The sequence below is a fragment of the Flavobacterium sp. LK-23 genome, assembly GCF_058135255.1.
The window spans coordinates 1-56,359 of the sequence record NZ_JBYUVT010000026.1 but is presented as its reverse complement, the minus strand read 5'-3'; the positions used below and the strand labels follow the sequence as shown (position 1 = coordinate 56,359).

59 protein-coding genes (1 of these 59 cut by a window edge) are annotated in these 56,359 nt (G+C 33.1%); 29 read left to right on the top strand and 30 right to left on the bottom strand.

Going from position 1 to position 56,359, the window contains the following annotated elements:
* The 3 genes from AC3Y25_RS23130 to AC3Y25_RS23120 all read left to right on the top strand — a co-directional run.
* Positions 1-249, top strand: the 3' portion of a protein-coding gene (locus AC3Y25_RS23130) for a type II toxin-antitoxin system RelE/ParE family toxin (RefSeq protein ID WP_489904383.1). Its footprint begins 33 nt before the window's first position; the window shows 249 of its 282 coding nt (coding positions 34-282); its start codon lies off the left edge, out of view; it ends in the stop codon at positions 247-249.
* A 45-nt stretch (positions 250-294) separates the two neighbouring features.
* Positions 295-708, top strand: a complete 414-nt coding sequence (ruvX, locus tag AC3Y25_RS23125) for a Holliday junction resolvase RuvX (RefSeq protein WP_177210155.1) — start codon at positions 295-297, stop codon at positions 706-708.
* Between the two features lie 126 nt (positions 709-834).
* Positions 835-2,328 (top strand): malate:quinone oxidoreductase, encoded by a 1,494-nt coding sequence (locus AC3Y25_RS23120; RefSeq protein WP_489904382.1) that lies wholly within the window; start codon positions 835-837, stop codon positions 2,326-2,328.
* Between the two features lie 40 nt (positions 2,329-2,368).
* On the opposite strand, the gene AC3Y25_RS23115 is transcribed toward AC3Y25_RS23120, so the two are convergent.
* Positions 2,369-4,591, bottom strand: a complete 2,223-nt coding sequence (locus tag AC3Y25_RS23115) for an FUSC family protein (RefSeq protein ID WP_427872964.1) — start codon at positions 4,589-4,591, stop codon at positions 2,369-2,371.
* A 199-nt stretch (positions 4,592-4,790) separates the two neighbouring features.
* Here AC3Y25_RS23115 and def point away from each other — a divergent pair, with 199 nt between their 5' ends.
* From def to mazG, 3 genes are all read left to right on the top strand, one after another.
* Positions 4,791-5,381, top strand: coding sequence for a peptide deformylase (def, locus tag AC3Y25_RS23110; RefSeq protein ID WP_250835534.1), 591 nt, complete (start codon positions 4,791-4,793; stop codon positions 5,379-5,381).
* Between the two features lie 60 nt (positions 5,382-5,441).
* The gene (locus tag AC3Y25_RS23105) at positions 5,442-5,927 is read left to right on the top strand and encodes a DUF5606 family protein (protein ID WP_250835535.1); all 486 of its coding nucleotides are present in this window, start codon (positions 5,442-5,444) and stop codon (positions 5,925-5,927) included.
* Between the two features lie 99 nt (positions 5,928-6,026).
* The gene (gene mazG, locus AC3Y25_RS23100) at positions 6,027-6,797 is read left to right on the top strand and encodes a nucleoside triphosphate pyrophosphohydrolase (RefSeq protein ID WP_111424177.1); all 771 of its coding nucleotides are present in this window, start codon (positions 6,027-6,029) and stop codon (positions 6,795-6,797) included.
* Here the strand turns inward: mazG and AC3Y25_RS23095 are convergent.
* Positions 6,794-7,477, bottom strand: coding sequence for a Crp/Fnr family transcriptional regulator (locus AC3Y25_RS23095; protein ID WP_250835536.1), 684 nt, complete (start codon positions 7,475-7,477; stop codon positions 6,794-6,796). The two genes, mazG and AC3Y25_RS23095, sit on opposite strands and share 4 nt — an antisense overlap.
* Before the next feature lie 202 nt (positions 7,478-7,679).
* Here AC3Y25_RS23095 and AC3Y25_RS23090 point away from each other — a divergent pair, with 202 nt between their 5' ends.
* The 8 genes from AC3Y25_RS23090 to AC3Y25_RS23055 all read left to right on the top strand — a co-directional run bounded on the left by AC3Y25_RS23090 (position 7,680) and on the right by AC3Y25_RS23055 (position 16,304).
* Entirely contained in the window at positions 7,680-10,064 is a 2,385-nt protein-coding gene (locus tag AC3Y25_RS23090) for a heavy metal translocating P-type ATPase (protein WP_489904381.1), read from the top strand.
* Between the two features lie 117 nt (positions 10,065-10,181).
* The gene (ccoS, locus tag AC3Y25_RS23085) at positions 10,182-10,373 is read left to right on the top strand and encodes a cbb3-type cytochrome oxidase assembly protein CcoS (protein WP_427872970.1); all 192 of its coding nucleotides are present in this window, start codon (positions 10,182-10,184) and stop codon (positions 10,371-10,373) included.
* 2 nt (positions 10,374-10,375) lie between these two features.
* Positions 10,376-12,562 carry a cytochrome-c oxidase, cbb3-type subunit I gene (ccoN, locus tag AC3Y25_RS23080; RefSeq protein WP_489904380.1) on the top strand — a complete coding sequence of 729 codons (2,187 nt, stop codon included), beginning with the start codon at positions 10,376-10,378 and terminating at the stop codon, positions 12,560-12,562.
* Positions 12,563-12,569: 7 nt separating this feature from the next.
* Positions 12,570-12,764, top strand: a complete 195-nt coding sequence (locus AC3Y25_RS23075; RefSeq protein WP_095930915.1) for a cbb3-type cytochrome oxidase subunit 3 — start codon at positions 12,570-12,572, stop codon at positions 12,762-12,764.
* A 2-nt stretch (positions 12,765-12,766) separates the two neighbouring features.
* Positions 12,767-13,705: a cbb3-type cytochrome c oxidase N-terminal domain-containing protein gene (locus AC3Y25_RS23070; protein ID WP_489904379.1), complete on the top strand. Its 939-nt coding sequence runs from the start codon at positions 12,767-12,769 to the stop codon at positions 13,703-13,705.
* A 10-nt stretch (positions 13,706-13,715) separates the two neighbouring features.
* Positions 13,716-15,134, top strand: a complete 1,419-nt coding sequence (gene ccoG, locus AC3Y25_RS23065; protein WP_489904378.1) for a cytochrome c oxidase accessory protein CcoG — start codon at positions 13,716-13,718, stop codon at positions 15,132-15,134.
* A 12-nt stretch (positions 15,135-15,146) separates the two neighbouring features.
* Entirely contained in the window at positions 15,147-15,596 is a 450-nt protein-coding gene (locus AC3Y25_RS23060; protein WP_489904377.1) for a FixH family protein, read from the top strand.
* Positions 15,597-15,602: 6 nt separating this feature from the next.
* Positions 15,603-16,304 (top strand): sulfite exporter TauE/SafE family protein, encoded by a 702-nt coding sequence (locus AC3Y25_RS23055; RefSeq protein ID WP_489904376.1) that lies wholly within the window; start codon positions 15,603-15,605, stop codon positions 16,302-16,304.
* A gap of 20 nt (positions 16,305-16,324) precedes the next feature.
* Here the strand turns inward: AC3Y25_RS23055 and hemN are convergent, their stop codons facing one another.
* From hemN to AC3Y25_RS23030, 5 genes are all read right to left on the bottom strand, one after another.
* On the bottom strand, positions 16,325-17,689 hold the full coding sequence (gene hemN / locus AC3Y25_RS23050; RefSeq protein ID WP_489904375.1) for an oxygen-independent coproporphyrinogen III oxidase: 1,365 nt from the start codon (positions 17,687-17,689) through the stop codon (positions 16,325-16,327).
* Between the two features lie 120 nt (positions 17,690-17,809).
* Entirely contained in the window at positions 17,810-18,286 is a 477-nt protein-coding gene (locus tag AC3Y25_RS23045) for a hypothetical protein (RefSeq protein WP_095930909.1), read from the bottom strand.
* A gap of 105 nt (positions 18,287-18,391) precedes the next feature.
* Positions 18,392-18,739, bottom strand: a complete 348-nt coding sequence (locus AC3Y25_RS23040; RefSeq protein ID WP_489904374.1) for a hypothetical protein — start codon at positions 18,737-18,739, stop codon at positions 18,392-18,394.
* 95 nt (positions 18,740-18,834) lie between these two features.
* Entirely contained in the window at positions 18,835-19,257 is a 423-nt protein-coding gene (locus tag AC3Y25_RS23035; RefSeq protein WP_489904373.1) for a DoxX family protein, read from the bottom strand.
* A 123-nt stretch (positions 19,258-19,380) separates the two neighbouring features.
* Positions 19,381-21,009, bottom strand: coding sequence for an acyl-CoA carboxylase subunit beta (locus tag AC3Y25_RS23030; protein ID WP_427872982.1), 1,629 nt, complete (start codon positions 21,007-21,009; stop codon positions 19,381-19,383).
* A 186-nt stretch (positions 21,010-21,195) separates the two neighbouring features.
* Between AC3Y25_RS23030 and AC3Y25_RS23025 the strand changes: the two genes are divergently transcribed.
* From AC3Y25_RS23025 to AC3Y25_RS23010, 4 genes are all read left to right on the top strand, one after another.
* Entirely contained in the window at positions 21,196-21,786 is a 591-nt protein-coding gene (locus AC3Y25_RS23025; RefSeq protein ID WP_489904372.1) for a TetR/AcrR family transcriptional regulator, read from the top strand.
* 69 nt (positions 21,787-21,855) lie between these two features.
* The gene (locus AC3Y25_RS23020) at positions 21,856-22,314 is read left to right on the top strand and encodes a hypothetical protein (protein WP_489904371.1); all 459 of its coding nucleotides are present in this window, start codon (positions 21,856-21,858) and stop codon (positions 22,312-22,314) included.
* A gap of 2 nt (positions 22,315-22,316) precedes the next feature.
* Positions 22,317-22,628 carry a DUF3817 domain-containing protein gene (locus tag AC3Y25_RS23015; protein WP_489904370.1) on the top strand — a complete coding sequence of 104 codons (312 nt, stop codon included), beginning with the start codon at positions 22,317-22,319 and terminating at the stop codon, positions 22,626-22,628.
* Between the two features lie 2 nt (positions 22,629-22,630).
* Positions 22,631-22,837 carry a hypothetical protein gene (locus AC3Y25_RS23010; RefSeq protein WP_489904369.1) on the top strand — a complete coding sequence of 69 codons (207 nt, stop codon included), beginning with the start codon at positions 22,631-22,633 and terminating at the stop codon, positions 22,835-22,837.
* Between the two features lie 49 nt (positions 22,838-22,886).
* Here AC3Y25_RS23010 and lpxD read toward each other — a convergent pair whose 3' ends face one another.
* The 3 genes from lpxD to prfB all read right to left on the bottom strand — a co-directional run bounded on the left by lpxD (position 22,887) and on the right by prfB (position 25,843).
* Positions 22,887-23,885 carry a UDP-3-O-(3-hydroxymyristoyl)glucosamine N-acyltransferase gene (lpxD, locus tag AC3Y25_RS23005; protein ID WP_489904368.1) on the bottom strand — a complete coding sequence of 333 codons (999 nt, stop codon included), beginning with the start codon at positions 23,883-23,885 and terminating at the stop codon, positions 22,887-22,889.
* A 333-nt stretch (positions 23,886-24,218) separates the two neighbouring features.
* The gene (msrB, locus tag AC3Y25_RS23000; RefSeq protein WP_202001105.1) at positions 24,219-24,665 is read right to left on the bottom strand and encodes a peptide-methionine (R)-S-oxide reductase MsrB; all 447 of its coding nucleotides are present in this window, start codon (positions 24,663-24,665) and stop codon (positions 24,219-24,221) included.
* Positions 24,666-24,744: 79 nt separating this feature from the next.
* Positions 24,745-25,843, bottom strand: a protein-coding gene (gene prfB / locus AC3Y25_RS22995; protein WP_111424189.1) for a peptide chain release factor 2 whose coding sequence is annotated in 2 segments (ribosomal slippage) — positions 24,745-25,779 and positions 25,781-25,843 — 1,098 coding nt in all. Because the reading frame shifts where the segments join, the coding sequence is not laid out codon by codon here.
* 151 nt (positions 25,844-25,994) lie between these two features.
* Here prfB and AC3Y25_RS22990 point away from each other — a divergent pair.
* A complete protein-coding gene (locus AC3Y25_RS22990) occupies positions 25,995-27,014 on the top strand; it encodes a threonine aldolase family protein (protein WP_427872990.1) in 1,020 nt (339 codons plus the stop codon).
* An 87-nt stretch (positions 27,015-27,101) separates the two neighbouring features.
* Here the strand turns inward: AC3Y25_RS22990 and AC3Y25_RS22985 are convergent, their stop codons facing one another.
* Positions 27,102-27,422 (bottom strand): YbaB/EbfC family nucleoid-associated protein, encoded by a 321-nt coding sequence (locus AC3Y25_RS22985; RefSeq protein WP_008462685.1) that lies wholly within the window; start codon positions 27,420-27,422, stop codon positions 27,102-27,104.
* Between the two features lie 144 nt (positions 27,423-27,566).
* On the opposite strand from AC3Y25_RS22985, the gene AC3Y25_RS22980 reads away from it, so the two are divergent.
* The 3 genes from AC3Y25_RS22980 (at position 27,567) to AC3Y25_RS22970 (ending at position 31,985) form a co-directional block, all read left to right on the top strand.
* Positions 27,567-29,627: a S9 family peptidase gene (locus AC3Y25_RS22980; RefSeq protein WP_489904367.1), complete on the top strand. Its 2,061-nt coding sequence runs from the start codon at positions 27,567-27,569 to the stop codon at positions 29,625-29,627.
* Between the two features lie 72 nt (positions 29,628-29,699).
* A complete protein-coding gene (gene capA, locus AC3Y25_RS22975; RefSeq protein ID WP_095930895.1) occupies positions 29,700-30,740 on the top strand; it encodes a cysteate synthase in 1,041 nt (346 codons plus the stop codon).
* Positions 30,741-31,088: 348 nt separating this feature from the next.
* Entirely contained in the window at positions 31,089-31,985 is an 897-nt protein-coding gene (locus AC3Y25_RS22970) for a LamG-like jellyroll fold domain-containing protein (protein ID WP_489904366.1), read from the top strand.
* Positions 31,986-32,087: 102 nt separating this feature from the next.
* Here the strand turns inward: AC3Y25_RS22970 and AC3Y25_RS22965 are convergent, their stop codons facing one another.
* On the bottom strand, positions 32,088-33,107 hold the full coding sequence (locus AC3Y25_RS22965; RefSeq protein ID WP_489904365.1) for a DUF481 domain-containing protein: 1,020 nt from the start codon (positions 33,105-33,107) through the stop codon (positions 32,088-32,090).
* 389 nt (positions 33,108-33,496) lie between these two features.
* Here AC3Y25_RS22965 and AC3Y25_RS22960 point away from each other — a divergent pair, with 389 nt between their 5' ends.
* Positions 33,497-34,396 (top strand): LamG-like jellyroll fold domain-containing protein, encoded by a 900-nt coding sequence (locus AC3Y25_RS22960; protein WP_489904364.1) that lies wholly within the window; start codon positions 33,497-33,499, stop codon positions 34,394-34,396.
* Positions 34,397-34,525: 129 nt separating this feature from the next.
* On the opposite strand, the gene AC3Y25_RS22955 is transcribed toward AC3Y25_RS22960, so the two are convergent.
* The 3 genes from AC3Y25_RS22955 to AC3Y25_RS22945 form a co-directional block, all read right to left on the bottom strand.
* Positions 34,526-35,737, bottom strand: a complete 1,212-nt coding sequence (locus tag AC3Y25_RS22955; RefSeq protein WP_489904363.1) for a hypothetical protein — start codon at positions 35,735-35,737, stop codon at positions 34,526-34,528.
* Complete coding sequence (locus AC3Y25_RS22950) at positions 35,727-36,182, bottom strand: hypothetical protein (RefSeq protein WP_489904362.1); 456 nt, start codon at positions 36,180-36,182, stop codon at positions 35,727-35,729. Before AC3Y25_RS22950 ends, AC3Y25_RS22955 begins: the two co-directional genes overlap by 11 nt.
* Positions 36,183-36,244: 62 nt before the next feature.
* Positions 36,245-36,451, bottom strand: coding sequence for a hypothetical protein (locus tag AC3Y25_RS22945; RefSeq protein WP_379797669.1), 207 nt, complete (start codon positions 36,449-36,451; stop codon positions 36,245-36,247).
* A gap of 133 nt (positions 36,452-36,584) precedes the next feature.
* On the opposite strand from AC3Y25_RS22945, the gene AC3Y25_RS22940 reads away from it, so the two are divergent.
* The gene (locus AC3Y25_RS22940; RefSeq protein WP_489904361.1) at positions 36,585-36,875 is read left to right on the top strand and encodes a hypothetical protein; all 291 of its coding nucleotides are present in this window, start codon (positions 36,585-36,587) and stop codon (positions 36,873-36,875) included.
* A 2-nt stretch (positions 36,876-36,877) separates the two neighbouring features.
* Here AC3Y25_RS22940 and AC3Y25_RS22935 read toward each other — a convergent pair whose 3' ends face one another.
* The 6 genes from AC3Y25_RS22935 to gcvT all read right to left on the bottom strand — a co-directional run bounded on the left by AC3Y25_RS22935 (position 36,878) and on the right by gcvT (position 43,026).
* The gene (locus AC3Y25_RS22935) at positions 36,878-37,261 is read right to left on the bottom strand and encodes a hypothetical protein (RefSeq protein ID WP_489904360.1); all 384 of its coding nucleotides are present in this window, start codon (positions 37,259-37,261) and stop codon (positions 36,878-36,880) included.
* Between the two features lie 4 nt (positions 37,262-37,265).
* A complete protein-coding gene (locus AC3Y25_RS22930; RefSeq protein ID WP_489904359.1) occupies positions 37,266-37,757 on the bottom strand; it encodes a hypothetical protein in 492 nt (163 codons plus the stop codon).
* A gap of 240 nt (positions 37,758-37,997) precedes the next feature.
* Positions 37,998-38,408 (bottom strand): hypothetical protein, encoded by a 411-nt coding sequence (locus AC3Y25_RS22925; protein ID WP_489904358.1) that lies wholly within the window; start codon positions 38,406-38,408, stop codon positions 37,998-38,000.
* A gap of 77 nt (positions 38,409-38,485) precedes the next feature.
* Complete coding sequence (locus AC3Y25_RS22920; protein ID WP_012024626.1) at positions 38,486-39,199, bottom strand: YebC/PmpR family DNA-binding transcriptional regulator; 714 nt, start codon at positions 39,197-39,199, stop codon at positions 38,486-38,488.
* A gap of 508 nt (positions 39,200-39,707) precedes the next feature.
* Complete coding sequence (locus AC3Y25_RS22915) at positions 39,708-41,744, bottom strand: S41 family peptidase (protein WP_250835565.1); 2,037 nt, start codon at positions 41,742-41,744, stop codon at positions 39,708-39,710.
* Between the two features lie 199 nt (positions 41,745-41,943).
* A complete protein-coding gene (gene gcvT / locus AC3Y25_RS22910; RefSeq protein ID WP_489904357.1) occupies positions 41,944-43,026 on the bottom strand; it encodes a glycine cleavage system aminomethyltransferase GcvT in 1,083 nt (360 codons plus the stop codon).
* A 407-nt stretch (positions 43,027-43,433) separates the two neighbouring features.
* Here gcvT and AC3Y25_RS22905 point away from each other — a divergent pair, with 407 nt between their 5' ends.
* From AC3Y25_RS22905 to AC3Y25_RS22895, 3 genes are all read left to right on the top strand, one after another.
* The gene (locus AC3Y25_RS22905; RefSeq protein ID WP_489904356.1) at positions 43,434-44,279 is read left to right on the top strand and encodes an NAD(P)H-hydrate dehydratase; all 846 of its coding nucleotides are present in this window, start codon (positions 43,434-43,436) and stop codon (positions 44,277-44,279) included.
* A 194-nt stretch (positions 44,280-44,473) separates the two neighbouring features.
* Positions 44,474-45,253, top strand: a complete 780-nt coding sequence (locus tag AC3Y25_RS22900; RefSeq protein ID WP_489904355.1) for a HipA family kinase — start codon at positions 44,474-44,476, stop codon at positions 45,251-45,253.
* Positions 45,243-45,626, top strand: a complete 384-nt coding sequence (locus AC3Y25_RS22895) for a DUF3037 domain-containing protein (protein ID WP_250835569.1) — start codon at positions 45,243-45,245, stop codon at positions 45,624-45,626. The genes AC3Y25_RS22900 and AC3Y25_RS22895 overlap by 11 nt, the downstream gene beginning before the upstream one ends.
* A 336-nt stretch (positions 45,627-45,962) precedes the next feature.
* On the opposite strand, the gene AC3Y25_RS22890 is transcribed toward AC3Y25_RS22895, so the two are convergent.
* Complete coding sequence (locus AC3Y25_RS22890; protein WP_489904354.1) at positions 45,963-47,078, bottom strand: pectate lyase family protein; 1,116 nt, start codon at positions 47,076-47,078, stop codon at positions 45,963-45,965.
* Between the two features lie 235 nt (positions 47,079-47,313).
* Here AC3Y25_RS22890 and AC3Y25_RS22885 point away from each other — a divergent pair, with 235 nt between their 5' ends.
* Positions 47,314-47,886, top strand: coding sequence for a Crp/Fnr family transcriptional regulator (locus tag AC3Y25_RS22885; protein WP_250835571.1), 573 nt, complete (start codon positions 47,314-47,316; stop codon positions 47,884-47,886).
* A gap of 266 nt (positions 47,887-48,152) precedes the next feature.
* On the opposite strand, the gene AC3Y25_RS22880 is transcribed toward AC3Y25_RS22885, so the two are convergent.
* The 3 genes from AC3Y25_RS22880 to AC3Y25_RS22870 all read right to left on the bottom strand — a co-directional run bounded on the left by AC3Y25_RS22880 (position 48,153) and on the right by AC3Y25_RS22870 (position 50,131).
* The gene (locus AC3Y25_RS22880) at positions 48,153-48,701 is read right to left on the bottom strand and encodes a HutD family protein (RefSeq protein WP_489904353.1); all 549 of its coding nucleotides are present in this window, start codon (positions 48,699-48,701) and stop codon (positions 48,153-48,155) included.
* A gap of 232 nt (positions 48,702-48,933) precedes the next feature.
* Positions 48,934-49,440 carry a GNAT family N-acetyltransferase gene (locus tag AC3Y25_RS22875; RefSeq protein ID WP_489904352.1) on the bottom strand — a complete coding sequence of 169 codons (507 nt, stop codon included), beginning with the start codon at positions 49,438-49,440 and terminating at the stop codon, positions 48,934-48,936.
* Between the two features lie 340 nt (positions 49,441-49,780).
* Positions 49,781-50,131, bottom strand: a complete 351-nt coding sequence (locus tag AC3Y25_RS22870) for a hypothetical protein (RefSeq protein WP_489904351.1) — start codon at positions 50,129-50,131, stop codon at positions 49,781-49,783.
* A gap of 207 nt (positions 50,132-50,338) precedes the next feature.
* Here AC3Y25_RS22870 and AC3Y25_RS22865 point away from each other — a divergent pair, with 207 nt between their 5' ends.
* Positions 50,339-50,743: a helix-turn-helix domain-containing protein gene (locus tag AC3Y25_RS22865; protein ID WP_489904350.1), complete on the top strand. Its 405-nt coding sequence runs from the start codon at positions 50,339-50,341 to the stop codon at positions 50,741-50,743.
* A gap of 82 nt (positions 50,744-50,825) precedes the next feature.
* Here the strand turns inward: AC3Y25_RS22865 and AC3Y25_RS22860 are convergent, their stop codons facing one another.
* From AC3Y25_RS22860 to thrC, 5 genes are all read right to left on the bottom strand, one after another.
* A complete protein-coding gene (locus AC3Y25_RS22860; RefSeq protein WP_489904349.1) occupies positions 50,826-52,130 on the bottom strand; it encodes an AbiH family protein in 1,305 nt (434 codons plus the stop codon).
* Between the two features lie 107 nt (positions 52,131-52,237).
* Entirely contained in the window at positions 52,238-53,224 is a 987-nt protein-coding gene (locus AC3Y25_RS22855; RefSeq protein ID WP_489904348.1) for a hypothetical protein, read from the bottom strand.
* Between the two features lie 161 nt (positions 53,225-53,385).
* On the bottom strand, positions 53,386-53,763 hold the full coding sequence (locus AC3Y25_RS22850; RefSeq protein ID WP_489904347.1) for a mCpol domain-containing protein: 378 nt from the start codon (positions 53,761-53,763) through the stop codon (positions 53,386-53,388).
* The gene (locus AC3Y25_RS22845) at positions 53,756-54,388 is read right to left on the bottom strand and encodes a Cap15 family cyclic dinucleotide receptor domain-containing protein (protein WP_489904346.1); all 633 of its coding nucleotides are present in this window, start codon (positions 54,386-54,388) and stop codon (positions 53,756-53,758) included. The genes AC3Y25_RS22850 and AC3Y25_RS22845 overlap by 8 nt, the downstream gene beginning before the upstream one ends.
* 243 nt (positions 54,389-54,631) lie before the next feature.
* Positions 54,632-55,921: a threonine synthase gene (gene thrC, locus AC3Y25_RS22840; protein WP_489904345.1), complete on the bottom strand. Its 1,290-nt coding sequence runs from the start codon at positions 55,919-55,921 to the stop codon at positions 54,632-54,634.
* Positions 55,922-56,359: the final 438 nt, after the last annotated feature.

Genomic DNA, 56,359 nt, shown 5'->3' with positions numbered 1-56,359 from the left:
TTATTAAAAGAACAAGTTCATTATATTTATAAAGATAAACCTGGAGCAGCACTAAAGTTTAGGAAAGATTTGCTACGAAATATTAAAAAAGATTTAAAACAGCCTTTTCTCTTTAAAAAATCAAGATATTTTGATGATGAAAATATTAGGGATTATGTTTTTAAAGGTTACGTTTCTATTTATGAAGTTGATACCGATAAAAACATTGTTTTCATTTTCGGTTTTATAAAATATAAAGACTCTCTTTAAAGATTATAATTTTACTTTCTAAATCTTTTATAAAAATTTCAAAACATGCCAAGAATCCTCTCAATAGATTACGGACAAAAACGCACAGGAATAGCTGTTACAGACGAAATGCAGATTATTGCTTCAGGCTTAACTACAATTCCGACTCATACTTTGATTGACTTTTTGAAAGATTATTTTGCTAAAGAAAAAGTCGAAGCGGTTTTGATTGGTGAACCCAAACAAATGAACGGTCTTCCGTCTGAAAGTGCTTCTGTGATTAATGGCTTTGTAACTCATTTTTCGAATATTTTCCCCGATATGAAAGTAATTCGTGTTGATGAACGTTTTACTTCAAAAATGGCATTTCAAACTATGATCGACAGCGGTTTAAATAAAAAGCAACGTCAGAACAAAGGTTTGATAGACGAAATTTCTGCTACAATTCTGCTTCAAGATTATCTTTCCGCAAAAAAATAACGCTGTTCGTCGTATTTTTTATTTATAATTTAATGGTTTTTAGAAAATCCTAACTTTTATCACCTAAAAATTAGTTTTTTTTTGCAATTAAAAAAGTACCTTTGCACTTTAAATAAAAATACTGTTATGCCTGACGAAACCATACGTTCAAATAGTGATGTAGTACTCATTGGCGCTGGAATAATGAGTGCCACTCTTGGGGTAATTTTGAAAGAATTACAACCAGATATAAAAATTGAAATTTACGAAAGATTAGATGTTGCAGCAGCTGAAAGTTCTGATGCTTGGAATAATGCAGGAACCGGACACTCTGCTTTTTGTGAATTAAATTATACTCCAGAAAAGGCAGATGGCAGTATAGACCCTAAAAAAGCAATAAGCATTGCAGAATCATTTGAGATTTCTCGCCAGTTTTGGTCTTATTTAGTGCAACAAAATAAAGTGCCGTCTCCGGATAATTTTATTAAAAGCGTACCTCATATGAGTTTTGTATGGGGAGATAAAAACGTAGATTATTTAAAAAAGAGATTTGAGGCGCTTCAAAGCAATCCAATTTTCTCTGATATGACTTTCAGTACAGATTTTGAGCAACTTCAGAAATGGATGCCATTGGTAATGGAAGGCAGAACTGCTGACGAAAAATTAGCAGCAACACATATGGAAATTGGTACCGATGTTAACTTTGGTGCTTTAACAAGAAGTATGTTCAATTACTTAGAAAAATTAGATGGTGTTTCTTTGTATTTTAATCATGAGGTTAAAAAACTAAAACAGCGTGAAGATAAATCTTGGAGAATTAAAATTAAAGATTTGTCGACAGGAAAAACTCGTAAAGCCTATACTAAATTTGTATTTATTGGTGCAGGTGGAGGTTCTCTTCCTTTATTAGAAAAAGCAAATGTTCCTGAAGGAAATGGATATGGAGGTTTCCCTGTAAGCGGGCAATGGCTAAAATGTACAAATCCTGAGGTAATTGCTAAACACCAAGCAAAAGTTTACGGAAAAGCAAGTGTTGGAGCTCCTCCAATGTCTGTTCCGCATATTGATACTCGTGTAATTGATGGGGAAAAAGCACTTCTTTTTGGTCCATTTGCAGGGTTTTCAACTCGTTTCTTGAAAAATGGTTCTTATTTAGATTTGCCGTTATCTATTAAGCCTAACAATTTAATTCCGATGCTGGCTGCAGGATATCACAATATTCCATTAACAAAATATTTGATCGAGCAAGTGCGCCAGTCGCCAAAAGATAGAATGAAAGCTTTACGCGAATATCTTCCAACAGCTCGTTCAAAAGATTGGAAATTGGAAAAAGCAGGACAGCGTGTTCAGGTGATCAAAAAGGATGAGAAAGATGGCGGAGTTTTAGAATTTGGTACTGAAGTAATTAATACGCATGACGGAACGTTGGCGGTTTTATTAGGTGCTTCTCCAGGTGCTTCTACAGCTGTAGCAATTATGGTTGATTTGATCAGCAGATGTTTTACGCATCAAATTAAAACACCAGAATGGCAAGCAAAATTAAAAACAATGATTCCTTCTTACGGTCAGACTTTAAATGATAAGCCAGAACTTTTACAAGAGCTTAGAAAACAAACAGCAGAAGTTTTAAAATTAAATTAAGCTTTTCCTCATTTATATAAAAAAAACAAATCCAGATGAATTAATCTGGATTTGTTTTTTTTAGGTCGGTTGTGTTTTTTAGAATTTTTTCTGCCAGATTACTCATCCAGATCAATTGTTCAATTACCATTTGTGCTTCCTGCATTTTAGCCTGACGCGTTTCCTTATCCAAATCATCATCTTCGGCTAAGCGCGTAAAATGCTTTCGCTTTAATTCTTCAAATTGCAAAGTCACATCTTCTTTTTCAAAAAAGGTATCCTTTATAATAACTTCATTTCTTAAAACAGAAATAGAATGATCCAAATTGGCTAAAATTGTTTTGATGATATAATTAAAAGAATCTGATGCAGAAGTGGTTTGGTGCGACTGAATATAAGTTGACAATGAAGCCAAAGCAGATAATAAAGAGTGGTTTAAAACTACCAATTTGTTCACCAAAGGCATTGTCTTCTGTTTCGATTTTGGCTCTTGCATCATGCGCTGGAAAGAAGTCATTAAATTGCCTATTTCAACAAAAGCATTTTTTCTTGCAAGACGGTAAGAAGTAGGAACTTCACCTTTTTTATTATAAAAATCTGCAATTTCTTTGAGGTAATTCCTGTTGGCTCGAATCGTGTTTTCGATATGAATTGGCGTATTGATAAATTCCCACGCAGGCCATAAAAACTGATTGGCAATAAAGGCCAAAATGGCTCCGGCAAGCGAATCTAATATTCGGTATTGGATTACCTCATTGATATCTGGGGTAAGAATTCCGTAAATAAAAACGACATACATCGTAACAAATGTTGCACTTATCTTATAGTTGATTTGGGTAAATGAAATTCCCAAAAGCATACATACAATAGAGAAAATGCTCAATGCTACGTGATTCTGAATAACCGATACAATTCCGAAAGCTATAAATCCTCCCAAAACAGTTCCGAACATCCTGTTGTAAGATCGTTCTTTTGTTAAGCCGTAACCAGGGCGCATGATTACTACAATCGTAAGCAGAATCCAATATACGTTTTGAAATGGAAGCACTTGTCCGAGAAAGAAACCGATTAAAATAGTAATGGTTAATCGTATCGAATGTCTGAAAATTGATGAAGAATAACTTAAATTTTCGATTAAAGTTCTCAACGGATAATATTGTGGTGTAAGGAATTTTTCAAGCTCCTTGTCTTTGTCTTTTAGTTTGTAAGACTGCATAGCTAGAGAAAGTGCTCGCTGAATGGTTTTGATTTTTCCAACCTGATTTTTAGCATATTTCAGCATATTGGTCAGCATTAAAACTCCTTCTGCGGCTTCTTCTTTGCCTAATGTTTTTTCATAATCAAAAATGGCAAATTCTAGAGCATCCAATTCGTTTTTCAAATCATGTTTGTCAACATAAACACTAATATGACGGACATTTTTTGAAAGCTTCTTGAGAGTTGAAGCTAGTTTATAGGCAACATTTTGATACGTTCTTAAAACATCGGGATGTTTGGCGAATTTTTCATGAAGTTTGCTATGATCGAAAGAAGTGTACAGCGCCAATTCTTGAATTTCGACTAAAGTAATAAAAACTAAAAGCATTTTTCTATTCTGACTTGTAATTCCAGATGCATTCTGGTTTCCGATCAGCATTTTTCTTAAATCTTCATGAATAAGATTCAATTCTACCTGTACAGCTAGCTGTTTCTCGATAATAGCTTTTCTGTTCGCTTCAGGGCTCCATAAATCACCTCTTAGTTTTAGATATTTGGCAGTAAGTTTTATTCCTTCAGCGATTTGTAATTCTACATATTTATAGGGCTGTACAAAATGAAAAACAAGAGATACTACCAAATACAGAATTCCTCCGATAAAAATAAAGCCAGAATATTCAAAAGCTTCCCAACCTTCATGTAAATGTCCAAAAGAAAGAGAAATCGATAATAAAGCCGAGAAAGATATCAGAGTTGCTCGCTGCCCGTAAACCGAAATCATAGAGCACAAAAACAATAGAAATCCTAAAAAGATATAAAAAAGGAAAGGATATGGATAGACGAGATTTACAAGTAGATTAACGCCTGAAACAATAAATGAGGCAGCAATTAATCCTTTTATTTTATGGCTAAGAGAACTCGGAATATCACTAGGATAGGTGTAAAAAGCTCCAAGTGCGATGGTGAACCCAATTTCAAAATGGCCTAAAAAATTTAAGACTAAAACAGGAACAACAGAAGCAATAGTTACTTTGGAAGCATTGAAAAATGAAGTGCTGTTTGTAAATTTTGAAATCTTATCAATCATAAAAAGAGGTTTACTAACAAAGGTAAGAATTGTAGGAGTGATTTTGGCATAATTATGGATGAGATTTTTAACAGCTTGTAAAAAATGCGATATAATAGTTTATTAGAATCATTCTTGACTATTTTTTACTATTTTTGCCAGCTGAAATAGCATAACTTTAATTCTGTTTTTGCAGCATATTAAATATAAATAAAAACAAATGATTTTACCAATTGTAGGATACGGTGATCCTGTTTTAAGAAAAGTAGGGCAGGACGTTACACCAGAATATCCAAACCTAAAAGAAACGATCGCAAATATGTACGAGACGATGTACAATGCGTATGGAGTTGGACTTGCAGCACCGCAGGTTGGGCTTCCTATTCGTTTGTTTGTTATAGATACAACGCCTTTTAGTGATGATGAGGATCTTCCTTCAGAGGAGCAAAAAGATTTGAAAGGCTTTAAGAAGACTTTTATCAATGCTAAAATCGTTAAAGAAGAAGGAGAAGAGTGGGGATTTAATGAAGGCTGTTTAAGTATTCCAGATGTGCGTGAAGACGTTTACAGAAAACCAACTGTTACAATTGAATATTGTGAAGAAGATTTTGTAATGAAAACGGAAGTATTTGACGGATTAATCGCAAGAGTTATCCAACACGAATACGATCATATTGAAGGAATTTTGTTTACAGATAAAATATCATCTCTTAAGAAGCGTTTAATCCAAAAGAAATTGAAAAATATTACTGAGGGAAAAACGTCTCAGGAATATAGAATGAAATTTTTCGCAGCTAAAAAAGCAAGGTAAGTTTTCTAAATAGTTAGAAACAAAAAATAAATCAAATTCTTAATACTAATTTTAATAAAAATGAATTTAACGAAAATTTTAGCCATTTCAGGAAAACCAGGTTTATACGAATTAAAAGTACAAACTCGTACAGGTTTTGTGGCGGAATCATTAATTGATGGGAAGAAGATTACTGTAAATCTAAAAAGCAATGTAAGTTTATTGTCTGAAATTTCGATTTATACTTATGAAGGTGAAAAACCGTTAACTGAAGTAATGCAGCAGATTGCCGTTAAAGAAAATAAAGGACAAGCTATTTCTCATAAAGAAGATAATGCTACTTTGTCTGCTTATTTCAAACAAATTCTTCCAGATTATGACGAAGAGAGAGTTTATCCATCAGATATCAAAAAAGTATTAAATTGGTACAACACGCTTCAAGCAAAAGGATTAGTTACAGACTTAGCTCCTGCAGTTGAAGAGCCAAAAGAAGAAGCTCCAGTTGCTGCAGAAAAGCCAAAAAAAGCTCCAGCAGCTAAAAAAGCAAAAGCTAAAAAAGAAGAATAGTAGTTTTTCTTTAAACATAAAATAATCCTGTTAAGATGTTTTCTTGACAGGATTTTTTAATTTTACAGAATCGAGTTTAAATCAAAAGAAAACTTCAAAATGAGCAGAGAAAACCAGTTAAAAGCATTTGAGAGATTATTGAATATCATGGATGAACTTCGTGAGCAATGTCCGTGGGATAAAAAGCAAACTTTGCAGACACTGAGACATCTCACAATCGAAGAAACCTACGAGTTAGGCGATGCTATTCTGGACAATGATTTAAATGAAGTTAAAAAAGAATTGGGAGATTTACTGCTTCATATTGTTTTTTATGCAAAAATAGGCAGTGAGACCAATGATTTTGATATTGCTGATGTCTGTAATGAAATCTGCGAGAAATTAATTCATCGTCATCCTCATATTTATGGAGATGTAAAAGTAGAAAATGAAGAAGAAGTAAAACAAAATTGGGAAAAATTAAAACTGAAAGAAGGTAAAAAATCTGTTTTAGAAGGTGTGCCAAGAAGTCTTCCAGCTTTAGTGAAAGCGAGCCGAATTCAAGATAAAGTTAAAGGAGTAGGCTTTGATTGGGAAGAACCTCATCAGGTTTGGGATAAAGTTCAAGAAGAATTACAAGAATTGCAAGATGAGGTAAAATCTGGAAACCAAGATAAAATCGAAGACGAATTTGGAGATGTTTTGTTTTCTATGATTAATTACGCAAGATTCTTAAATGTAAATCCAGAAGACGCATTAGAAAGAACCAATAAAAAGTTTATAAAGCGTTTTCAATACTTAGAAAGTAAAGCAAACGAATTAGGTAAGCCATTAATGGATATGACACTTACAGAAATGGACGTTTTCTGGAATGAAGCTAAAAAACTCTAGTTGTCGGCTAATTTCTTTAAAGCGCGAACATCTTTAAGCATAATCTTTTTACCAACCAATTCTATTAATCCCAATTTATTAAAATCAGATAATAAGCGAATACAGCTTTCTGTTGCAGTACCAATAATTCCTGCAAGTTCTTCTCTTGTTAGCTGAACTTTAAGCGTTTTGTCAGCGTCTTCGCCAAACTCGTCATGTAATTGCAATAAAGTTTCGGCAAGTCGTTGTTTAACGGTTTTCTGAACTAAAGCAATTTTTTCGTTTTCAGATTCTTTTAAATCTTCGCAAACAGACTGCATCAGATTTAAAGAAAACTGATTGTTATTGTTAAAGAAATTGATGATTTCAGTTTTAGGAATAAAACAAACCTCCATGTCGGCAATCGCTTTTGCTGTCAAGTTTGCCGGCTCATTACTAATCATCGAGCGCTGTCCAAGCAGTTCGCCAGATTTAACCAATTTTACAATTTGATCCTTTCCGTTTGCACTCAATTTCGAAAGCTTACCGACACCATCTTTTATACAAAAAACGCCATTGGTTACTTCGCCTTCTTCAAAAATGGCTTCACCTTTTTTAATTTTGTAAGAGGTTTTACTGCTGGCTAATTTAATGACTTCTTCTTTGTTAAGGGCTTTTAATGAGCTTAGCTGACGTACAATGCATTGATCACATTTATTCATGACAATATTTGTTTGCTGCAAAAATAAGCATATTTAAGGGTTTTAACGACCATAATAAGGTAAAATTATTATAAATTAGGGTTTACTCTCGTTTGAGCTTTTTATTTTATAAATTTAGGAATCCGATTTCAAAATAACATGATAATTGTCATCTTAAAAATTATGCTTTAATTGGAAATTTGCAACAAATAAAAACAAGTTTATGAGGGAGCAAAGTTGTTTTCATTGTGGTTTAACTATTGAACAAAATGAAGAAATTGATTTTGATGATAAAAAGTTTTGTTGCACAGGCTGTAAAACAGTTTACGAAATTTTCAGCATCAATGACCTAACATCTTATTATGATTTTGAAAAGTCTCCAGGCGCCACTCCGCAAGACATCAAAGGGAAATATGATTTTTTAGAAAATGAAACCATACTAGCAAAGGTTTTGGAATTTCAGGAAGGAAACACTTCGATTGTTTCGCTCAATATTCCGCATATCCATTGCAGTTCTTGTATTTGGATTTTAGAAAACCTAAATCGTCTTCAGCCAGGAATTAGTACTTCTCAAGTTAACTTTCACGAAAAGAAAGTTAGAATTACGTTTAATTCAGACCTCGTTTCTTTAAAAGAAATTGTTTATCGCTTAAGTTCTATTGGTTACGAACCTTATATAAGTTTAGAAAATTACGGAACAGCAAAAGCAAAGGTAGACAGGAGTTTAACTTATAAGCTAGGTGTAGCTTTTTTTTGTTTTGGAAATATAATGCTGCTTTCATTTCCAGAATATTTCGAAATGAAAGAATTCTGGTTGGATAGTTACAAACCGTTTTTCAGATTACTGATTTTTCTTTTAGCATTACCAAGTTTCTTGTATTCGGCAAGCGGGTATTATATTTCTGCCTATCACAGCATTAGAACTAGAATGCTTAACATTGATATTCCGATCGCTTTAGGAATTATTGTAATGTTTATTCGCAGTACATACGATATGTTAATGGACCATGGTCCGGGATTTTTTGACAGTTTGGCCAGTTTAGTATTTTTTATGCTCCTTGGCAAAATGTTTCAAATTAAAACGTATAGTTTTTTAAGTTTCGAAAGAGATTTTAAATCGTATTTCCCAATTGCTGTTACTAAAATTAATAAAGATGCTACCGAAGATAATGTCGCTATTTATGATGTATTAAAAGGAGATCGATTATTAATTCGAAATCAGGAGCTTATACCGGTTGACGGAATTTTAATTAGCGAAAGCGCAGAGATAGATTATAGTTTTGTTACAGGAGAAGCAGTGCCAATTACTAAAAAGTCTGGAGATAAAATATTTGCAGGAGGAAAACAGATTGGAAAAGTAATAGAAATGGAAGTATTGCATTCTGTTTCGCAAAGTTATCTGACTCAGTTATGGAGTAACGAAATTTTTCAGAAAAAAGTAGATCAGAAACACAAAACCATAACAGATGCAATAAGCCGATATTTTACCCCTATTTTATTACTAATTGCATTTGGTGGTTTTGGTTATTGGATTTTTATTGATGCCAATACTGCTTTTAATGTTTTTACGGCCGTATTAATTGTGGCTTGCCCTTGCGCATTGGCTCTTACAGCTCCGTTTACTTTTGGAAACATATTACGAATTTTAGGGAAAAAGAAATTTTATCTGAAAAACGCGATTGTAATCGAACAACTTGCTAAGGTGGATACGATTGTTTTTGATAAAACAGGAACAATTACAACGAATAAAAAATCGAATATAATGTATGAAGGAAATGCTATTTCGGATTCAGATATTGTATGGATTAAAAATGTATTACGAGGATCAAATCATCCATTAAGCAGAATGCTGTATGATTTTCTGCCAGAAGCTAAACGTGTCGCTGTAGAAGAATTTCAAGAGATTACAGGAAAAGGAATTTTGGCAATTGTTGAGAATAAAGAAATTAAAATTGGTTCAGGACAATTTGTACATGATATAGTTGCAGATGGTTCGGAAATTGAAAAAACAGCGTTGCATATCAAAATAGGAGAGGTTTATTTGGGGAAATTTACTTTTCAAAATCAATATCGTGAAGGTTTAGAAAAACTTTTTGAAGATCTGAGTAAAGCTTATAAAATCAAAGTGCTTTCTGGAGATAATGATGGTGAGAGAGCTAATTTGGAAGCGATTCTTCCAAAAGGAACTGAGCTGATTTTTAATCAGAAACCAGAACAAAAACTAGAATACATAAAGAAACTTCAAGAAAAAGGGCAAAATGTAATGATGGTTGGCGACGGGCTGAATGATGCAGGAGCGCTGGCGCAAAGCAACGTCGGGATTTCTATTTCAGAGAATGTAAATGTCTTTTCGCCTGCATGCGATGCAATTCTTGATGCAACAGAATTTTCACGTTTGAACTACTTTTTAAAGCTCTCACATAAAGCGATTTCTATTATTAAAATGAGTTTCGGACTTTCCTTGCTTTACAACGTTGTTGGACTTGCATTTGCAGTTACAGGAAACCTACTTCCGTTAGTTGCTGCTATCATTATGCCATTGAGTACAATTACTATTGTGAGTTTTGTAACTTTAATGTCTAACTATTTCAGTAGCAGAAATTTATAATAACTATAATTTGTATTATAAGATTTTTTTTATAAATTTAACAATCTTTTTGTTTATGATAATTATCATATTTTATACGCCCTTAACGAAGTAATTTTGTTAATATAAATCTAAGGTATGAGTGTTATTTATCTATTAATTTCAGTAAGTATTTTTGTGGCAATCTGTTTCTTTGTTGCCTTTATCGCAGCTGTCAAGTCTGGACAGTACGATGATGATTATACCCCTTCAGTCAGAATTCTTTTTGATGACGAAACCAAAATTAATTCCCAAAATAATAATTCACCAATCGAAGAAAAACAAGTATAATTATGGAAATGGAACAGTTTTATTACGACAACAAAATTGTAAAAAAATTCATTTACGCCACAATACTATTTGGTGTTGTGGGTATGTTAGTGGGACTTACCCTTGCGGTAATGTACCTTTTTCCCAACATTACAGATGGGATTTCGTGGCTTAGTTACGGCCGTTTGAGACCGTTACACACCAATGCAGTTATTTTTGCCTTTGTGGGTAATGCTTTCTTTGCTGGTATGTACTACTCGCTACAAAGATTGCTAAAAGCCAGAATGTTTAGTGATTTTTTAAGTAACCTTCATTTCTGGGGATGGCAGTTAATTATTGTAGCAGCCGCAATTACACTTCCGTTAGGTTATACTTCTTCTAAAGAATATGCAGAGCTAGAGTGGCCAATTGACATTGCAATCGCTTTAATTTGGGTTGTAATGGGAATTAATATGATTGGAACCATGCTGCGTCGTAGAGAGCGTCACTTGTATGTTGCAATCTGGTTTTATTTAGCAACATTTGTAACGGTAGCAGTACTTCATATCTTTAATAATATAGAAATTCCGGTTTCAGCTTTAAAAAGCTACTCTGTATATGCAGGTGTTCAGGATGCGCTTGTGCAATGGTGGTACGGGCATAATGCGGTAGCATTCTTCCTTACAACTCCGTTCTTGGGATTAATGTACTATTTCGTTCCAAAAATTGCAAACAGACCTGTTTATTCTTATAGATTATCTATTATTCACTTTTGGTCTTTAATCTTTATCTATATATGGGCAGGACCTCACCACTTATTATATTCTGCATTGCCAAACTGGGCTCAGAATCTTGGGGTTGCATTCTCAGTAATGTTAATTGCGCCATCTTGGGGGGGTATGATCAATGGTCTTCTTACATTAAGAGGAGCTTGGGATAAAGTTCGTGAAGAACCCGTTTTAAAATTCTTCGTAGTGGCAATTACAGGTTACGGTATGGCAACTTTTGAAGGTCCGATGTTATCTTTAAAAAACGTAAATGCTATTGCGCATTATACGGACTGGATCGTAGCACACGTACACGTAGGGGCTTTAGCTTGGAATGGTTTCATGTCATTTGGTATTATCTATTGGCTGATTCCAAGAATGACAAAGTCAGAGCTATTCTCTAAGAAATTAGCAAACTTCCATTTCTGGATTGGGACTTTAGGTATTATTGTGTATACAATTCCGTTATATGTGGCTGGTTTCCAACAAGCATCAATGTGGAAACAATTTAATCCAGATGGTACTTTAACTTATGGTAACTTCCTTGAAACCGTAACGGCTATTATGCCAATGTATTGGATGAGAGCTATTGGAGGTAGTTTGTATCTAATAGGTATGCTGACCTTGGTTTATAATATTATTATGACTGTAAAAGCTGGTAATACAATTGAAGATGAATTGGCTCAGGCTCCAGCTTTGCAAACAATAAAAAGCAGTAGATTAAGTGGAGAGAAATTCCACTCATGGTTAGAAAGAAAACCAATCCAGTTAACCATTTTAGCAACTATTGCAATTTTAATTGGAGGTATTATTCAGATTGTTCCAACAATAATGGTAAAATCAAATATTCCAACTATTTCAAGTGTAAAACCATATACGCCGTTAGAGCTTGAAGGACGTGATTTATATATTAGAGAAGGTTGTGTTGGATGTCACTCTCAGTCCGTTCGTCCATTTAGAAGTGAGGTTGAACGTTATGGAGTTCAGTCAAAAGCGGGTGAGTTTGTTTACGACCATCCATTCTTATGGGGATCAAAACGTACTGGACCAGATTTGTTAAGAGTAGGTGGTAAGTATAATGACAATTGGCATTTTAACCACATGTGGAATCCACAAAGTACATCTGCAGGTTCAATTATGCCAGGATATAAATGGCTGTTTGATAATAAACCAATGGATACTTCATTGACTCAGAAGAAAATGCAAGCTATGATTTCTTTAGGGGTGCCATATACTCCAGAAGAAGTTGCTAATGCACAAAGAACTTTAAGAGAGCAGGCTGTTAAGATAGAAAAAAACTTAGAAAGTGATCCTGATTTCGTTAAGAGTTACGAAGACAGCCGCAAAAAAGCTGAAGCAAAAGGCGAGAAATTCATTCCGATGAACGAAAGAGAAATCGTTGCTTTGATCGCTTATATTCAAAGACTTGGTACTGATATTAAAGTAAAAGAAACTTCAAAATAACAGCATTATGTTTGAACAAATAAAACACAATATGGAAACAATATCGGGTATAGAAGTTTACCCGATTATTTCCCTCTTAATTTTCTTCTTATTCTTTGTAGGATTAGGCGTTTGGGTATTCTCTTATAGAAAAGAAAAAATTCAAGAAATGAGTAATATACCTTTAGATGAAGGACTTAGTGTAATTACAAAAGATAGATAAAAATGAAAAAGTTTTTCCCAGTATATGTTAGAGTACCGTTGATTTTCTTCATCGTATTTGCTTTGATGGAATATTTTATAGACTCAGGCGATAAGCCCGCTTTTGTAAAGTTCCCAATGGTAGCACTCTTTTTATTCGTCTTTTTATTTATTCTGATTGCAATCGAAATTACGCTTAGTGCTGTAAATCGAGTGATGTATCAATTGCTGTCACCAGAAGAAAAAGCGCAAAAAGAACTTGAAGAAAGTTTAAGCTTCAAAGAAAGCACTTGGTTTAAAAACCTTATGCATAAATTGACTCAAACAGAACCGATTGAGAAAGAAGCTGATTTATTGATGGATCATGATTATGACGGAATCAAAGAATTAGATAATAATTTACCGCCATGGTGGGTATATTTATTCTACATCTGTATCATTTTTGGAGTAATCTATGTAGTTCGTTACGATGTTTTAGGAGCCGATGATCAAGAAATGGAGCTGAAAAAAGAATTAGCTCAAGCAAAGATTGATGTTGCAGAATACATGAAAACAGCACCAGATTTAATGGATGAAAAAACGGTTGTTTTACTAACTGATGCACCAAGTTTGGATGAAGGTAAAACAATCTTTACAACCAATTGTGCCGCATGCCACCGTGCAGATGGAGGTGGTCAAATCGGGCCTAACCTTACAGATGATAAATGGATTTTAGGAGGAGGAATTAAAAACCTATTCCATACGATTACAAATGGTGGTAGAGATGGAAAAGGGATGATTGCTTGGAAAGGAACCCTTAAACCAAAAGAAATACAAAAAGTAGCAAGTTATATTCTTTCTTTACAAGGAAGTAATCCTAAAGATCCAAAAGAAGCTGAAGGAGAAGTTTGGGTAGATGATAGTGCTCCCAAAACAGATGCGGCCGCTGCAGCACCAAAAGATACCACACAAGTTAAAAAATAATTAGAATATCATGTCAAATTTACCAGACGAAGCTTTTAGAGATACCATTGGAACAATAGATGAAGGTGGAAAACGAAAATTTATATTTCCTAAAAAACCGTCTGGTAAATTTTATGATTATAGAAAAATTGTCAGCTATGTTTTGTTGGCAATTTTATTCATAAATCCTTTTATCAAGGTTAATGGGAATCAGTTTATGATGTTCAATATTATCGAACGTCGCTTTAATATTTTTGGATTCCCTTTTTGGCCACAGGATTTTTATCTCTTCGTAATTTCAATGCTGATCGGCGTTGTATTTATACTCTTATTTACTGTTGTTTTTGGAAGGATTTTTTGTGGATGGATTTGTCCGCAGACTATTTTTCTTGAATTGGTTTTCCGTCGAATAGAATATTGGATTGATGGAGATCGCGGAGCACAAACCCGTTTAGCGAAACAAGAATGGAATGCAGAAAAAATTAGAAAAAGACTGATTAAGTGGACTGTTTTCTTTTTGATTTCTTTCCTTATTGCTAATGTCTTTCTTGCTTATTTGGTAGGAAGCGACACATTATTTTTAATGATTGAGCAAGGCCCGATAAAACAGGCAAGCAATTTTATAGCATTATTAATATTTACTGGAGTTTTCTATTTTGTTTTTGTATGGTTTCGTGAACAGGTTTGTATTATTGCTTGCCCGTACGGAAGATTACAAGGGGTTCTTCTAGATAATAAATCTATAAATGTTGCTTATGATTTTGTACGAGGTGAAAAAGAAGAAGGCCGTGCAAAATTCAATAAAAAAGAAGATAGAGCATTAACAGGAAAAGGAGATTGTATTGATTGTCTTCAATGTGTTCATGTTTGCCCTATGGGAATTGACATTAGAAACGGAACACAGTTAGAATGTACAAACTGTACAGCTTGCATTGATGAATGCGATCATATTATGGAATCTGTAGGATTGCCAAAAGGTCTTATTCGTTATGCTTCTGAAGATGAAATTGCCAAAAAAGAACCTTTTAGGTTTACAGCAAGAATGAAAGGTTATACAGCAGTTCTCTTTATTTTATTGAGTATTTTTGTTGGAATGCTGTTTTTAAGAACGGATGTTCAAGCGGTAGTTTTACGTTTACCAGGTCAGTTGTTCCAGCATAATGGAGAAAAAATTAGTAACGTTTACACCTATAAAATTGTAAACAAAACGATGAAAGATTACAACGATATTCATTTTGAATTAATAGATCAGAAGGGAGAAATTAAAAATGTTGGTAAGAGACATTTTAAGGTTGCAAAAGAAGGAATTTCTCAAGGAACATTATTCATTGAAATCGATGAAGTTTTATTGGAAAGCGATAAAACAAAAGTAAAAATAGGGGTTTATAATGGTTCTGAACTCATAGAAACAACAACAACAAATTTCTTAGGACCACGTAGTTTTAATTAAAAATATAGTATTATGAAATTTAATTGGGGAACTGGAATCGTCATTGCATTCGGATTGTTTATGACATTCATTTTATATTTTGTTTTTGAAGTGCAGTCAAATTCTAAATACGATAACGATCTGGTAGTTGAAGAATATTACAAACACGATACGCACTTTCAGGACGAAATGGCAAGGATTCAAAATGCACACGATTTACAGCATAAGCCATCAATAAAATATACTGAAGATGGTGTAGCGGTAATTTTTCCTGCAGGATTTGAAAGCGATAAGGTAAAAGGTAACATTCAATTGTATAGACCTTCAAACAAAAAATTTGATTTTAATACTCAAATTGCTTTAACTAATTCAGAAATTATTATTCCACAGAAAAAACTAATAAAGGGTCGTTGGGATGTGAATATGGAATGGCAATATGAAGGAAAAAAATATCTCACTAAAGAAGTCATTTACGTAAACTAAATCAAAATGTTATTCTCAGCTTTCTTTTTAGGTTTAATAAGTAGTCTGCATTGTGTTGGAATGTGTGGGCCAATTGCCATGATGCTTCCTGTAGATAGGCAAAATGAAGCCAAAAGAGTAACACAGATTATGACATATCATTTTGGTCGATTATCTGCGTATTCAGCAATTGGGCTGATTTTTGGATTGCTCGGAAGAGGTTTTTTTCTGGCAGGATTACAGCAGAAAATGTCAATAATTATTGGTGTAATTATGATTGTTGTGGTTTTGATTCCTGAGAAGAAATTTGCTCAATATAATTTTTCTAAACCAGTATACAAAATCATTTCAAAAGTTAAAGCCAATCTTGGAAGTCAGTTTAAAAACAAGAGTTATAAATCTCTTTTTACAATTGGTCTTCTAAACGGATTTTTGCCTTGCGGAATGGTTTATGTTGCTTTGTTTGGAGCAATAGCCATGCAGAGCGCAGGTCTTGGTGTACTTTATATGCTTTTGTTTGGAATCGGAACAATTCCGTTAATGACTATTGTGGTCTATGTCAATACATTATTGAAATTGCCATTTCGAAATAAAATTCAAAAGGCAATTCCTTATGTAGCCGTTATAATTGGAGTTTTATTTATCCTTCGTGGATTAGGATTAGGTATTCCTTATATTTCTCCTTCAAACATGAGTTTATTTGTGCAGCAGACTCCAAACTGCCATTAAAAAGATATTTTAAAAAGATTTTATACGGTCATCGAAAACAAATTTGTTTCCGGTGACTTTCTTTTTAGATGTAAATCAAAAGCCATACAAATATTACGTACAAAAGGCCTTCCTTCTTCTGTAATTTTGATTTTATTACTTTCAATAACAATTAAATTATCGTTTTCGATTTCTTTTAAAGCAATTATAACCTCAGGAAGCTCTGCAAAATTTAGAGATTCACCAGTCCAGGAAGTCTCCAATTCACAGGTTAAATTCAGAATGTGTTTTCTAATGATTAGATCTTCAGGATTCAAAATATGACCTTTTACAACAGGAAGTTGGTCAGACTCTAAAATCTCGTAATATTCTTCTAGACTTTTGGTGTTTTGTGCAAAACTATACCAGCTGTCGCTAATAGAAGATACGCCAAGTCCAATCATAACCTGCGTTTTAGAAGCACTATAGCCCATGAAATTTCTATGCAGATTTCCATTATGTGCGGCTTTGTATAAACTATCATCTGTTAAAGCAAAATGGTCCATGCCAATTTCATGATAGCCGTTTTGAATTAAAAGTTTTTTACCAATTTCATACAGTTTTCTTTTTTCCGAATCTTTAGGCAGATTTTCGTCATTAAAACCTCGTTGTCCATTCCCTTTTATCCAAGGCACGTGTGCATAACTGTAAAATGCTAGTCTGTCTGGTTTTAATGAGTTGGTTTTTTCAACTGTATCTATTACATCTTCAATAGTTTGAAACGGAAGTCCAAAGATAATATCGTGTCCAATTGATGTGTAGCCAATTTCTTTTGCCCAAAAAGTTACTTTGGCAACATTATGAAATGGCTGAATTCTATTTATAGCTTTTTGAACAGTTGCAGAGTAATCTTGAACTCCAAAACTTACTCGGCGAAAGCCTAATTCGTAAAGTTTTTTAAGCTGTTCGTAAGTTGTATTGTTTGGGTGTCCTTCAAAACTAAATTCGTGATTTGCTGCTTTTACAGCATTTTTAAAAATTCCGTTTATAAGGCTCTCCAGATTTTCTTTTGAAAAGAATGTTGGAGTTCCTCCGCCTAAATGTATTTCTTTAATAACGGGCTTTTCTGGAAGTAAATCACAATACATTTTCCATTCTTTAAGAACTGCCTGAATGTATTTCTCTTCTACGGAGTGATTTTTAGTAATACGTTTGTTGCATCCGCAGAAAGTGCACATGCTTTCGCAAAAAGGCAGGTGAATGTATAAACTGATTCCGTTCTTTGAATTGCTTTCTGAGAATGATTGTTTTAAAGTAGTAATCCATTTTTCTGATGTAAAGTCAGCTTCGTTCCAATATGGAACTGTCGGATAACTAGTATATCTTGGACCTGGGACATTGTACTTTTGTGTCAAAGAAATTTTCATAACGACGGATTTAGTTTTCATCAAAATTAAAACTTAAGGCGAAGACATAAAATGACAAATATCATATAACTTGTAAAAAAAAAGAGACCCAAAATTGAGCCTCTTTACTGAATTAAATAACTAACGTGATATAGAATCTTGGATGATTTTAAGCCATTTTTTCGCAAACTGATGATCTTGATAGACACTAATCTGTTTGATGCGGTCATCATCAAAATCATAGAATGGAATTAATATTTTTTTGGATGTTTCTTTTTCTTGAAACTCGAAATCAATTTTGATAATTGTATCTGAACCAGCATCTGTTGTCGGAATTAATTTGCTGGAAGCAATTGTATTTAAGTCGACATAGGTTGATTCCTGCTGATTTGGATTGAAATTCATCAAAATGAATTTATTATTTTTCTGATCAATCGTTAAAGTCTTATTGTTGATTGATTCTGTCAAGTCAAAATCTTCTGGGTGATTTGGATTGAATCTTTTCTTGATGTTTAAAATTCTTGATTTGCTAGCTGCAGATGAGCGCGCAGAAAAATATACTGGGATAGCGACAATAATTAAAATCACAATACCCATAATGGTGGTAGTAGTTTCCATGATGTTTTTAATGAAATAAATAAATGATATAAAGCGGTTTTCAGTTTGAAAACGGCTAATTAAGTGCTAGAAGAATAATCTTCTAAAGAAAAATCAAGTATTTATTTACCAGAAAAAATGGAAAGCATAAAGTATGACCGAGACTTTTTTACTTTGAGTGGTAAAAAGTTTGGTGTATGCGGTGTTATAAGTAACGGTTTGATGCTGTGGAATTAGCGGTAATAGCGTATCAAAACATTTAATAATTCCGCTAGGATTTGTTTTGATGTTTGCCGCAAAATGATAACTTCCCTGAGGTTGTATAAATGCAGACGAATCTAAAACGTCTTTACAGAAATTGGTGTCCGATTTTTCTGTTTCGATTATGCGTGCAGAAGCTTGGTCTGCCTGATAAGCAAACAATCCCGCTAGCAAAAGCGTAATGAAAATAACGGTTTTACGAATCCAATTCATGCCGGCGAATTTAAGTCATAAAACGCAATTAAAGAAATTTTATAGAATTAATTAACACTCAAAAAAAAGACCCCAATAAAATGGGGCCTTAAGAGTTATTGTTGCATTTTAAAATAGTAATCTGCCGAGTGTTTACCGCTTCCATAGAATAGGAAAAAGATGCAGACAAATAAAATGATTAATGCTAAAACTAAACTTTCGGAGTGCATTTGTCCCATAAAGTTAATGAGAACAGCCCCGAACAAAATTGGTAATTGAGCTGCAATTGCCCATCTGGTTAAAAGTCCAAAAATAATCATTATACCACCAATCATGTGGGCATGAGCAATGTAATGTAGCATAAACATACCTCCGCCATACTTATCGATAGGGGAAATCAAATCATGCAGGTATTGAATATTGGTGACGAAAGAGACACCTTTCATAAATAAAAATCCACCCAAAACAATACGTACTAAATCAACTGGTAAATAAGTGTGCGAATTTGCCCATTTATTCAAACTTTTTACATTTTCCATGATGTTGTGTGATTAAAAATTACATTACTAAGTTACTAATTTTTAATTAAATATTTATTTTTAACATCTTGAAAATAAGCTTCTTGCTTTTAATTTAATGTTTCTTTAAGAATTCTTAAATTACTAAACTTGAATGACTCCCAAATTGAATGGTTTTTGAATAGGAGCGTGGTTTGCAGCTTCAATTCCCATTGAAATCCAATTTCGGGTTTCTAATGGATCAATGATCGCGTCCGTCCACAATCTTGAGGCTGCGTAATAAGGAGAAGTCTGCTCGTCGTAACGTGCTTTTATTTTATTGAATAGCTCTGTTTCTTTCGCTTCATCGACTTTCTCTCCTTTTGCTTTAAGCGAAGAAGCTTCAATTTGTGCCAATACTTTTGCAGCTTGAGTTCCGCCCATAACAGCAAGTTCTGCGCTTGGCCATGCAAATATTAATCGAGGATCATAAGCTTTTCCACACATAGCATAGTTTCCTGCTCCGTATGAATTTCCGACAATAACGGTAAATTTTGGAACAACTGAATTGCTTACAGCATTTACCATTTTGGCACCGTCTTTAATAATTCCGCCATGTTCAGATTTTGAACCTACCATGAAACCGGTAACATCTTGTAAAAACACCAATGGAATTTTTTTCTGGTTGCAATTGGCAATAAAACGAGTAGCTTTATCGGCACTGTCAGAATAAATAACACCGCCAAACTGCATTTCTCCTTTTTTGGTTTTCACCACTTTTCTTTGGTTGGCGATAATCCCTACAGCCCAGCCATCAATTCTGGCATAACCTGTAATGAGAGATTGTCCGTAACCTTCTTTGTAAGCTTCAAATTCTGAATTATCAACCAGACGCTTAATGATTTCCATCATATCGTATTGTTCGGTTCGGGCTTTTGGAAGGATTCCGTAAATGTCATTTGGTTCTAATGCCGGTTTTTCCGATTTGATTCGGCTATAGCCTGCTTTATCAAAATCACCAATTTTATCTACAATATTTTTGATTTTATCTAAAGCATCTTTATCGTCTTTGGCTTTATAATCGGTAACACCTGAAATTTCGCAATGTGTTGTCGCACCACCTAAAGTTTCATTGTCTATTGTTTCTCCAATAGCCGCTTTTACTAAATAGCTTCCAGCAAGGAAAATACTTCCTGTTTTATCAACGATTAGGGCTTCGTCACTCATAATTGGGAGATAAGCTCCGCCAGCAACACAGCTTCCCATAACGGCAGCAATTTGAGTAATGCCCATGCTGCTCATTTGAGCGTTGTTTCTAAAAATACGTCCAAAATGTTCTTTGTCAGGAAAAATTTCATCCTGCATTGGCAGATAAACTCCTGCGCTGTCTACAAGATAAATTATAGGAAGTCGGTTTTCCATCGCGATTTCCTGCGCACGAAGATTTTTCTTTCCAGTAATCGGAAACCAAGCTCCGGCTTTTACAGTTGCATCATTGGCAACTACAATACATTGTTTACCTCTGATGTAGCCAATTTTAACCACAACACCTCCAGAAGGGCAACCACCATGTTCTGGGTACATTCCTTCTCCAGCAAACCCTCCAATTTCAATACTTTTAGAATTTTCATCCAATAAATAAGCAATTCTTTCGCGAGCGGTCATTTTACCTTCAGCATGCAGTTTTTCGATTCTTTTTTCGCCTCCGCCTAATTTTACTTTGGCGAATTTTTGTTTTAGTTCAGAAAGAAGTAATTTATTGTGATCTTCGTTTTTATTGAAGTTTAAATCCATGATGTAGTATTGATTTGATAAAATAGTGTTGGCTAATTTACAAAATCAATTGAAATAAATGAGTAGCTTCACGAATTTAAGAAATAGCTTGCAAATGTTTTTTAATTGTATTTTTCAAAAGTAAGGTGAAAAGGATTACTTAATTATTTTTCTTTAATTTGCTATTCATACTAATTAGTATTTTTTATGTCAAAAGCGGCAAATACACGACTAACAATTCTTCATAAAGCATTTGAATTGATTTATACCAAAGGGTATCAGACCACTAGTATTGATGAAATTATTGCAACAACTCAAGTAACAAAAGGTGCTTTCTACTACCATTTTAAAACGAAAGATGAAATGGGAGTTGCAATTATTGAAGAAATTCTAAAGCCAACGATGCAGGAACATTTCATAAAGCCCACAGAAGCCTCTCAAAATCCTATTGAAGATTTTTATGATATGATTTCATATTTGTTGCTTGAAGATCCTTTTCTGCAAGTAAAGTATGGCTGTCCTGTTGGAAATCTTACTCAGGAAATGACACCATGGAATACTAAATTTAGTGAAGCTTTAGCGGAATTGGTTGATTTGTGGAAGGAAACCATCATCAATTCAATTGAAAAAGGAAAAGAAGCAGGTTTAATTCGCAAAGATGTTGTTGGCGAACAAGTAGCATTTTTTATCTTATCTGGTTATTGGGGAATACGAAATTTCGGGAAACTTCAGAACGATAATTCTTCTTATCTGGTTTATTTAAAGGAACTTAGTGTTTATTTGAATGGTTTGAAATAAAATTAATATTCAAAAACATACTATTTGGTATGTTTTTGAATATATTTGCATTGTCTAAATCAAAAAACAATGTATCAAACACTTTTAGAAGGCCATTCATTTGTGAGGTGGCTTGTATTAGTAAGCTTATTGTATTCTATTTTAATTGCTTACAGAGGTTATTCTCAAAAACTTCCTTTTACAAAAAAGGACAATCTCCTCCGACACTGGACAGCCACAATTGCTCATATTCAGCTTCTTTTTGGCATATTGGTATATGTGCAAAGTCCGATTGTGAAATATTTTTGGAGAAATTATAAAGATGCGGTTCAAAATCTGGATGCTTCTTTCTTCGGAATTATTCATATTACATTAATGCTTATAGCGATCATTTTTATAACAATTGGATCTGCTCTAGCTAAAAGAAAACTTTCTGACAAAGAAAAGTTTAAAACCATGCTTATTTGGTTTTCTATCGCTTTAGTAATCATTTTTATTGCCATTCCGTGGCCATTTTCACCTCTTGCTAACCGACCTTATTTTAGATAATTATGAAAAATTTATTTCAGACCAATACCGGACGTTTACGAATTATTGGATTTCTTGAAGGAACTTCACTTTTGATTTTGCTTTTTATAGCAATGCCCATGAAATATATTTTTGAAATGCCATTTCTTACTAGGCCAATAGGAACCATTCATGGAGCATTATTTCTACTTTTTGTATTTAATACAATAAGCGTTGGAGTAGAGCAGAACTGGAAGTTTGCAACTACAACATGGAAAGTGCTTTTAGCTTGTGTAATTCCCTTTGGTACTTTTTATATTGATTCTAAAATTTTAAGTAAGATTAAAAACGAATAACCATGATTTTTGTATTCAAAACAAATATTGACAGCATTTCGAAAGTGAAGAAAGTCACGCCAAAACTGAATCGTTTGTTTCCAGATTCAAAATGGAATTTTGATCTTGAAGATTGTGATAATATTCTCAGATTTGAATGTAAAGATGATATTATCGAAAAAGTAATTTTCCTGATGAAAGTTATTGGCTTTGAATATGAAGCTTTGTAAAACAAAAAACATCCGCTTTTGCGGATGTTTTTTTATAAATAGAATTGATTTATTTTTTAGGAATGCAAACCATTTGTTTAAGCAAAGCCCATTGTTTTAAAGCATCACGAGCTTCAACGGCAGGGTACCCAAGCATTGTTTTTCCTGCAGGAACATCTCCGGTAACACCAGATCCAGCACCAATTGTGGCACCATCTCCAATTGTAGTGTGGTCTTTTATAGAAGCGCTTCCGCCAATAATAACTCCGTTTCCTAAGGTTACAGAACCTGCTAGACCACTGTTTCCGGCCATAATACAGAACTTGCCTAATTTGCTGTTATGCCCAATCTGAACTAAATTGTCTATTTTGCATCCGTCACCAAGAATTGTAGAGCTAAATTTCCCGCGATCAACACAAGAATTTGCTCCAATTTCTACACCGTTTCCAATAATTACATTTCCAATTTGTGGAATTTTTACCAAACCTTTTTCAGTGCAAGCACGAAATCCAAAACCATCTGCGCCAATTGTTGCGTTTGGGTGAATGATACATTCGCTTCCAATATGGCAACGTTCGCGAATAACGGTTCCAGACCAGATAGTTGTGTTTCTTCCGATTGTACACTCGTCTAAAATGGTCACATTAGGATAGATTACCGTATTCGCGCCAATTTCAACTTTTGGACCAATGTAGCAGCCAGCACCAATTTTAGCGCCTTCACCAATTATAGCGGTTTCGTCTATAGTGGCTGTTTTATGAATGTTGTTATGAAAGATTGGGGCAGGGGGAGCAAAAAGGGCAAGGATTTGTGACATTGCCAAATCGGCATTTTTTACTTTTATAAAAGCGCGGTTCTCTCCAGGCTCTATTGAAATATCTTCGTTTACAACTGCAATGGAAGCATTAGATGTCGACCAGTATTTTTCGTATTTTTTATTTCCGATAAATGAGATTTCCGAAGTCGTTGCTTTTTCTAATTGTTCTGTTGCAGTTACGCTTTGTGAAGTACTGCCGTAAATTACACCATTAATAACTTCGCTAATTTCTTGAATTGAATAGGATCTCATTGACAAATTTTAATCGACTAAAGGGTTATTTTTTGCCAAATAAAATGAATTAGATTTTAATTACCTAATTATTTTTTCACGTTTCTTAATAAATGTTTAAAATAAGATGGTAATTTTTATAAAATTAACATTCAGTGTATTAATTTAATGAGGGTTTTTTAATAAACTGAGTAATATATGCTTGGGTATTTTGTTTAGAATAATTGGAAAGTTAGTATAGAAAATAAATAATTTAATTGTTAGGTTATCGCTTACATTTGTTTTGTTAAATCATTTATAGTGAGGGTTTAATAAAAAAAAGCGATTCGTTTTAATGAACCGCTTTTTGATGTATTATTCTTTGATTTTTGATAAAGAAACTGCGTTAATGCAGTAGCGTAAACCACTTGGAGGTGGACCATCAGGAAAAATGTGACCTAAATGCGAATCGCAAACATTACAAGTTACTTCAACACGAATCATTCCGTGAGATCTATCCGCGTGATATCCAACCGCATTTTCTTTTACTGGTTGTGTAAAAGATGGCCATCCTGTTCCAGATTCGAACTTTTCGCTGGCATCAAACAACAAAGTGCCACAGCATTTACATTCGTAAATTCCAGGTTCAAACAAACTGCACATTTCTGAGCTAAAAGATCTTTCAGTTCCCTTTAAACGCGTAACCTGAAATTCTTCTGGAGTTAGAATTTGTTTCCATTCTTCATCCGTTTTCTCCACTCTTTTGTCTGGAGCTGGATTTCCTTTATTTGTAAAATGAATTACATCTGCCCATTTTATCATAACTTTTTTGTTTTAAAGTTTAAGGTTTAAGGTTTCAAGTGTACTGTGACTGAACACTAAAAATACTGAACACTGAACATTATTCCTCTTCCTTCTGTCCCATCATCATTAGATAGGCTTTAAGAAATGGATCGATATTTCCGTTCATTACACCGTCAACATCACTGGTTTCGTAACCTGTACGAACGTCTTTTACTAATTTATAAGGTTGCATAACGTAATTACGAATTTGCGAACCCCATTCGATTTTCATTTTTCCAGCTTCGATATCAGCACGTTGCGCTTGTTGTTTCTTTAATTCGATTTCATACAATTGAGAACGAAGCATTTGCATGGCGCGCTGTCTGTTGTCTTGTTGTGATCTCGTTTCAGAACATTGAATCTGAATTCCAGTTGGTTTGTGAACTAACTGAACTTTAGTTTCAACTTTATTTACATTCTGTCCACCAGCACCACTCGAACGAGAAGTTGTGATTTCGATATCGGCAGGATTAATGTCGATTTCGATACTATCATCAACTAATGGATAAACATAAACCGATACGAAAGAAGTATGACGTTTTGCGTTACTGTCAAAAGGCGAAATACGAACCAAACGGTGAACACCATTTTCTCCTTTTAAATACCCGAAAGAGTAATCTCCTTCGAACTCTAAAGTTACGGTTTTAATTCCGGCAACGTCGCCTTCTTGAAAGTTAAGCTCTTTGATTTTGTAACCATAGCTTTCTCCCCACATCATATACATACGCATCAGCATTCCTGCCCAATCGCAACTTTCAGTTCCACCAGCTCCTGCAGTAATTTGAACTACCGCACTTAAACTGTCGCCTTCATCAGAAAGCATGTTTTTGAACTCGATATTTTCAATATGTGCTTGTGCCGCTTCATATTGTTCATCTAATTCGTCTACAGAAAGTTCTCCTTCTTTGTAAAAATCATAAGCCAGCTGTAATTCTTCTGTAAGTGATACCGCTTTGTCATAATCTTCAATCCATTTTTTCTTGTTTCGAAGGTTCTTTACAATGTTCTCTGCTTCTTTTGGATTGTTCCAAAAATCAGGAGCAAAAGTTTTTTCTTCTTCGTTTGCAATCTCGATTAGTTTAGCATCGACGTCAAAGATACCTCCTCAACGCACCAAGGCGCTCCACAATACCTTTTACTTGTTCGGCTGTTGTCATAAATTAATTAATAGGTTTTTATATGTTTTTTAGAATTATTACGTTAATTTGGTCTATAGAAACGAGCGAGTTAAATTTTATTAAACTTGCCAAGAATAACTATTTGTAATACGTAATTTTGCATACAAAAATAAGATATAGTTTTTAGAATATGGAAATAAATTTAATCAGCGATACCATAACAAAGCCTACTTATGAGATGCTTCAGTATATGTTTAACGCTCATGTCGGCGATGATGTATACAAACAGGACCCAACGGTGATTGAATTAGAAAACAGAACAGCGGAGTTTTTTGGTATGGAAGCTGGACTTTTTTTTCCGTCTGGAACTATGGCAAACCAGACTGCAATTAAGCTGCATACGCAGCCTGGAGAACAATTAATTGCAGATAAATATGCTCACGTTTATCATTATGAAGGTGGAGGAGTTTCTTTTAATAGCGGTGTTTCTTGCTGTTTATTGGATGGAAATCGCGGAATGATAACTGCTGCGCAAGTAAAAGCCGCAATAAACGATCCAGAGTTTTATCATAGTCCGCTAACCAGTTTGGTTTGTGTAGAAAATACAACCAATAAAGGTGGTGGAGCTTGTTATGAATTGGAAGATTTAAGAGAGATAAAAAAAGTCTGTGATGCTCATAATTTGAAGTTTCACTTAGATGGTGCTCGAATTTGGAATGCGTTAGTGGCTAAAAGACAGAATCCTAGAGAATTCGGTGCTATTTTCGATACTATTTCAGTTTGTTTGTCTAAAGGTTTAGGTGCGCCAATTGGTTCTGTACTGCTTGGAAGTAAAGCTGATATTCACAGAGCGTTGAGAATCAGGAAGATATTAGGCGGAGGAATGCGTCAAGTTGGTTATTTGGCCGCAGCAGGATTATATGCTTTAGCTCACAATATCGAAAGATTGGCAGAAGATCACCGCAGAGCAAAAGAAATCGCAAAAATACTAAGCACTAAACCTTGGATTGCATCTATCGAACCAGTAGAAACGAATATTTTAATTTTTTCTCTTGCAGAAGGTTACAGTGACCAACTATTGATTGAAAAATTAAAACAGAAAAACATATTAATAAGTTCTTTAGGACATAATAAACTTCGTATTGTAACACATTTAGATTATAAAGAAGTAATGCATACTTATGTAATTGATACGCTTTCGAAGTTTTAGAGAAAGTTACTAAATCTTTAAGATTCTAAGATTCTAAGTCTTCAATAGGGAAAACTCAGAAACTTAGAATCTTAGTTTCTTAGAATCTTATTTAAACAAATTATCCATTCCAGGAATAGACGGCATATCCATTCTGGCTACAGCATCTAATTCTCTTTCATTTACACTTGTTGCTTTTTCTATAGCTTTATTTAACGTTACTATTAAATAATCTTCCAATTGTTCTTTATCTTCTAAAAGAGAATCGTCAATAGAAAGCGATTTTATTTTTCTACTAGCAGTGATAGTAACTTTTAATAATCCGTCAGCACTTTGTTCATCAATCAAAACAGTATCTAAGCGCTTTTTAGTATCTTCAATTTTTTGCTGGGTTTCTTTAAGTTTGCCCATCATTCCCATTAAATCCATTTTTGTTGATTTTTTAAATTATTTCAGACAAAATTACTATATTGCTGTGTGAATTCAATAGAATAATTTAAGAAAAAATTAATTCTGTTCTGTTGGGTTTGTGCTATTTTTGCGTCTTCATATTTAAAAATTAATGCTCAATAAATGCAAAATGATATATCGGCCCCAAAGGCTAAAATAATTCCAAAGACATTAAAAAAACATAAAGAAGCTAGGATTGACAACTATTTTTGGCTTAATGACCGAGAGGATTCTGAAGTAATTGATTATCTAAATAAGGAGAATGCTTATTATCAAAGCATGACTTCTCACACCCAAAATTTAAAAGATAGTCTGTTTGAAGAGATGAAAGCAAGGATTAAAGAAGACGACTCTTCTGTTCCTTATTTTTATAATGGATACTTTTATATTACGCGTTTCGAAACAGGGCAGGATTATCCAATTTTTGCAAGAAAAAAAGGAAGCCTTTCTGCCGAAGAAGAAATTCTTTTTAATTGTAACGAAATGGCAAAAGGACACGCTTATTTCAAATTAGGTGGTTTAAGCATTAGTCCAGATAACAAATTTGCTAGTTTTGGAGTAGATATTGTTGGAAGAAGAATTTATACGATTCAAATAAAAAACTTAGAGACTGGTGAAATTTTAGCAGATAAAATAGAAAATGTTACAGGCGCTTCAGTTTGGGCAAATGACAACAGTACTATTTTTTATGTGAGACAAGATCAAGTTACGTTGAGGGCCGATAAGGTTTTTAGACATAAATTAAATACTGCATCTGAAAATGATGTTTTGGTTTTTGATGAAATTGATGATACTTTTAATGTGTCGATCAGTAAAGAAAAATCAAGAAAATATATTGTTATTGGTTCTGGAAGTACATTAACGACGGAATATAGAATTCTAAACTCAAGTAATCCAGAGGGAGAATTTACAGTTTTTCAGCCTCGTGTACGCGGGTTAGAATACAGTATTTCTCATTACGAAGATTCTTTTTATATTCTAACCAATAAAGATAAGGCGACCAATTTTAAATTGATGAAAACGCCTGAAGGTAAAACAGGAAAGAAAAACTGGGTAGATCTTATTCCGCACAGAGAAGATGTCTTGTTGGAAGATATTGAAATTTTTAAGAACTATTTGGTCATAGAAGAGCGTTCTAACGGATTAAATCATATTAGGATCATGCCTTGGGGCGATGAGCCAGATTATTATCTTCCTTTTGGCAGTGAAACGTATAATGCGTACACGACAACCAATGTTGATTTTGATACCGATATTTTGCGTTACAGTTATCAATCATTGGCAACTCCGTCTTCTGTAATTGATTTTAATATGAAGACTAAAACTAAAGAAATCTTGAAAGAACAAGAGGTTTTAGGAGGGAAATTTGACAAGAACAATTATATAGAAGAAAGAGTTTGGGCAACAGCCAGAGATGGCGTAAAAGTGCCTATTTCGATGGTTTACAGAAAAGGATTGGAGAAAAATGGTAAAAATCCGTTGTTGCTTTACGCATACGGTTCGTACGGAATTACGATGGATACGTACTTTTCTTCGACAAGATTGTCGCTTTTAGACCGCGGATTTGTTTATGCTATTGCGCATATCAGAGGAGGCGAGGACTTAGGAAGACAATGGTATGAAGACGGAAAACTGTTAAAAAAGAAAAATACCTTTACAGATTTCATCGATTGCTCTAAATTTGTAATAGACCAAAAGTATACTTCTCCTGAACATCTTTATGCTGAGGGAGGATCTGCTGGAGGACTTTTAATGGGAGTGATTGTAAATGAAGCTCCTGAATTGTATAATGGCGTTATCGCTCAGGTGCCTTTTGTAGACGTAATTACCACGATGTTGGACGACAGTATTCCGCTTACAACTGGAGAGTATGACGAATGGGGGAACCCAAACAAGAAAGAATATTACGATTATATGTTGTCGTATTCGCCTTACGATAACGTAAAAGCACAAGAATATCCTAATATGTATGTGTCTACTGGTCTTCATGATTCGCAGGTACAATATTGGGAGCCAGCTAAATGGGTTGCAAAATTGCGAGATTTGAAAACAAATAATAAACTTTTGTTTTTAGATACCAACATGGATGCAGGTCATGGCGGGGCTTCGGGACGTTTTGAGGCTTTAAAAGACTTAGCAAAAGAATTTAGTTTTTTATTAGATTTAGAAAAAATTAAAAGCTAATTAGAAATTTTTTGTTAAATTTGCAACCTATCAAGGTTAATTTAGAAAAGGCCTTTGATTAACTATTTTTTTATGAAAGAAGAAATAACTGCTTATAATAATGTTTTAGAGTTAATAGGAAACACCCCCCTTATTAAGCTAAATAAAATTACCGAAGAGTTAGAAGGAAATTTCTACGCAAAGGTAGAAGCTTTCAACCCAGGTCATTCCTCAAAAGATAGAATAGCACTATATATTATTGAAGAAGCCGAAAGAAAAGGAATTCTATCTCCGGGAGATACCATTATCGAAACAACATCTGGTAACACAGGATTTAGTTTAGCAATGGTAAGCATTATTAAAGGTTACAATTGTATTTTGGCTGTAAGTTCAAAATCATCTAAAGATAAAATTGACATGTTGAGAAGTTTAGGCGCCAAAGTGTATGTCTGTCCGGCTCACGTTTCTGCAGATGATGAAAGATCTTATTATAATGTAGCAAAACGTTTGCACGAAGAGACAAAAGGTTCAGTCTACATTAATCAATATTTCAATCAATTAAATATTGATGCTCACTATAACACTACAGGTCCAGAGATTTGGGAACAAACAAAAGGACAAATTACGCACTTAGTTGCTTGCAGCGGAACAGGAGGAACTATCTCTGGAACTGCAAAATTCTTAAAAGAAAAAAATCCAAATATTAGAATTTTAGGAGTTGATGCTTTTGGTTCTGTATTGAAAAAATACCACGAGACTAAAGAATTCGATAGCAAAGAAATTTACCCTTACCGTATAGAAGGTCTGGGTAAAAACTTAATCCCATCGGCTACAGATTTTGATATTATTGATAAATTTATGAAAGTAACCGATGAAGAAAGTGCTCACTCTGCTAGAGAGATTACTAGAAAAGAAGGTTTATTTGTTGGATATACTTCTGGAGCAGTAATGCAAGCTATTAAGCAATATGCTGAAGAAGGAGAATTTACAAAAGAGAGTAATATTATTGCTATCTTCCCAGATCATGGTTCTCGTTACATGAGTAAAGTATTCAGTGATGACTGGATGAACGAGCAAGGTTTCTTTGATAGTGTTAACGAAGAAGAAGCTCAAAAAATTGAATTCGTAAAGTAGTATATAGTACTTTATTCTAATATAGAAACTCCATTCGAAATTACGAATGGAGTTTTTTGTTGGCTTATTTTTCGACAAGTAAACAAATGTATAAAAGTTAAAATTTATTGTTTTGTTGATTATCCCGTATTTATACGTAGGAAATTATTAATATTAATAAATTTAATTTAAAGTTTTAATAAAATTTTTGAGTTTTAAAAAATGGCTTTTTATAGATGAAATGCGTAAAAAACGTTATTTTAACGAGTATTTAGGTAAGTTATCGGAAATATTTTAGCTCGAGACCATAATAATATAGTTTAGGGGTATTAAAATAACATAGTTGTTTAATCCCTAAAATCTACTATTATGAAAAAATTACTACTAACAGTATTGTTTGTAAGTTATTTGAATGTGAATGCGCAAACACCGATTCAGGAATTTAACTTTAATGGTACTTTAAATAATACGGCAAACACCACTTCATTTATCGGTACCAACAATTTTGTAGCAGACAGAGCTGGAGTTATAAAAGGAGCTCAACGATTAAATAATAAAGCTCTAGAAGCTGTAATTGACAATCTGCCTCAAGGAAAAAGCTCAAGAACAATTAGTATTTGGGTTAAGTTTAATGATATTTCAAACGCAAACTATATTTGGGGCTACGGAAGTCCTCTTACTGCGCAATATTGCGGGCTATTACAGCAAGGAACAACTTCTTCTAACTCCGATTTAAGTTTGGCTGCTTGGGGAGCTTCTAATGATGTTATTGTATCTACACCGCTTGAAAAGAATATTTGGTATAATTATACGATTACCTATGAAGGAGCTACTTCTAAGATATATCGCGATGGTAAATTATTGAAATATCTAGAGGGTATGGTAAGGTCTACTAATGGAAATATTTTTAGATTAGGCGAAATTAATACAATGGTTGGAATAAATGCTGATATAGACGATTTAAAGATTTATAATATAGCACTGACCCCAGATCAAGTAAATGAATTATATGAGAGTGAAAAGGCTTCTAATTTGCTTGTAGCAGCAGTTGCAGAGGCTAAAACAGCTAAATCGGCAGTAAAAGCAAAAACAAATCAAACTATTATTGCTTCGAGCGATGTTAGTGGAACAACAAAAAGTGTAGAAGTTTATTCGCAAGGGCAAAAGTTAATGGGAAGTAATGCAACGAATATAAGCGATCTTCCAGAAGGGACTTATTTATTAAAAATTACCAGTACTCCATCAAAAAAAATTACCTCAAAATAAATGGTTTTTTAGTTTTTAAATGTTAGTTAGTTTTTTTTATTGCGCAAGCAATTGAGTTTTTGGAATAGTAAGGAAAGCTTTCTGTATTCAGGAGGCTTTTTTTTAGTCTAATTTCCATCCAAAAGTGGTCTGAAACACATAATCATCTTTAGATGCCCCTGGCTTTGGTTTGTTGTCGTAGTTGTAAACAAAAGAAAGTTTAATAAAAAAATCTAGTGGCAAGTCGTATTTCGTATCAACAGAAAAATCGGTACGAATCCTTTTGCTTTCTGTTAAACTAGGAAAAAAGGTCACTTTAGACTGAATGCTAAAATCGCCAATATCATATAAGTTAAGATCGCTGCCTAAAAATAGCTCCAAACTTTTATTCGGTTCAGGAGTTTCTGTAAAGCGCTCGTGGTTAAAAGACAATCCGGAAGCGATTCCCCAGTATTTTTTGTTGCTATGAATGATATATTTTCCGAAACCTGCTTTTGAAACAACACGAAGATCAATATCCTGTTCTGTATTCTTTAAAGTCACCACCGATAGCGGAATAAAATAATCCTTTGGCAGTAAATGTACATAACTAACATCGGTATCAATTCTTCGTATAGGATCGCTATCATCTTGTATGGATTGGATTTGTTTGTACATTGCCGTTCCGTACCACTTTTTTGCAGTGTATCCTAAATTTACGTTTACAGTTAATTGCTGTAAACTTTGCGCTTTAGTCAATTTGATTCCGGCGTCGAAACTAGCATCGAGTCTGTCCCAGAAACTGTCATCAACGGGTTTTATTCGTACAATATCACTAAGATCAATAATGCTTTTGGTCTGTGTTTCGATATTGGTGATTTCGCATTTATTTGGAGTTTTGATTTTAGTAATTTTTCCGTTTAATAAATTACCATTGGAAAGATTGATAATATGAACTCTTTCTGAACCGATGCTTTTTACATATTTCCATTCGACTTTAAAATCGTCTTTGCTGTAATCGGTTTCGATCTGTAAGATACCTTTGTTCATTGTTTTTATTTCACCAACAATAATATCGTTGTTTTTCAATACTAAAGTATCACAGATTTGTGCATTGATTCTGAAGAAAAATAAAAGAAAAAACAAAAGCAAAATTTTCTTCATACGTAGTATTATTTCTTTGATTATCAGCTTCTAATGTTAAAGTTAGAAATAAAAACGAAATGTAGGACAGAATCCTAAAAAAATCCTATTGACAGTTAAGATAAATTGTATTGGTGTTTTTTAATGATGCTATTGAATTTAGTAAATCGGCTTTATAAAGCTTCAAACAAATCTTGCGATATTCTTTTTGAGGTAAAAACATCATTTTTGTGAGAATTATTTATTTGTGTGTAGGAATTGTTTGGTGATGCTGAATTAAAATCATAGTTTTAACAAAATTTGTAAAAATAATAACTGAAAATTTAATTGTAAGGTTTGAGCAATCAAATTTTAGAGTTAAAGATATTTACCGTAACTCCAAAACATTCTGAAAAAAAACTACTATGACTATGAAAAAAATATTACTCACATTCATGTTTGTAAATTTTTTAACTGCCAATGCACAAAATCCGGTGCAGGAATTTAATTTCAATGGTAATCTAAACAGCGCCGATAACAGCATTTCATTTGTTGGAACTCCAATTTATGTAAATGACAGAATGGGTGCGCCGCGAGGAGCTTTAAGATTAACTAATAAATCTTTGCAAGCTGTTGTTGGTGAACTTCCGCAAGATAATAAACCCAAAACAATTTCGGTTTGGGTAAAATTTAATGCTGTAAATATTCCGAACTATATTTTAGGTTATGGTGCAGCAGTAAATGGACAGTATTTTGGTTTAGTTCAGCAGCCAGTGACTGGAGGAAATGCAGATGTAAGTCTAGTAGGGTGGGGAGATAGCAACAATGTTATCGCTTCTGTTCCGCTTGCAAAAGAGACTTGGTATATGTACAGTGTTACTTACGATGGTAATGTTTCAAAAATTTACCGTAATGGTGAATTATTAAAAGCAGCTGATGGAATTCAGCGTTCAGCGAAAGGTTATATTTTAAATTTAGGAAAATTAAATACTTCAACCAGTATCAATGCTGATATTGATGATATAAGATTATACAGTGTGGCCATGACAGACGAACAGGTTTTAGAAGCCTATAACAGTTCGAAAGCTGCTCCAGCGAATAATCAAACGGCTGTATCAGCGCCAGCTTCTAATTCAGCAGCAAGATCTGTTGGAGCACCAGCAAAAACTTCGGCACCTGCTGCTACTTCAGCTGAAACTACGAAGAATGGTAAAATAATTGAGGTCTTCTCGCAAGGAAAACAAATCATGAGCGCCAATGCGTCTAATATTGGTGATTTACCTGAAGGGACTTATTTGATTAAGGTTATCAATACAAATGCTAAAAAGTAAAGATTCGTATTTGTTTAATATAGTAAAAAAGCCTTCTGGAGATTTCAGAAGGCTTTTTTTGTTTATTATTGAGATAATATAGTCTTATTATAGCGTACTATTTTTTTTTAGGTTTGAATTATCTTCTTATTAATTGTCCAGATACTTTGTTAGGGTAGATTTGTTCAAACTAATATATTCTAATGCAGCACTTACATTCATACCTCCATCACTTCCAGATATGTAATCCTTACTTTGAGAGAATGTATTAGATAATATTTTGTGCAAAAAAGATGTTTTGGTTTTAAGTAATAATTCAGTAATATTTTTGAAATTATCTGATTCTATTATTAAAAAGTTTCCATTTCCATTTTTAATAATTGTACAACGTTTTTTTTTATTTTTTTCATATTTTATTACAAAAAAATCTTCATTTTGAAATGTGATTTTTAGTTTCGCAATTAAATTTATAGGTGTATCATCAATGATTAATGATTCAGGAAGGTTAGAAAATTTTTCAGAACGTTTATCAAGCTTCGTAATGCCTTTTTCTGAATCTCTATATTCATTTAATTGAACATTATCATATAGAAAAGGTTGTGAAATTGTGAAATTATATATAATAGGTTTCGAATCTATTACTGCATTCCGAAATTCAAGATTTTCAATTATTAATCTTTGATCTGTTATTTGTTTATATAGTGATGAATTATTTTCATGTAATTGTGTTATGTTTTTATAAAGAATAGATATGTCAACAATATCAGATTTGTTTTTGCTTTTTTTTATTAATTCATTGTATTCTTTATTGTTAGATTTTCCAGAGAATAAATCTATCAAAAAAGCAGGATCTGTTCTTGAAATAATTGATAATATTGCTCCTTGGTTTAACAAATTACTTATATACCATCTATTGTTGATATTTTCCATGGACATAACTCCAATAATAGGAAAAGGAACTTTTTCAGCGATAAATGAATATTTTACATACGCCATTTTATGGTTTAAATAATTGAATTCATAAACAATTTCTTTTTGAATATAATTGTTTTGATTTAATTTTTTTGTTGCTTCAAAATGTTCAGCATCTCTACTTATTTTTAAATTTTTATTTAAATATTCATCTAATGCCCACTTTTCATTTGTTGCTGAAAAAAATGATTGAAGTAACCCATCGATTGTAGAATAATCGATTTGATCTTGTGAATTAACTCTATTAATTTTTACAGGAATTTGATAATTTGATAATTTTACAAGAATGTTTTTGTTGTCTTCAACAATATAACCTTCATTTTCATTTTGAGCAAATATTTTTATAGTTGTTGAAAGAAATATTAGCAACAGTAAAAAGTTAATTTTCATTTTTTATTTTTTTAAATACACAAATCAAGCATGGAATAATAAGCAAAATTAATATATAAGTAATTATGCCTTGAATATAAATTGTAGGGTGTAGTTCATTTGTATCTCGTAATATAGTTTTGTTTGCATTTTTGCAATACCACACTTTTAAATATTGTCCCTTTTTATCTAATAAGGTGTTTTCCATTAAATAAGAAGTAGGATAGTATATGTTTTCATTTATTTTTTGTTTTTCTAAAACACCATAATACCAAGAATTAGATCCGCTTGAATTGGAGGAATTATTGTTCTCTATCTTATAAATGTATAATTTATCTTTTTCATAATATTTAGCTGGATCCAAATTATAATATATTAATTTGAGATCCCTGAAATTATGTGTTAATTCAGAAATTAATCCACCAATAGCAAAGACTAATGTAATGTAGGCTAACAGTTTTCTCATTAATGCTAAGTTAAAATTATTTTCATATAAAAAAACCTCCTGAATTTCAGAAGGCTTGTAAATTATCTCTTTTTCTGCTGACCTGGAGCGTAAGCTTTTGCACTTTTATCTCCATTCATTTTTTTGGCTTGTCCTGGTGGTATTTTTTTGCCAGATGGAGCAGGGTGGTTATGAACGTGTGTATGCGTACTGCAGCTAATTACACTTAATACTAAGAATAAAAGAACTAGTGCGACTACAGCAATTCTTGTGATTTTTGATGTTTGCATTTTTTAGTTTTAATTATTTGAGGTGTTGCAAATATAGTCGAAATGTTATCTTTAGCTATTTTTAGGCCTAGTTTAAAATGAGTTCAAATAATTTTTATTTTAGGTTTGATTTTCTGACTATTTATGAGATAATATGACAATAAAAGAAAAGTTTTTAATAATTGGATTTACGGATTTTGTTCATTTGGATGAGAAAAAGAGAGACGGAAAGGAGAGAATAACTTTTTGCTCTAAATATCTTAATGAAGAGATTTTTCTTTTGCTGGTCAATGAAAATGATATTTGGAAAATCGAAAAAATGGAAGATAACGATGTTGTCAGTGCTACATTAAACAAAAATAAATCGTCACTTGAAGCAGAAGACTTGCTTTTGTTTTTTAGAAATTATTACTACACTAATACTGATTTGTTGAATTTTTTCTAGTGTTAAGTGATGTTTTCTATCTGTAAAACCCCATGTATAAAAAATCCATAATAACCTCTATTTTCATGAACATCAAAAATTAAAAGATAAGTGTTATCGCAATCTTTAAAGTTACAAATTTGATACCTAAGCGAAAGTACTTCGTTTGGATCCTCCAAATATTCTAGTTTAATTATATTGTTTTGGGCTAAATCATGATTTGCTATCAGACCAGTTTTGATTAATGAATTTAAGAAATTAGAGTTTTTAAGAGAAATAATAGCTTCGTGTTTTATTCCTCCGTTTCCGCAGTAGAAATTAAAATATACTTCAGAATCAGGAGTTTCAATCGGAAACGATCTTTCGCCACCTAATTGTATTTTTTTTATAATTGAAATTTTGGTCATAGTTTTAATGATCCCTCTTTATTTTTGCAATTATTTCATCTGTCAATAACGGAGACTCCCATATTCCAAGAATATAAGTTACATCTTCTCCGAAACTATCTTCTCCAGCTCCTCTAGGCTGATATTCATACTGCCAGCGGCGAAATTCAATCATTAGATATTCTTTATCGCCAGATTCAATTAAAGTAATATCGCCAGGACTATTATACAGTTTATGGATTTTTAGAGCGCTTACGTAATATCCTTCATAACGAGAATGTTCTTCAATTTCAAATCCGTATGTTTTGGATAAAAATAATAACTCATTTATTGTAAAAGTATCATCAGCAACTAATCTTTTTGTGTAGGTCTTTTTCTCTGCAGATTCTATATTTGAGATTTTTATTGAAGGTCTTATTAATTCTGTTTTTATTGAACTTATTCCTTCAGTATTATTTGTGCTTCCATCTCCGAAAATTTCAGATTGAATGCAGTAGAAGTTTTCTATTAGTTTCATTTAGAGAATTTGTCTTGAAATAAAAAAAGTCTTCTGAAAATCAAAAGACTTATATTTTTTTAGCTAATAACACTAATCACAATAAATAATATCACAAGTGCTATTACAGCAAATTTCATAAATTTTGAAGATTGCATAAGTTGTAGGTTTAAATTAGTTTATTTCTGATTCCAACAAATATAATTTTTTATTTGAAACTAAAGCCAAAATAAATTTGAAACAGGAAAAGTTTTAGAAATTTTAATTTTTATATTCCCAATACTTGTAATTTTCAGGTATCAGTTCTAAAAACTGAACTTGATTTTCTATAAAAATACCTTTCCAGCCTTCTATAATTCTATTTTCTAGAGCCTGATCAAAGTAGCTGCTATAAAGCTTTTTATGGTCAAAATCAATGTACAAACTTGGAAGAAAATTACTATAAGTACTTTTATCTAAATTGGAATATTCAGTTTTAAATGCATTATAGATACTTTCAAATTCAATTTTTAAAGATTCTATTTCTTGCAAGTACTTATTGTTCAGAATTTCATTTTCCCAATCGTCTAAAAGCCACCATGAATTTTCTCCAAAATAAATAGATGGCTTATTGTCCAATTTGATAATTACAAATATTCCGTCTTGAAATTTATTAAAATAAGAATTCATCATTTTTTACAAATTTGTATTTAAGGTAAAAAAAAGCTCCAGAAAAATCCAGAGCTTTTTTAATATATTTGATAGAAAGACTATTCTTCTTTCATGGTATGATAAACGTTCATAACGTCATCATCTTCTTCGATTTTCTCGATTAATTTTTCAACGTCTGCGATTTGAGCTTCCGTTAATTCTTTAGTAATTTGCGGAATACGCTCAAAACCAGAAGAAAGGATTTCTAAACCTCTGTTTTCTAATTCTTTCTGCAAAGCACCAAAACTTCCAAAAGGAGCGTAGATTAAGATTCCGTCTTCGTCTTCAAAAACCTCTTCAGCACCAAAATCGATAAGTTCTAATTCTAATTCCTCAGCGTCGATACCATCTTTTGCAATTCTGAAGTTGCAAGTGTGGTCAAACATAAACTCAACAGAACCTTGAGTTCCCATTGTTCCGTTGCATTTGTTGAAATAACTACGAATATTAGCTACAGTTCTGTTATTGTTATCAGAAGCAGTTTCAATTAAGATTGCAATTCCGTGAGGAGCATATCCTTCAAACAAAATTTCTTTATAGTTAGCAGTATCTTTATTACTTGCATTTTTAATTGCGCGCTCCACATTGTCCTTAGGCATATTGGCAGCTTTCGCATTTTGTATAACAGCTCTTAATCTAGAATTGGCATCTGGGTTTGGTCCACCTTCTTTAACAGCCATTACGATATCTTTACCAATTCTGGTAAACGTTTTGGCCATTGCAGACCAACGTTTCATTTTTCTTCCTTTTCTAAATTCGAACGCTCTTCCCATTTCTAATTTTTAGTTTTGTGATGCAAAAATAAGGTTTTCCTAATTTTTACAAAAACAAAATTGTTCTTTTTTGTTTCAGGTTTTAGGTTTCAAGTTATTTAGTTTGTGTTGAGTTTAACCGCAAAGTACGCTAAGGTTTACGCAAGGCTCACAAAGTTTTATTTATATAGCTTTGGATATTTGTTCTTTTTTGTTTCAAGTTTCAAGTTGAATGGCTTACGCTGATTTTAACCGCAAAGTGCGCAAAGTTTTTTTATTTAAGATTACGCTTATAAACACAAAGTTCGCAAAGCGAAATGAATAAAGCTTTGCGAACTCTTTTATTTTGTAAATTAACTTAAAAATTTCTTGGCGTTCTTTGCGTAAACCTTTGCGTACTTTGCGGTAAAAAAAATCTCATGCAGTTAAACCTGAAACCTGAAACCTGAAACCTGAAACCTGAAACCTGAAACCTGAAACCTGAAACCTGAAACCTGAAACCTGAAACCTAAAACCTAAAACAAAACCATTACTTACTAATTCCATTAAACTCATTAATGATATTTACGGCTTCGTTGAGGTACGGATTGGTTTTAAGATTATCCATTTGATATTGATTAATCGTTTTATCATTTGGATAAGCGCCTAGAAGAAACTGATTAACGCTAGAATTGTACACATCAAGCGGATTATTTTCATCATTAAAAGTATTGATCTCTGTCCAAAGTGCACCTAATGTCTTTTTCTGCTTAAAAACCGAATCTAATGTCATTGGGATTTCTGCTTTAGGAGCATTCACAATCTGATCTATTTTAAGGTTAATCTTTTTTATGTTATTGAAAAAATAATTGTCTGATAATCTCGCCGAGCTGTTTTTAGCAATTTTGTCTATCAGATTTCGCTTTACATACGTCTTGTATTTTAAGAACGGTTCGATGCTGTCATTTTTTATCGCCGTTGGAAAGTCGCTTTCTTTTTGGTAAATATCTTCGTAAAATTCAGGTAGCACAACATCTGGCTTTACGCCGATATATTGATGACTTTTGCCCGTAATCCTGTAAAATTTATTGATTGTAATTTTTAAGAAATCCGTGTTTTTATCTTCTTCAAGCGGAAGAATAGTCTGCATTGTGGCTTTTCCGAGGGTATTGCTTCCTAGCAAAAGCGCACGGTTATAATCTTGCATAATAGAAGCAAAAAACTCGCTTGCTGAAGCCGTATTGCTATTTACCAAAACCACAATTGGACCTCGATAAATAACACCTTTAAACGGATCGTTAATTACAGATTTCTCTTTCTTGTTGTCAATTACAATAGAAAGCGGACCGTAATCTACAAACATTCCAGCCAGTTTTATAGCTTCTTCCATAGAGCCGCCGCCATTGTCTATAAGATCAATAACAAGTCCTTGTATGCTGTCTCTTTGCAGTTTGATAACTTCTCGGGCAACATCATCTGCACAACCTTTTCTGCTGTTGCCATCAAGGTCGGCATAGAAACTCGGAATTTTTATATATCCAATTTTACTGTCTTTACCAATGATGAAACTGAAAACAGAATTTTCTTCATCTTTCATCATTTGTTTTTCAATATAAACATCAAAATTTTTGCCCGAATTGCGTTTTAAAGTAAGCGTAATATGCTTGTTGTTTTCAGATAAAATCATGGACGATATAGACTCCAAAGAAGCACAAGAAACTTGAAGTGTTTCTTTCTGATTGGAAATCGAAATAATCTGATCGCCTTTTTTTATCTGTCCTGTTTGATAAGCTGGTCCGTTCGGATCTACCTCATCAATAATAATTTCGTTTTTCTCGTTGAGGTTTACCGTCATTCCAAGCGATAAATGTTCTTTGGACAAAGAAGCAACAAAACTCGTTTTAGAATCATCGCTAAAATAAGCCGTATGAGGATCAAAATAGGTACAGAAGAAATTGTATAGCTTTTCTTCTTGTTTGGTATTAGAGTCTATTAGCGAATTAAAACGGCAGATTTCATTTGTAAGGATTTGATTTTTAGAAGCTTGTTCAATAGATTTGAAATTGGTTTTTAAAGAATCGAGATTATCGCTCGTTTCAACAATATCATCTAATATTTGATAACGCAGTTTTTTTACCCAAACCTTTTCTAAGTCTTCTTTCTTCAAATAAAAAGCAAAAGATTTTTTATAAAAACGGATCGTATCTTTCTTCGTATAATCAATCGGAATGGTCTGAATTTTTTCTAAAACTTTTTTAGTGCGTAAAAGGCCGTTGATGTAAGTAGCTTTAATGTCGGTAAGAAAACTGCAGTCGTTCTTTAAAATTAAATTATCGAGATTGTAACGGTATTTCTGAGCCAATTCGTCGTATTCGCTCTTAAAAAAGATATTGCGTGAAGGATCGAGTTCGTTAATAAGATTGTCAAAAACAAACACAGAAAGACTGTCATCAACAGGTTTTGGTCGTAAGTGTTCTGCTTGAATAAGCGCATTTATTTTGTTTAATATTTCACAAGTTTCTGCGCTGTTCTGACCAATGGATATAGTTGATGTCAGCAAAAAAAGGAGTAGTGAAATCTTTTTCATAAATGGAAATTCATGGGTTCATGATTAAAGTTACACTAAATTTTTTACAAATTGTAGGTTTTTTAGCAAAATATCGACAATGAAAAGTTTTTAATCGTCAAACGAACGCACATCAAATAATTTAACTCGAATTTGCTTATTTTGAAGAAAAAAAAATGCGTTACAATCGTAACGCATTTTTAAACTATAATGTCAAAACTTATTTCTTGTAAAACGGTAATTTAACCACTTTTGCAGGAACATCATTTTTTCTAATTCTAATAAAAATATCGCTGTCAACCGCACTGTTTGCAACGGTTACATATCCTAAACCAATTCCTTTATTCATAGAAGGAGACATAGTTCCAGAAGTTACAATTCCGATTACTGCTCCAGAACCATCGACAATTTCGTAATCATGTCTTGGCACAGCGCGCTCTTGCATTTCAAAAGCAACTAATTTTCTTGTAACACCAGCTTCTTTTTGTTTTTTAAGCGCTTCAGAATTGGTGAAATCTTTTGTGAATTTCGTAATCCAACCTAAACCAGCTTCAAGAGGAGAAGTGGTATCGTTAATATCATTTCCGTAAAGACAGAATCCCATTTCAAGACGTAAAGTATCACGAGCAGCAAGACCAATTGGTTTAATTCCGTAAGATGCTCCAGCTTCAAAAACTTTATTCCAAACTTGTTCTACTTCATTGTTTTTACAGTAAATTTCAAATCCGCCAGAACCAGTATAACCTGTAGCAGAAATAATTACATGCTCAATTCCAGCAAAATCACCAACTTCAAAATGATAATAAGCAATTTCAGATAAATTTACAGAAGTCAAAGCCTGCATAGCTTCAACCGCTTTTGGACCTTGAATCGCCAATAAAGAATAGTCTTCAGAAATATTCTTCATATCAACTCCCAAATCATTGTGAGAAGAAATCCAGTTCCAGTCTTTTTCAATATTAGAAGCATTTACAACTAGTAAATACTGCTCTTCTTTCATTTTATAAATAATCAAATCATCAACAATTCCGCCTTCATTATTTGGAAGACAAGAATATTGTGCTCTTCCAATTGTCAAAGTAGATGCATCGTTTGAAGTCACTTTCTGAATCAAAGCCAAAGCATTTGGACCTGTCAACAAAAATTCACCCATATGCGAAACGTCAAAAACTCCTACGCCGTTACGAACCGTTTCGTGTTCAGCATTAACCCCTTCATAAGTAATAGGCATATTATAACCAGCAAAAGGAAGCATTTTCGCTCCTAAACCTTCATGTATGTGCGTAAGCGCAGTATTTTTCATTGTGTTGTTTTATAAAATTGTTTTGCAAATCTATTCAAAAAATATCAAATTTGAATGTCTTAAATTATAAATTTCGCAATAATTAGGAGCTATTTCCTGCTATCCGCTATATCTTTTTGTTTTTAAAGAAAAAACAAAAAGGATGCCGCTTCAAACGAAGTTCACTGAACTCCTATAAAAAATAAAAATATGGTGAAGTAATCAGGGCTAGGGCTAACAGTTTCAAAAGAACAATCATCATTTCAAATTTTTACGTAATTTTATTAGATGAATGATATTAATTGATTCATATATAAAATCATGTTTTGTAAGTGAGCTATGTTTGTTTAAATAAGTGAAACGCCTTTTCTCAGCAAGAAAACTATGATTCTATGTGTTTAAAAAATAAGACTAACAAAGAGACTTAGATGAAATCATCGTATTTAATTACAAAAGAAGAGATTCTGAAATTATACAAACCCATAGATTCCAAAGCACATAAAGGAACACAAGGTCATGCGGTGATTATTGCCGGAAGTTATGGCAAAATAGGAGCAGCGGTTTTAGCCTCAAAATCCTGCCTAAAAACAGGCTGCGGACTCGTAACAACTTTTGTACCCAAATGCGGTTATCAAATACTTCAAATCTCTATTCCAGAAGTCATGGTGGCAACTGATGAAAATGTGAATTTTATAACCAATATTCATCTGCCATTAATTCCGCAAGCAGTTGGATTCGGCCCAGGAATAGGAAAGGAACTCGGAACACAAAAAGCTTTATTTGAGTTTTTAAGAGTCAATAAAGCCCCTTTAGTTCTCGATGCAGATGCGTTGAATATTATTTCAGAAAATTTATCTTGGTTAGAATTAGTTCCAGAAGATACCATTTTAACACCTCATCCAAAAGAATTGGAACGTTTGATAGGAAAATGGAATTCAGAAGCCGAGAAATTTCAAAAAACAATCGCTTTTTCAGAAAAATATAAAGTCATTGTGGTTATGAAGGGCGCACCAACCTACATTATCAACAGAACTTCGGTATACGAAAACACAACAGGGAACGCAGCTTTAGCAACCGCAGGAAGCGGAGACACCTTAACGGGAATCCTGACCAGTCTTTTAGCACAAGGCTACGAACCTAAATATGCCTCAAAATTTGGCGTCTACCTCCACGGACTAACAGCCGATTTAGCCTTGCCCAAAACGGGTTATGAGTCTTTTACGGCTTCTACTATTATTAAGTACTTAGGAAAAGCTTTTTTGAGTTTAGCTTAACCGCAAAGAGCGCAAAGGTTTACACAAAGAACGCTAGGATTGTTTTACATGATAAAGAATTTGCTCGCAAAGGCGCGAAGTCGCAAAGTTTTTATATTCTTTGCGACTTCGCGTCTTTGCGAGATTAAAAAAAACTCTGCGAACCTTGCGTAAACCTTTGCGCTCTTTGCGGTTAAAATCATTAAGTTTGTAATATGAAAAATTTCGACTTAAGAACAGTAAACGTCATGCGATATATAGCGCCACTGCGCGAAGGCGGTTCTTTACCCGCTTTGGCAGAAGCCGATGACGATTTTAAATACGTATTAAAATTTAGAGGTGCCGGACACGGCGTAAAAGCCTTAATAGCCGAATTAGTTGGCGGACAAATAGCAAAAGCCTTAAAATTACAATTGCCAGAATTAGTATTCGCTAATCTTGACGAAGCTTTCGGAAGAACCGAAGCCGATGAAGAAATTCAGGATCTGCTGCAAGGAAGTCAGGGATTAAACTTAGCGCTTCATTTCTTATCTGGCGCCATTACTTTTGATCCTGCTGTGACAACTGTCGATGCCAAATTGGCTTCACAGATTGTTTGGCTAGATGCTTATATTACAAACGTAGATAGAACTTTCAAAAATACCAATATGCTAATCTGGCATAAAGAATTATGGCTGATTGATCACGGCGCATGTTTGTATTTTCATCATTCTTGGAACAACTGGGAACAGCATGCCAAAAGTCCGTTTGCGCTGATAAAAGATCATGTTTTATTGCCACAGGCTTCACTTTTAAAAGAAGTTGATGCCGAGTTTAAAGCCATTTTAACACCAGAAATTTTAGAAGAAATTGTCAATACGATTCCGTTAGACTGGCTGCAATGGGAAGATGCAGACGAAACTCCTGAAGGATTGCGAAATGTGTATTTGCAGTTTTTAAAAACAAGATTAGAGAATTCAGAAATATTTGTAAATCAGGCTCAAAATGCAAGATAATCACCTATACGAATATGCTGTGATTCGCGTGGTGCCAAGGGTAGAGCGCGAAGAATTCCTGAATATCGGAATCATTTTGTTTTGTAAAAAAGCCAAATTTATAAAGGTTCTTTTTCATTTAAATAAAGAAAAAATACAAGCCCTTTCTTCTGATTTCGACATCGAACAATTAGAATGTAACCTGACTTCGTTAGTAAAAATCGCCAACGGAGCAAAAGACGGTGGTCCAATTGCTGAATTTGAGATTCCAGAGCGTTTTAGATGGTTAACCGCAATTAGAAGTTCGGCCATTCAAACCTCAAGACCTCATCCGGGTTTGAGTAAGGATTTGGAGAAAACGATTCAGAGATTGTTTGAAGAGTTGGTGCTTTAAAAAAGGTACTGAGGTTCTAAGATGCTAAGTTTCTAAGGTTTCTGTAGAGACGCACAGTGCGTTTGACATTGCGTAAAAAAATCTCGCAAAGGCGCGAAGTCGCACAGTAATTTAACCATGTAAGTCATATAAGTTCATTTTAGGTATAGCTTAGATTATCTTATATAACTTATATGGTAAAGAGAAAAAAAACTTTGCGACTCTGCGACTTTGCGAGATTAAAAAAAACTTAGCGTCTTTGTGTCTTCGTGGCAAATAAATAAAAAACCACGAATTGCAATAACCGCAATCCGTGGTTCTAACTAAAAACTAACTTACTTTTTATTCTAATTCAATTTAAAAAGAGCCACAAACATTCCCACCTAAAGTAGGTCCTGCATTTGCAGAAATATCAGCTTTAACCGCAGTTTTAGCCAATTTTACGATTGAGTAAGGCGGAGTAAAAGCAGTACCGCTTCCAGCCTGAGTTCCTGTTACATTTGTAAATACGTTATCAGTAGAAGTAACGGCAGTAAAACCAGACATTAGATCGATTGGATTTTTTACACCTTCAAAAACATTGCTTTCTACGCGAATACTAGCTTCAAAACCTGCTGCAACACATTTGTTGCTTACGGTGCTGTTAAATAAACTGTTTACAATATGCACTTTTCCAAAACGAACTCTTGGCATTCTTTCTTTACAGCCTGGAGCCCACCAGCATCTTGCAAAAGTAATTCTCAATTTACCGCGATCACCAGTTGCACCATCGCTAGAACCAATTAAGTTTGAATATCTATGATCATCTGATCCACCAGATCCACCTGCTTTTGGAGGTTTTAGGTAGTGGAATTTAGAATACGTAACCGAGATATAATCAGATTTGTTTTTGATGTCGAAGTTTCCATCAACACCATCTCTAAATTCGCAGTGATCTACCCAAACATTTGTACATTCGTCAAGGATTGCATTATCCCATCCGTCAGTGTCATAAGCGCCTGGACCTTCAAAAATCAAGTTTCTGATGATGATGTTTTTACATCTTTTAATGTTGATGATTCCAGAACCATCTTTGGTTTGATTCGTAGAAACCAATTTTGCTCCACTTGCTCCATAAATTGTTTTTCCAGTTTGATCTTGAAAAGACAATCTTGTTGTAATTGTGATCGTTCCAGAGACTTTAATCACTTTTACAGAAGCGTTCTCAATAGCCGATTTCAATTGAGCGTAAGTGGTAACTGTAGTTTCAGCAGCAGATCCACCACCTGTTGTACCTCCGTTTTGAGAAGCCCATCCTGGAACCTCAGCGCAGTTTCCGATTTTACCCGTTGGGTTGGTTGCAGCTGTTTCAACAGTCGTTTCATTGCTTTGAATCCCTGCTTCAGTGCTTGAAGCGATTTCTTCAGAATTACATGCTGTAAATCCGAAGATCAATGTTGCAGCGAACATTGAAAGTTTTGATTTTAAGTTCATATACGTTTGGTTATTTAAAAAAGTTTAACAGCGCAAAACTCAGTATTATTTGTAGGAAAAAAGTTGAACAAGTTCAAACTTTTACAAAAAAATCTACGAAATGTGTTTTTTTAACACTTGTAAATTTACAAAAATGCACAAATAGCGTATTTTTACGTAATCGATTACATTGGTTAAGCCCCTAATTAATGATGAATCGAAAAACAAATTTATTCCTTAACAAAAACCACAAAAAATGTACAACCTACTAAGAAAAAACATTGAAAGGAAAATTCCGCTCACGGATGAAGAATGGGATATTATTGTCTCTAAAGCCGAATTGATAAAGCTGAAAAAGAATCAGTTTTTGCAAATTCAAAATTCTCATAATAGTTATGAGGGATTCATTTTAAAAGGATCATTTAAAACCTACATTCTAAACGAAAACGGAACAGAAACGGTTATTTTCTTTTCTTTCGAAAACGAATGGATGTGTGATCTGGAAAGTTTTTATCACCAAAAGCCCACAACGTACAACATTAAAGCCATTGAAGACAGTGAAATAGTGGTCATCAATAAAATGCAAAAAGCCTATTTGTTTGCTGTAATTCCGAAACTTATTAAGTTTCATGTCCTAATGATCGAACGAGCCAATGTCGCCATTCAGCAACGGCTTTTAGACGTTCTCAACAAAACCTCAAAACAGCGTTATTTGGATTTTAAAGAGCGTTATCCGCAAAAGGTAAGTTCTATAAACAATAAGAATCTTTCGTCGTATTTGGGCGTTTCGCACGAGTTTCTTTCGAAGATAAAAAGAACGGTTTCTTGATTTTTTTTTAGGTTCAAAGGTTCAGAGTGACAAAGTAACAAAGTTTTTCTGTAGAGACGCACAGCTGTGCGTCTCACGTTGCTTAAAAAAATCTCGCAAAGTCGCAGAGGCGCAAAGTAATTAAACCATATAAGTTATATAAGTTCATTTTAGGCAAAGCTTAAATTATCTTATATAACTTAAACGGTAAAGAGAATAAAACTTTGCGTCTTTGCGACTTTGCGAGATTAAAAAAACTTCCCGCCTTTGTGCCTTCGTGGCAAAAATTAAAAATCCAGTATCCCAAAAAGACATTCAGTAGAAAAATGAAGCCTTACATTTTCCTTTTCTTCATTTTCAATAACCAATACATCATAAGGTTCTAAATGATGCGGCTTTTCATTGATTGTAATAACGGTTGTATTTAAAGAAAATACAATTACTACTTCAGCATTACAATTCTGATTACTATTGACTACTTCCAGTTTATGATGGGATATTTTTTCAGAAACCATCCAATTAAAATCAGTGCCTTTTGTATAAGAAGTCACATTATCATCGGAGTTAAATTCCATGATTTCATATTTCTTGTATGCTTTCTTTTCTTTGTTTACCTCAACATTTAAGACATTATCGAGCATAACCAGATATCGATAATAGCCCTTAAATTTGGTAAACTCTGAAGGCACTTCCTCTATTGTAGCACTGCTTATTCTAAAACCAAAATCTCTATCGGCATAAATAGCAGTTTTTGGATAGATCATATATTCATATGTCAATCCGCCGCTCCAAATAGAGGGTTTAGTATTTTTTTTAGAGAAATGCTGTACGTTCATTTATTGAATATTTTAAAAATTTTATTCTCTTTTTTTGTCCTCCTGAGCGAAGTCGAAGGATCATAAGTAGCTCGACAAAGAAAAAAACTTTGCTGAATAGCTTGGCGATCCTTCGACTTCTCTCAGGAAGACAAACCGTATAGAAGCTTTATAAAAAAAAACTTTGCGACTCTGCGGCTTTGCGAGATTAAAAAAACTTCGTGTCTTAGCGCCTTTGTGGCTAAACAAAAACTTAAATACTTTTCTCCAAATAAATAAACTCCAAAGGTTCAGCAGAAACTGTAGTATGAATTTCGCTTTCAGGAAAAGCTTCACGTTTTCCAGTATCAACATAACCATGACGTTTGTACCACGCCACAAGCTCTTCGCGTACCGAAATTACTGTCATAATGATACTCGATAAACCCAAAGATTTTGCATGATTTTCGGCTTCAGCCAACAGTTTTTTCCCGATGCCGCTGTTTTGAAGTTCTGGTGAAACGGTAAGCATTCCTAAATACAATTGATGCCCTTTTTCAACCAATAAAACCGAACCAATAATCTTGTCATTCTCTGTAAATTTCAGAATCGTATTTTTTGGATCAAGAAAGATTTCGGTCATTTCTTGTTCGTCGGTTCTTTTTCCTTCCAGTAAATGGGCTTCGGTTGTCCAGCCTTTTTTTGAGGTTTCGCCTCTGTAAGCTGAATTTATTAAGGTTGTTAATGCTGGAATGTCTTGTAATGTAGCTTGGGTAATCATGATAATATTATGCTATAATTTTTTTAAGTTTTTGAATTTAAATTTTGCTTTAGCAAAAGATAAAATTGAATTGCCTCCAGCTTTAGCTGGAGAAACAAAGTTATAGTAGAAAAGGGCTTTAGCCTAATCTTTTGCGTTTTTGGCTAAAGCCTTTTATTCTGCCAAACAAAACCTCCAGCTAAAGCTGGAGGCAATTGATTTTTTATAGAATTAATATGTTCTTCACTTAAATTCTCCGTTACTTCTTCGGGTTTTATTCGTTTTATATCATTAGCCGTAATTGTTTAAAATCACAATAATAAGATTTCTTATATAATGGCGTAATCTTTTGCTTGTTTAACTATATGTTGGTTATAAATGTTTTTGTGCCGCTATCAGAATTGAAATTATCATCATAAGGGATAACAGCTTCTGTTTCATACTCAATTATTAAATCTGCGCCTTGTAAAATGAAAATACCATTTCCTGTTAGGATGTGATCTTCACTTGTTGACGGAATTTCCATTACTTCTATTAGCTTATTAGCCATAAAATGGCAAAAGTCATTATCTTCTAAGGGTGCTTTGTCTAAATAAAAAGTGATGTTTCTGCTGCTTCCAATCCATTCGGGACCAATTTGAGAAAGTACTTTCCATCTAACCGCTAAAGTCTTGCTTTGTAATTCTTTCTTAAGCTCTTCGATTGAGTTCATAAAGTTTTTTTTCTTGTTTTCAAAAGTATGCATTTATGCGGATTTACGCGGTTTTCATATTTAAAATCGGTGTTAATTCGCGTCGTCGTGATAACGAACCCGTTAAATCTGAGTTTAAAGATATAATTGAAGTACGTATCTTACAAAAACAGCTTTGTTTTTTACAGAAACTGATTTTCGTTTAAGAATTTTAAATATCTTTGAATTATGAGTACAGCAATAAAACCAAAACATATCGGCAGAAATATAAGCCGTATCAGAGAGCTTAAAGATATGAAACAGGAAGCACTGGCACAGGCTATAGGAACAAATCAGCAGACGATTTCGGCTATTGAAAACAGCGAAACTGTAGACGAACAAAAACTAATTGAGATCGCAAAAGCTCTTGGAGTTTCTGTTGAAGCAATTAAAAACTTTTCGGAAGAAGCGGTTTTTAATTATTTTAATACTTTTAATGATACTGTTTCAAATAGTAGTTTTGGACAAGGAGCAAATAATAATTATGACTGTACTTTTAATCCTTTAGATAAAGTCGTTGAACTTTACGAGCGTTTGGTGCAAGCTGAAAAAGATAAAGTGGAGTATTTGGAGAAGTTATTGAATGGGAAATAAACGTTTTTTGAAGATATAATAAATTGAAAAGAGACCTTTGATGAGGTCTCTTTTTTTGTTCTATTGATGCGGGAACTAGTATTTATGATAACGTTTCACAATAGTTTTTATTTACGACCTTATCTCTCATAATTGCTTTGCTATTAAAATTTCTAGAAATATTTCTAACTATGTCACTATAGTTATCATTTCCATTTTCTTTTCTGTAATAAAAAGGTTTTATTGATGAGCAATTTTTGTGCTCAAAAAGTGTGTTTAATAATGTCCTATCCGAAATTCCACAAGAATGACCAAAAGTAAAAATTTGATATTCTCCCGTATTTAAAAATTCTAGTAGCTTTTTATAATTATCTGTTTCCAAATATTTAATAGACTTTATATTCTCTAGATAAATATTATTATTCAAATTCTCAATTGACTTGTAATCTTCGTCTATCTCATCTCCAAATCCGAAGATAACTTGATTGCCGTCATACTGGTTAGTTGTTCCGTGGATATGAATGCAACTGTCAATAGTACTTTTGTTCAAGTTGAATGAATCAAATGGACTTTGATTTAAATATAACTTTTCTGTAAAGGTGTAATTAAAACTGAGAAATAAAGTTTCGTCTGGCATTAGATCAAAATAATCTATAGCGTTATCTGATAAAAGTAGTTTTCGAATATCAATAGCGGTATGATCAGTATCGATTCTTGAGATTAATTTTTGAGTTTTTTCATCTAGTTCTGACAATGTAACTGATTCGTCTTTCAAGCCTTTTATTGTCTTTTGAATTTTTTGAAATTCAATTTCTGCCTTTTTATTAATGGACGTTTCAGTAAAATCTCTTAGTTTGAAGGTAGAATAAATTTTCTGTCCAATATTTTTTTTTAGTTTTATATCATCTGTTTCGGTTCCAAAGTTTGCGACAAATTTATCTTCAACATCTCTCAAATACAATTCAAGCAAATCTTTTATTTGTCTCAGATCTTTATTTAATTCTTCTATTGCGTAAGTACATTTTTCATTTTTAAATGAATCCTTTAACAAATCGTAATATTCATTTTCGATATCAACCCACTCTCTTTCTTTTTTTCTTCGGGTTAATATTTCTAGAAATTTGTTTTCAAATATTAATTTAAGATTTTTTTGTTCTAAAATTTCAACTAAATCATCAAAATTATTTCCTTTTACCCAATCTCCACCGTTATAAGGACCACCAGGAACATTATCAATCCTAATTCCTTCATTTTCAAATGTGGTTAGATACATTGTAATGTTTCCATTAACTTCATTCCGTAATTTTTGCATAACTTTTTCCCAGTAGTCATCAATAAAATGATTGTAGCTAGTTTTAATATTATGAGCTAAATCAAATCCATTTCCAATAAGTATAATTCGATTCATTTGATTTGTTTTATAATAGTCGTAGATTTTCCTGCACTTAGTTTGTTTTGGCTTTTGAATTTCTTTGTGTTCACGAGCGGGACGCTCGCGCTAGCGCGGGGGTGTATTTATTTTCGTTCAATGTTTTTCAATTTGTCAATTAGCTCTAATGTTCGTTCAATAATTTTAGGGTCATAATCTGATGCTGATTGATTTGAAAAGTTATTAGTTTGATTATTTATATTCCAATCTCTAAATATTTCTTTAATTTCCTCAGGATTTATTCTGTCATTAAATACTTGTAGATAAAATTTTCCAAATGAAATTGCGTGAATTCTGTCAGCAATTTTTAATGATTCACTCATATATGATTTAGCAAGCGTAAAAGAATATTTAGAAGATGCAATTAATAGTATTATTATAAAAATACTCTTTAAAGCGTAAAAAGTTGTTAAACTCCAATTTTCTTGTCCTTTAAAAACATCAAGAGTAATAGTTGAAAACCAAAATGCAACGACAATTCCACTAATAAGTGAAATAAATCCTAGAACATACCAAAAAAGAGCTGTTCCACGTTGATATTTTTCTCGACGATTTAGATCTAATATAGTTTCTGCAATATATGTAGGAGCGGTTTTGGCAATCTTTTCCTTAATTTCTAATGCTTTTTCATCGGTGGCAATTTTTTTACCTACAAATGAATTTATTGCATCGTTAATTTTTTTTACTACTTGAGAAACTTCTGTTTCGGAAAGTTTATCCTTTAAAGTAATAAAATTTATACTTAATAAACTTTCTGGTAAATTGTCAAAATTAACATCTCCTGTAACAATGGGAATTAAAAGTTTATCAGTTATATGACTTGTATAATTTCTTAATTGTATAAGTTCATTTAAAAAATTATTTGATTTTAGAGAATATTGAGTGATAATTGGAATTATTATATCAGAACTTAAAATAGCTTTTTTAAAAGAATATTCTTGCTCTTTTCCATAATCAGTTTCTTCATCAAATATATCATGTCCAATTTCTTTAAGTCTATAACTTAATTCATAATATAAACTCAAGTTTTTATCCTTTTCTATTTTCTGACCAAGAAGATAAATTTTTGCCATTTATTACTTTAAATTATTGAATTCTCCTGTTTTTCTAATATATCTTCTACTAGCGCGAGCGTCTCGCTCGTGAACCTTTATTGTTTTCTGTTTCTTTGGTGTTCACGAGTGGGATGCTCGCGTTAGCAGAAGACAATTGCATAAATTTTGTGCAACCACTGTTAGCTGTAGTACCGATTTACAATAATTTTATTTTTACCCGAAATCTTAGCAATCTTTAAATTAGTTAAAGCATCAACAATTGAAAATCCAATTCCAATACTCAATGTAATATTAGTTTTTATGAAAAATTCCTGTTTGAGATTTTCTAGCTTTTCCACATTAAAAAACTCTTCATTTGTTTCAAATAAAATATCATCAGAACCAATAAGTAAAACCTTACCTGTAGAAATTTGGTTTATGTTTTCTATTAGCCATTTTATATTGGTTTTTATGGAATCACTTATTTCTTGAGCTGTCTTTGGGTCGTTGTTATATAGCGCAAATTCAATTTTGTCGCCAACATTATCACAATCTATTCTAATGTAAATATTACGCATTTTTTATTTTTTGAGCATTACTAAAAGAATCAACATAATCATCATTAATTTGTTTTACAGAAACAGTTCCTTGCGTTTTAGTATTACTCCAGTATTTGCCTTCTAATTTTTTTTCATCTTTGCCAATTATCAATCTTAACTCTGTTGCTCCTTCTCTTAAATGTTCATCATTATTTTGAGTCGAATCTTTTTTATAAAGATAAGCTACATTTTTTAACCCTTTATCTTCGTTCAAAGCAAAAGTTTCTGCATATGAAACACCAACAAAATCCTTAGTAAACGTTGTGAAATGAATCCTAATAAAGCTCTGTCTTACGACAATGTAAAATTCAATTGGAGGAACTTTATTTCCTTTATCATCTATATAATCAGAAATTATAAATCCTGACCAAGTTCCATTAATATTTGGACGATAAAAAATCCAATTCGAGATTTTCCATTTCCATCCTTTGGTAAAGTAGAATGTCCAGAAAAAAGTTGTAACTGTAATACCAAAACTAACTGCTCTAGCAATACTACTTATTTCTAATTTTAAAGCTAATATGAATAAATAAGAAACTGCAATAATTGCAGCTAAGGCTATTGAAATAAAAACGATATTTTTTAATTCTTCTTTTTTGAGCATATTCCTTTAGGTATTATGGCTAACTAATTTATAAGCGAAAAAAACTCTTGCATCTGCAACTAAAATAGGATAGATAAGCAAAGCTATATTTTGTTTTCTTATTTTTCAAATATATGTATTTTTTCTTGCCAATTTTTACGGATTTCCGTACTTGATTTTTTTTTATTAATTCAAAATAAATAATGGTAATGCATTAAAAAAGCGAATAAATATTCTTATTCGCTTTGATTAATTTATATAGTTCTATCCCAAGAAACTCTTCAACTCCTCATAAGTCCCAATCTTCACACTAACTTTCTCCTCATTAATAACACTTTCAATTTGAGCAGGAATAGGAAGCGTAATTCCTAGCGCCGGTTCCACAACATCTAAGAATTTAATAGGATGTGCTGTTTCTAAGAAAATTCCAATTGCGTTAGGGTGTTTCTCCAATTCTTTTTTCAAACCTAGATAACCAACAGCACCGTGAGGTTCTGCGATATAACCGTCTGTGTTGTAAATCTTCTTTAAAGCTTCAAGCGTTTCTTCATCAGTATAGCTATAAGAAGAAAAGTCTTTTTCGAAAGCTTTTAAGTCATTATTGTATAATTCCTGAATTCTAATAAAGTTGCTTGGGTTTCCAACGTCCATGGCGTTAGAAATTGTCGCTTTAGAAGGTTTTGGGTCGTATTTTCCGTTTTCTAAGAATCTTGGCACGGTGTCGTTTACGTTTGTAGAAGCAACGAAATGTTCAATTGGCAAACCTAATTTCTTTGCCATAATTCCGGCGCAGATATTCCCGAAGTTTCCGCTTGGACAAGAAAAAACTAAAGGTTTGTTTTGGCTTTTCAACGCTTTGTAAGCAAAGAAGAAATAAAACATTTGCGGTAACCAGCGTGCAATATTAATAGAGTTTGCCGAAGTCAGGTTTTTATGCGCCAAAGTTTCATCTAAAAACGCTTTTTTTACCATATCCTGACAATCGTCAAAAACACCGTCAACTTCAAGTGCTTTAATGTTTTGCCCTAAAGTCGTCAATTGTTTTTCCTGAATATCGCTCACTTTTCCTGACGGATATAAAATGACAACATCAACGCCGTCAACGCCAAGAAATCCGCTTGCAACAGCTCCGCCCGTATCTCCAGAAGTCGCTACTAAAACAGTGTTTTTAGCGTCTTTTTTGTCTTTATTGAAATAGCCCAAACAACGCGACATAAAACGCGCTCCAACGTCTTTAAACGCCATTGTTGGTCCGTGAAATAATTCTAACGAATAGATTCCGTCTTCGACTTTCACAACCGGAAAATCAAAAACTAAAGTTTCAGCAATGATTTCTTTTAGTTTTTCTGCTGGTATTTCGTCGCCTACGAATTGTTTAATCGCTTCAAAAGCGATTTCTTCGTGGCTTAAACTTTCGATTTTATCAAAAAAAGAAGGATCAAGCGGTGTAATGCTTTCTGGGAAATATAATCCTTTGTCAGTTGCTAATCCTTGTATAACAGCTTCTTGAAAAGAAACTTTTGGGGCATTATGGTTTAAACTGTAGTATTTCATTTCTAAATTTTAGATTTTAGATTTTAGATTTTAGATTTTTTGGAGAGTAAATTCCAATGCTAAAATTCCAAATTCCAATGGTTGTGTTTTTTATTTAACCGCAAAGAGCGCAAGGAATTGGTTTCTTTTGAAAACGCAGAGATCGCAAAGCTTTGTGGTAATATTTTTTTATTTCAATATTTTATGTTTTCAATTGTGTGTTGCTTTTGTCAGGCTGAGCGGAGTCGAAGTCCCGCAAAGTATGCACATAAAGTAAATCCTCAACGTTTGTCATTTCGACGTAAGGAGAAATCTTCGCAAGTAACTCCGCAACGTTAATCCAATCTTTGTCGAGTTTCTCGTGGAGATTTCTCCTTCGTCGAATTGTAAAAGTTACTTATTTCGGTAACGGATTTATCATTTCAATTGGCTTTTTTCCATCAATTCCCTGATGTGGTC

Coding starts and splice junctions, on each gene's coding strand:
- ruvX (WP_177210155.1), top strand. CDS start 295: ATGCCAAGAATCCTCTCAATAGATTACGGACAAAAACGCACAGGAATA.
- AC3Y25_RS23120 (WP_489904382.1), top strand. CDS start 835: ATGCCTGACGAAACCATACGTTCAAATAGTGATGTAGTACTCATTGGC.
- AC3Y25_RS23115 (WP_427872964.1), bottom strand. CDS start 4,591: ATGATTGATAAGATTTCAAAATTTACAAACAGCACTTCATTTTTCAAT.
- def (WP_250835534.1), top strand. CDS start 4,791: ATGATTTTACCAATTGTAGGATACGGTGATCCTGTTTTAAGAAAAGTA.
- AC3Y25_RS23105 (WP_250835535.1), top strand. CDS start 5,442: ATGAATTTAACGAAAATTTTAGCCATTTCAGGAAAACCAGGTTTATAC.
- mazG (WP_111424177.1), top strand. CDS start 6,027: ATGAGCAGAGAAAACCAGTTAAAAGCATTTGAGAGATTATTGAATATC.
- AC3Y25_RS23095 (WP_250835536.1), bottom strand. CDS start 7,477: ATGAATAAATGTGATCAATGCATTGTACGTCAGCTAAGCTCATTAAAA.
- AC3Y25_RS23090 (WP_489904381.1), top strand. CDS start 7,680: ATGAGGGAGCAAAGTTGTTTTCATTGTGGTTTAACTATTGAACAAAAT.
- ccoS (WP_427872970.1), top strand. CDS start 10,182: ATGAGTGTTATTTATCTATTAATTTCAGTAAGTATTTTTGTGGCAATC.
- ccoN (WP_489904380.1), top strand. CDS start 10,376: ATGGAAATGGAACAGTTTTATTACGACAACAAAATTGTAAAAAAATTC.
- AC3Y25_RS23075 (WP_095930915.1), top strand. CDS start 12,570: ATGTTTGAACAAATAAAACACAATATGGAAACAATATCGGGTATAGAA.
- AC3Y25_RS23070 (WP_489904379.1), top strand. CDS start 12,767: ATGAAAAAGTTTTTCCCAGTATATGTTAGAGTACCGTTGATTTTCTTC.
- ccoG (WP_489904378.1), top strand. CDS start 13,716: ATGTCAAATTTACCAGACGAAGCTTTTAGAGATACCATTGGAACAATA.
- AC3Y25_RS23060 (WP_489904377.1), top strand. CDS start 15,147: ATGAAATTTAATTGGGGAACTGGAATCGTCATTGCATTCGGATTGTTT.
- AC3Y25_RS23055 (WP_489904376.1), top strand. CDS start 15,603: ATGTTATTCTCAGCTTTCTTTTTAGGTTTAATAAGTAGTCTGCATTGT.
- hemN (WP_489904375.1), bottom strand. CDS start 17,689: ATGAAAATTTCTTTGACACAAAAGTACAATGTCCCAGGTCCAAGATAT.
- AC3Y25_RS23045 (WP_095930909.1), bottom strand. CDS start 18,286: ATGGAAACTACTACCACCATTATGGGTATTGTGATTTTAATTATTGTC.
- AC3Y25_RS23040 (WP_489904374.1), bottom strand. CDS start 18,739: ATGAATTGGATTCGTAAAACCGTTATTTTCATTACGCTTTTGCTAGCG.
- AC3Y25_RS23035 (WP_489904373.1), bottom strand. CDS start 19,257: ATGGAAAATGTAAAAAGTTTGAATAAATGGGCAAATTCGCACACTTAT.
- AC3Y25_RS23030 (WP_427872982.1), bottom strand. CDS start 21,009: ATGGATTTAAACTTCAATAAAAACGAAGATCACAATAAATTACTTCTT.
- AC3Y25_RS23025 (WP_489904372.1), top strand. CDS start 21,196: ATGTCAAAAGCGGCAAATACACGACTAACAATTCTTCATAAAGCATTT.
- AC3Y25_RS23020 (WP_489904371.1), top strand. CDS start 21,856: ATGTATCAAACACTTTTAGAAGGCCATTCATTTGTGAGGTGGCTTGTA.
- AC3Y25_RS23015 (WP_489904370.1), top strand. CDS start 22,317: ATGAAAAATTTATTTCAGACCAATACCGGACGTTTACGAATTATTGGA.
- AC3Y25_RS23010 (WP_489904369.1), top strand. CDS start 22,631: ATGATTTTTGTATTCAAAACAAATATTGACAGCATTTCGAAAGTGAAG.
- lpxD (WP_489904368.1), bottom strand. CDS start 23,885: ATGAGATCCTATTCAATTCAAGAAATTAGCGAAGTTATTAATGGTGTA.
- msrB (WP_202001105.1), bottom strand. CDS start 24,665: ATGATAAAATGGGCAGATGTAATTCATTTTACAAATAAAGGAAATCCA.
- AC3Y25_RS22990 (WP_427872990.1), top strand. CDS start 25,995: ATGGAAATAAATTTAATCAGCGATACCATAACAAAGCCTACTTATGAG.
- AC3Y25_RS22985 (WP_008462685.1), bottom strand. CDS start 27,422: ATGGATTTAATGGGAATGATGGGCAAACTTAAAGAAACCCAGCAAAAA.
- AC3Y25_RS22980 (WP_489904367.1), top strand. CDS start 27,567: ATGCAAAATGATATATCGGCCCCAAAGGCTAAAATAATTCCAAAGACA.
- capA (WP_095930895.1), top strand. CDS start 29,700: ATGAAAGAAGAAATAACTGCTTATAATAATGTTTTAGAGTTAATAGGA.
- AC3Y25_RS22970 (WP_489904366.1), top strand. CDS start 31,089: ATGAAAAAATTACTACTAACAGTATTGTTTGTAAGTTATTTGAATGTG.
- AC3Y25_RS22965 (WP_489904365.1), bottom strand. CDS start 33,107: ATGAAGAAAATTTTGCTTTTGTTTTTTCTTTTATTTTTCTTCAGAATC.
- AC3Y25_RS22960 (WP_489904364.1), top strand. CDS start 33,497: ATGAAAAAAATATTACTCACATTCATGTTTGTAAATTTTTTAACTGCC.
- AC3Y25_RS22955 (WP_489904363.1), bottom strand. CDS start 35,737: ATGAAAATTAACTTTTTACTGTTGCTAATATTTCTTTCAACAACTATA.
- AC3Y25_RS22950 (WP_489904362.1), bottom strand. CDS start 36,182: ATGAGAAAACTGTTAGCCTACATTACATTAGTCTTTGCTATTGGTGGA.
- AC3Y25_RS22945 (WP_379797669.1), bottom strand. CDS start 36,451: ATGCAAACATCAAAAATCACAAGAATTGCTGTAGTCGCACTAGTTCTT.
- AC3Y25_RS22940 (WP_489904361.1), top strand. CDS start 36,585: ATGACAATAAAAGAAAAGTTTTTAATAATTGGATTTACGGATTTTGTT.
- AC3Y25_RS22935 (WP_489904360.1), bottom strand. CDS start 37,261: ATGACCAAAATTTCAATTATAAAAAAAATACAATTAGGTGGCGAAAGA.
- AC3Y25_RS22930 (WP_489904359.1), bottom strand. CDS start 37,757: ATGAAACTAATAGAAAACTTCTACTGCATTCAATCTGAAATTTTCGGA.
- AC3Y25_RS22925 (WP_489904358.1), bottom strand. CDS start 38,408: ATGATGAATTCTTATTTTAATAAATTTCAAGACGGAATATTTGTAATT.
- AC3Y25_RS22920 (WP_012024626.1), bottom strand. CDS start 39,199: ATGGGAAGAGCGTTCGAATTTAGAAAAGGAAGAAAAATGAAACGTTGG.
- AC3Y25_RS22915 (WP_250835565.1), bottom strand. CDS start 41,744: ATGAAAAAGATTTCACTACTCCTTTTTTTGCTGACATCAACTATATCC.
- gcvT (WP_489904357.1), bottom strand. CDS start 43,026: ATGAAAAATACTGCGCTTACGCACATACATGAAGGTTTAGGAGCGAAA.
- AC3Y25_RS22905 (WP_489904356.1), top strand. CDS start 43,434: ATGAAATCATCGTATTTAATTACAAAAGAAGAGATTCTGAAATTATAC.
- AC3Y25_RS22900 (WP_489904355.1), top strand. CDS start 44,474: ATGAAAAATTTCGACTTAAGAACAGTAAACGTCATGCGATATATAGCG.
- AC3Y25_RS22895 (WP_250835569.1), top strand. CDS start 45,243: ATGCAAGATAATCACCTATACGAATATGCTGTGATTCGCGTGGTGCCA.
- AC3Y25_RS22890 (WP_489904354.1), bottom strand. CDS start 47,078: ATGAACTTAAAATCAAAACTTTCAATGTTCGCTGCAACATTGATCTTC.
- AC3Y25_RS22885 (WP_250835571.1), top strand. CDS start 47,314: ATGTACAACCTACTAAGAAAAAACATTGAAAGGAAAATTCCGCTCACG.
- AC3Y25_RS22880 (WP_489904353.1), bottom strand. CDS start 48,701: ATGAACGTACAGCATTTCTCTAAAAAAAATACTAAACCCTCTATTTGG.
- AC3Y25_RS22875 (WP_489904352.1), bottom strand. CDS start 49,440: ATGATTACCCAAGCTACATTACAAGACATTCCAGCATTAACAACCTTA.
- AC3Y25_RS22870 (WP_489904351.1), bottom strand. CDS start 50,131: ATGAACTCAATCGAAGAGCTTAAGAAAGAATTACAAAGCAAGACTTTA.
- AC3Y25_RS22865 (WP_489904350.1), top strand. CDS start 50,339: ATGAGTACAGCAATAAAACCAAAACATATCGGCAGAAATATAAGCCGT.
- AC3Y25_RS22860 (WP_489904349.1), bottom strand. CDS start 52,130: ATGAATCGAATTATACTTATTGGAAATGGATTTGATTTAGCTCATAAT.
- AC3Y25_RS22855 (WP_489904348.1), bottom strand. CDS start 53,224: ATGGCAAAAATTTATCTTCTTGGTCAGAAAATAGAAAAGGATAAAAAC.
- AC3Y25_RS22850 (WP_489904347.1), bottom strand. CDS start 53,763: ATGCGTAATATTTACATTAGAATAGATTGTGATAATGTTGGCGACAAA.
- AC3Y25_RS22845 (WP_489904346.1), bottom strand. CDS start 54,388: ATGCTCAAAAAAGAAGAATTAAAAAATATCGTTTTTATTTCAATAGCC.
- thrC (WP_489904345.1), bottom strand. CDS start 55,921: ATGAAATACTACAGTTTAAACCATAATGCCCCAAAAGTTTCTTTTCAA.